This is a genomic window from Amycolatopsis sp. cmx-11-32 (genome assembly GCF_047608695.1).
Taxonomy (GTDB): Bacteria; Actinomycetota; Actinomycetes; order Mycobacteriales; family Pseudonocardiaceae; genus Amycolatopsis.
In genome coordinates this window covers 277800-331470 of record NZ_JADNQN010000002.1, presented here as the reverse complement: position 1 = coordinate 331470, position 53671 = coordinate 277800, and the positions used below count along the sequence as shown (strand labels likewise).

At 68.7% G+C, this 53671-nt stretch carries 58 protein-coding genes, 2 tRNA genes, 1 other RNA gene and 1 pseudogene (2 of these 62 only partly in view); 33 read left to right on the top strand and 29 right to left on the bottom strand.

Annotated elements, in window-relative coordinates; genetic code table 11:
• The 4 genes and pseudogenes from ACM6LR_RS06290 to ACM6LR_RS06275 all read right to left on the bottom strand — a co-directional run.
• On the bottom strand, positions 1–753 hold the 5' portion of the coding sequence (locus tag ACM6LR_RS06290) for a fatty acid desaturase family protein (protein ID WP_414943374.1). 276 nt of this gene lie to the left of the window's left edge; only the first 753 of its 1029 coding nucleotides appear in the window; it begins with the start codon at positions 751–753; its stop codon lies off the left edge, out of view.
• 463 nt (positions 754–1216) lie between these two features.
• A pseudogene (locus tag ACM6LR_RS06285) lies at positions 1217–1959 on the bottom strand (dihydrodipicolinate synthase family protein); the annotation flags it as partial.
• A gap of 292 nt (positions 1960–2251) precedes the next feature.
• Positions 2252–2722, bottom strand: coding sequence for a heme-degrading domain-containing protein (locus ACM6LR_RS06280; protein WP_414936899.1), 471 nt, complete (start codon positions 2720–2722; stop codon positions 2252–2254).
• A 33-nt stretch (positions 2723–2755) separates the two neighbouring features.
• Complete coding sequence (locus ACM6LR_RS06275) at positions 2756–3985, bottom strand: M20 metallopeptidase family protein (RefSeq protein ID WP_414943373.1); 1230 nt, start codon at positions 3983–3985, stop codon at positions 2756–2758.
• Between the two features lie 76 nt (positions 3986–4061).
• Between ACM6LR_RS06275 and ACM6LR_RS06270 the strand changes: the two genes are divergently transcribed.
• The 3 genes from ACM6LR_RS06270 to ACM6LR_RS06260 all read left to right on the top strand — a co-directional run bounded on the left by ACM6LR_RS06270 (position 4062) and on the right by ACM6LR_RS06260 (position 5312).
• On the top strand, positions 4062–4544 hold the full coding sequence (locus ACM6LR_RS06270) for a tRNA adenosine deaminase-associated protein (RefSeq protein WP_414936901.1): 483 nt from the start codon (positions 4062–4064) through the stop codon (positions 4542–4544).
• A gap of 35 nt (positions 4545–4579) precedes the next feature.
• The gene (locus ACM6LR_RS06265; RefSeq protein WP_414937126.1) at positions 4580–5020 is read left to right on the top strand and encodes a nucleoside deaminase; all 441 of its coding nucleotides are present in this window, start codon (positions 4580–4582) and stop codon (positions 5018–5020) included.
• A gap of 85 nt (positions 5021–5105) precedes the next feature.
• Positions 5106–5312, top strand: a complete 207-nt coding sequence (locus tag ACM6LR_RS06260) for a CsbD family protein (RefSeq protein WP_414936902.1) — start codon at positions 5106–5108, stop codon at positions 5310–5312.
• A 324-nt stretch (positions 5313–5636) separates the two neighbouring features.
• Here ACM6LR_RS06260 and ACM6LR_RS06255 read toward each other — a convergent pair whose 3' ends face one another.
• Both ACM6LR_RS06255 and ACM6LR_RS06250 read right to left on the bottom strand, forming a co-directional pair.
• Positions 5637–6119, bottom strand: a complete 483-nt coding sequence (locus tag ACM6LR_RS06255) for an NUDIX domain-containing protein (protein ID WP_414943372.1) — start codon at positions 6117–6119, stop codon at positions 5637–5639.
• 5 nt (positions 6120–6124) lie between these two features.
• Positions 6125–7345: a helix-turn-helix domain-containing protein gene (locus ACM6LR_RS06250; protein WP_414943371.1), complete on the bottom strand. Its 1221-nt coding sequence runs from the start codon at positions 7343–7345 to the stop codon at positions 6125–6127.
• Positions 7346–7529: 184 nt separating this feature from the next.
• Here ACM6LR_RS06250 and ACM6LR_RS06245 point away from each other — a divergent pair, with 184 nt between their 5' ends.
• The gene (locus tag ACM6LR_RS06245; RefSeq protein ID WP_414943370.1) at positions 7530–7730 is read left to right on the top strand and encodes a hypothetical protein; all 201 of its coding nucleotides are present in this window, start codon (positions 7530–7532) and stop codon (positions 7728–7730) included.
• Here the strand turns inward: ACM6LR_RS06245 and ACM6LR_RS06240 are convergent.
• Positions 7727–8086 (bottom strand): GntR family transcriptional regulator, encoded by a 360-nt coding sequence (locus ACM6LR_RS06240; protein WP_414943369.1) that lies wholly within the window; start codon positions 8084–8086, stop codon positions 7727–7729. The genes ACM6LR_RS06245 and ACM6LR_RS06240 overlap by 4 nt on opposite strands.
• Positions 8087–8267: 181 nt before the next feature.
• On the opposite strand from ACM6LR_RS06240, the gene ACM6LR_RS06235 reads away from it, so the two are divergent.
• From ACM6LR_RS06235 to ACM6LR_RS06205, 7 genes are all read left to right on the top strand, one after another.
• Positions 8268–8537 (top strand): helix-turn-helix domain-containing protein, encoded by a 270-nt coding sequence (locus ACM6LR_RS06235; RefSeq protein WP_414943368.1) that lies wholly within the window; start codon positions 8268–8270, stop codon positions 8535–8537.
• Position 8538: 1 nt separating this feature from the next.
• Positions 8539–8961 carry a hypothetical protein gene (locus ACM6LR_RS06230; protein WP_414943367.1) on the top strand — a complete coding sequence of 141 codons (423 nt, stop codon included), beginning with the start codon at positions 8539–8541 and terminating at the stop codon, positions 8959–8961.
• Entirely contained in the window at positions 8958–9329 is a 372-nt protein-coding gene (locus ACM6LR_RS06225; protein WP_414943366.1) for a hypothetical protein, read from the top strand. The genes ACM6LR_RS06230 and ACM6LR_RS06225 overlap by 4 nt, the downstream gene beginning before the upstream one ends.
• A gap of 220 nt (positions 9330–9549) precedes the next feature.
• The gene (locus ACM6LR_RS06220) at positions 9550–10797 is read left to right on the top strand and encodes an AAA family ATPase (RefSeq protein WP_414943365.1); all 1248 of its coding nucleotides are present in this window, start codon (positions 9550–9552) and stop codon (positions 10795–10797) included.
• Positions 10798–10936: 139 nt separating this feature from the next.
• A complete protein-coding gene (locus ACM6LR_RS06215) occupies positions 10937–11146 on the top strand; it encodes a hypothetical protein (protein WP_414943364.1) in 210 nt (69 codons plus the stop codon).
• Positions 11147–12137: 991 nt separating this feature from the next.
• The gene (locus ACM6LR_RS06210; RefSeq protein WP_414943363.1) at positions 12138–12356 is read left to right on the top strand and encodes a helix-turn-helix domain-containing protein; all 219 of its coding nucleotides are present in this window, start codon (positions 12138–12140) and stop codon (positions 12354–12356) included.
• An 18-nt stretch (positions 12357–12374) separates the two neighbouring features.
• Positions 12375–13742, top strand: coding sequence for a tyrosine-type recombinase/integrase (locus ACM6LR_RS06205; protein WP_414943362.1), 1368 nt, complete (start codon positions 12375–12377; stop codon positions 13740–13742).
• An 89-nt stretch (positions 13743–13831) separates the two neighbouring features.
• Here the strand turns inward: ACM6LR_RS06205 and ACM6LR_RS06200 are convergent.
• Positions 13832–13919 (bottom strand) — tRNA-Ser (locus ACM6LR_RS06200).
• Positions 13920–13961: 42 nt separating this feature from the next.
• Positions 13962–14516: a DUF305 domain-containing protein gene (locus tag ACM6LR_RS06195; RefSeq protein ID WP_414936903.1), complete on the bottom strand. Its 555-nt coding sequence runs from the start codon at positions 14514–14516 to the stop codon at positions 13962–13964.
• A 93-nt stretch (positions 14517–14609) separates the two neighbouring features.
• Here ACM6LR_RS06195 and ACM6LR_RS06190 point away from each other — a divergent pair, with 93 nt between their 5' ends.
• Positions 14610–15056 carry a limonene-1,2-epoxide hydrolase family protein gene (locus tag ACM6LR_RS06190; protein ID WP_414936904.1) on the top strand — a complete coding sequence of 149 codons (447 nt, stop codon included), beginning with the start codon at positions 14610–14612 and terminating at the stop codon, positions 15054–15056.
• Between the two features lie 274 nt (positions 15057–15330).
• Here the strand turns inward: ACM6LR_RS06190 and ACM6LR_RS06185 are convergent, their stop codons facing one another.
• The 3 genes from ACM6LR_RS06185 to ACM6LR_RS06175 all read right to left on the bottom strand — a co-directional run bounded on the left by ACM6LR_RS06185 (position 15331) and on the right by ACM6LR_RS06175 (position 16864).
• The gene (locus tag ACM6LR_RS06185; protein ID WP_414936905.1) at positions 15331–15501 is read right to left on the bottom strand and encodes a hypothetical protein; all 171 of its coding nucleotides are present in this window, start codon (positions 15499–15501) and stop codon (positions 15331–15333) included.
• 125 nt (positions 15502–15626) lie between these two features.
• Positions 15627–15776, bottom strand: a complete 150-nt coding sequence (locus tag ACM6LR_RS06180) for a hypothetical protein (protein WP_414943361.1) — start codon at positions 15774–15776, stop codon at positions 15627–15629.
• A complete protein-coding gene (locus ACM6LR_RS06175; protein ID WP_414943360.1) occupies positions 15773–16864 on the bottom strand; it encodes a BNR-4 repeat-containing protein in 1092 nt (363 codons plus the stop codon). The genes ACM6LR_RS06180 and ACM6LR_RS06175 overlap by 4 nt, the downstream gene beginning before the upstream one ends.
• Before the next feature lie 238 nt (positions 16865–17102).
• Between ACM6LR_RS06175 and ACM6LR_RS06170 the strand changes: the two genes are divergently transcribed.
• Complete coding sequence (locus ACM6LR_RS06170) at positions 17103–19544, top strand: endonuclease/exonuclease/phosphatase family protein (protein WP_414943359.1); 2442 nt, start codon at positions 17103–17105, stop codon at positions 19542–19544.
• Positions 19545–19629: 85 nt separating this feature from the next.
• On the opposite strand, the gene ACM6LR_RS06165 is transcribed toward ACM6LR_RS06170, so the two are convergent.
• From ACM6LR_RS06165 to ACM6LR_RS06140, 6 genes are all read right to left on the bottom strand, one after another.
• The gene (locus ACM6LR_RS06165) at positions 19630–20001 is read right to left on the bottom strand and encodes a hypothetical protein (protein WP_414936909.1); all 372 of its coding nucleotides are present in this window, start codon (positions 19999–20001) and stop codon (positions 19630–19632) included.
• Positions 19994–22735, bottom strand: coding sequence for an FtsK/SpoIIIE domain-containing protein (locus ACM6LR_RS06160; protein WP_414943358.1), 2742 nt, complete (start codon positions 22733–22735; stop codon positions 19994–19996). The genes ACM6LR_RS06165 and ACM6LR_RS06160 overlap by 8 nt, the downstream gene beginning before the upstream one ends.
• Before the next feature lie 15 nt (positions 22736–22750).
• Complete coding sequence (locus tag ACM6LR_RS06155; RefSeq protein WP_414936912.1) at positions 22751–22996, bottom strand: hypothetical protein; 246 nt, start codon at positions 22994–22996, stop codon at positions 22751–22753.
• 3 nt (positions 22997–22999) lie between these two features.
• Positions 23000–23260 carry a hypothetical protein gene (locus tag ACM6LR_RS06150; RefSeq protein ID WP_076156138.1) on the bottom strand — a complete coding sequence of 87 codons (261 nt, stop codon included), beginning with the start codon at positions 23258–23260 and terminating at the stop codon, positions 23000–23002.
• 137 nt (positions 23261–23397) lie between these two features.
• A tRNA-Ser gene (locus ACM6LR_RS06145) sits at positions 23398–23485 on the bottom strand.
• A gap of 71 nt (positions 23486–23556) precedes the next feature.
• Complete coding sequence (locus tag ACM6LR_RS06140; RefSeq protein WP_414943357.1) at positions 23557–24303, bottom strand: PP2C family protein-serine/threonine phosphatase; 747 nt, start codon at positions 24301–24303, stop codon at positions 23557–23559.
• A 76-nt stretch (positions 24304–24379) separates the two neighbouring features.
• On the opposite strand from ACM6LR_RS06140, the gene ACM6LR_RS06135 reads away from it, so the two are divergent.
• The 5 genes from ACM6LR_RS06135 to ACM6LR_RS06115 all read left to right on the top strand — a co-directional run bounded on the left by ACM6LR_RS06135 (position 24380) and on the right by ACM6LR_RS06115 (position 31658).
• The gene (locus ACM6LR_RS06135) at positions 24380–26041 is read left to right on the top strand and encodes an N-6 DNA methylase (protein WP_414943356.1); all 1662 of its coding nucleotides are present in this window, start codon (positions 24380–24382) and stop codon (positions 26039–26041) included.
• A complete protein-coding gene (locus tag ACM6LR_RS06130; protein ID WP_414943355.1) occupies positions 26042–26926 on the top strand; it encodes a serine/threonine-protein kinase in 885 nt (294 codons plus the stop codon).
• 118 nt (positions 26927–27044) lie between these two features.
• On the top strand, positions 27045–27701 hold the full coding sequence (locus ACM6LR_RS06125) for a L,D-transpeptidase (protein WP_414943354.1): 657 nt from the start codon (positions 27045–27047) through the stop codon (positions 27699–27701).
• Positions 27702–28328: 627 nt separating this feature from the next.
• On the top strand, positions 28329–28748 hold the full coding sequence (locus ACM6LR_RS06120) for an LGFP repeat-containing protein (RefSeq protein WP_414943525.1): 420 nt from the start codon (positions 28329–28331) through the stop codon (positions 28746–28748).
• An 87-nt stretch (positions 28749–28835) separates the two neighbouring features.
• Complete coding sequence (locus ACM6LR_RS06115) at positions 28836–31658, top strand: PQQ-dependent sugar dehydrogenase (protein WP_414943353.1); 2823 nt, start codon at positions 28836–28838, stop codon at positions 31656–31658.
• Between the two features lie 63 nt (positions 31659–31721).
• Here ACM6LR_RS06115 and ACM6LR_RS06110 read toward each other — a convergent pair whose 3' ends face one another.
• Positions 31722–33245, bottom strand: coding sequence for a 3-hydroxyacyl-CoA dehydrogenase (locus ACM6LR_RS06110; protein WP_414943352.1), 1524 nt, complete (start codon positions 33243–33245; stop codon positions 31722–31724).
• A gap of 169 nt (positions 33246–33414) precedes the next feature.
• On the opposite strand from ACM6LR_RS06110, the gene ACM6LR_RS06105 reads away from it, so the two are divergent.
• Positions 33415–33609, top strand: coding sequence for a hypothetical protein (locus ACM6LR_RS06105; RefSeq protein WP_414936920.1), 195 nt, complete (start codon positions 33415–33417; stop codon positions 33607–33609).
• A 9-nt stretch (positions 33610–33618) separates the two neighbouring features.
• A complete protein-coding gene (locus ACM6LR_RS06100; protein ID WP_414936921.1) occupies positions 33619–34242 on the top strand; it encodes a TetR/AcrR family transcriptional regulator in 624 nt (207 codons plus the stop codon).
• Here ACM6LR_RS06100 and ACM6LR_RS06095 read toward each other — a convergent pair.
• Entirely contained in the window at positions 34226–34915 is a 690-nt protein-coding gene (locus tag ACM6LR_RS06095; protein WP_414936922.1) for a TetR/AcrR family transcriptional regulator, read from the bottom strand. The genes ACM6LR_RS06100 and ACM6LR_RS06095 overlap by 17 nt on opposite strands.
• A 117-nt stretch (positions 34916–35032) precedes the next feature.
• Here ACM6LR_RS06095 and ACM6LR_RS06090 point away from each other — a divergent pair, with 117 nt between their 5' ends.
• Positions 35033–35194 carry a hypothetical protein gene (locus ACM6LR_RS06090; RefSeq protein WP_414936923.1) on the top strand — a complete coding sequence of 54 codons (162 nt, stop codon included), beginning with the start codon at positions 35033–35035 and terminating at the stop codon, positions 35192–35194.
• 46 nt (positions 35195–35240) lie between these two features.
• On the opposite strand, the gene ACM6LR_RS06085 is transcribed toward ACM6LR_RS06090, so the two are convergent.
• From ACM6LR_RS06085 to ACM6LR_RS06070, 4 genes are read right to left on the bottom strand one after another with little or no spacing between them, the layout of a single operon-like run.
• Positions 35241–35447 (bottom strand): hypothetical protein, encoded by a 207-nt coding sequence (locus ACM6LR_RS06085; RefSeq protein WP_414936924.1) that lies wholly within the window; start codon positions 35445–35447, stop codon positions 35241–35243.
• A complete protein-coding gene (locus tag ACM6LR_RS06080; RefSeq protein ID WP_414936925.1) occupies positions 35444–35590 on the bottom strand; it encodes a hypothetical protein in 147 nt (48 codons plus the stop codon). The genes ACM6LR_RS06085 and ACM6LR_RS06080 overlap by 4 nt, the downstream gene beginning before the upstream one ends.
• On the bottom strand, positions 35580–36236 hold the full coding sequence (locus ACM6LR_RS06075) for a response regulator (RefSeq protein WP_414936926.1): 657 nt from the start codon (positions 36234–36236) through the stop codon (positions 35580–35582). The genes ACM6LR_RS06080 and ACM6LR_RS06075 overlap by 11 nt, the downstream gene beginning before the upstream one ends.
• Positions 36233–37399 (bottom strand): sensor histidine kinase, encoded by a 1167-nt coding sequence (locus ACM6LR_RS06070; protein WP_414936927.1) that lies wholly within the window; start codon positions 37397–37399, stop codon positions 36233–36235. Before ACM6LR_RS06070 ends, ACM6LR_RS06075 begins: the two co-directional genes overlap by 4 nt.
• Positions 37400–37540: 141 nt before the next feature.
• Between ACM6LR_RS06070 and ACM6LR_RS06065 the strand changes: the two genes are divergently transcribed.
• Positions 37541–37795: a hypothetical protein gene (locus tag ACM6LR_RS06065; RefSeq protein WP_414943351.1), complete on the top strand. Its 255-nt coding sequence runs from the start codon at positions 37541–37543 to the stop codon at positions 37793–37795.
• Here ACM6LR_RS06065 and ACM6LR_RS06060 read toward each other — a convergent pair.
• Positions 37789–38328 carry a hypothetical protein gene (locus tag ACM6LR_RS06060; protein WP_414943350.1) on the bottom strand — a complete coding sequence of 180 codons (540 nt, stop codon included), beginning with the start codon at positions 38326–38328 and terminating at the stop codon, positions 37789–37791. The two genes, ACM6LR_RS06065 and ACM6LR_RS06060, sit on opposite strands and share 7 nt — an antisense overlap.
• A 433-nt stretch (positions 38329–38761) precedes the next feature.
• On the opposite strand from ACM6LR_RS06060, the gene ACM6LR_RS06055 reads away from it, so the two are divergent.
• Both ACM6LR_RS06055 and ACM6LR_RS06050 read left to right on the top strand, forming a co-directional pair.
• A complete protein-coding gene (locus tag ACM6LR_RS06055) occupies positions 38762–39511 on the top strand; it encodes a response regulator transcription factor (protein WP_414936930.1) in 750 nt (249 codons plus the stop codon).
• Complete coding sequence (locus ACM6LR_RS06050) at positions 39489–40961, top strand: sensor histidine kinase (RefSeq protein WP_414943349.1); 1473 nt, start codon at positions 39489–39491, stop codon at positions 40959–40961. The genes ACM6LR_RS06055 and ACM6LR_RS06050 overlap by 23 nt, the downstream gene beginning before the upstream one ends.
• A 1-nt stretch (position 40962) precedes the next feature.
• Here the strand turns inward: ACM6LR_RS06050 and ACM6LR_RS06045 are convergent, their stop codons facing one another.
• A complete protein-coding gene (locus ACM6LR_RS06045; RefSeq protein ID WP_414936932.1) occupies positions 40963–41853 on the bottom strand; it encodes a serine/threonine dehydratase in 891 nt (296 codons plus the stop codon).
• A gap of 46 nt (positions 41854–41899) precedes the next feature.
• Between ACM6LR_RS06045 and ffs the strand changes: the two genes are divergently transcribed.
• An RNA gene (gene ffs / locus ACM6LR_RS06040) (signal recognition particle sRNA small type) lies at positions 41900–41994 on the top strand.
• Between the two features lie 130 nt (positions 41995–42124).
• Here the strand turns inward: ffs and ACM6LR_RS06035 are convergent.
• The gene (locus ACM6LR_RS06035; RefSeq protein ID WP_414936933.1) at positions 42125–42958 is read right to left on the bottom strand and encodes a spermidine synthase; all 834 of its coding nucleotides are present in this window, start codon (positions 42956–42958) and stop codon (positions 42125–42127) included.
• Between the two features lie 82 nt (positions 42959–43040).
• On the opposite strand from ACM6LR_RS06035, the gene ACM6LR_RS06030 reads away from it, so the two are divergent.
• Complete coding sequence (locus ACM6LR_RS06030) at positions 43041–45122, top strand: DNA polymerase III subunit gamma and tau (protein WP_414943348.1); 2082 nt, start codon at positions 43041–43043, stop codon at positions 45120–45122.
• Positions 45123–45182: 60 nt separating this feature from the next.
• On the opposite strand, the gene ACM6LR_RS06025 is transcribed toward ACM6LR_RS06030, so the two are convergent.
• Positions 45183–46043, bottom strand: coding sequence for an N-acetylmuramoyl-L-alanine amidase (locus ACM6LR_RS06025; RefSeq protein WP_414943347.1), 861 nt, complete (start codon positions 46041–46043; stop codon positions 45183–45185).
• A 68-nt stretch (positions 46044–46111) separates the two neighbouring features.
• Between ACM6LR_RS06025 and ACM6LR_RS06020 the strand changes: the two genes are divergently transcribed.
• Positions 46112–46468 (top strand): YbaB/EbfC family nucleoid-associated protein, encoded by a 357-nt coding sequence (locus tag ACM6LR_RS06020; protein ID WP_414936936.1) that lies wholly within the window; start codon positions 46112–46114, stop codon positions 46466–46468.
• Position 46469: 1 nt separating this feature from the next.
• A complete protein-coding gene (gene recR, locus ACM6LR_RS06015; protein WP_409495296.1) occupies positions 46470–47066 on the top strand; it encodes a recombination mediator RecR in 597 nt (198 codons plus the stop codon).
• A gap of 83 nt (positions 47067–47149) precedes the next feature.
• On the opposite strand, the gene ACM6LR_RS06010 is transcribed toward recR, so the two are convergent.
• Positions 47150–48262 carry a UDP-N-acetylglucosamine 2-epimerase gene (locus ACM6LR_RS06010; protein WP_414936937.1) on the bottom strand — a complete coding sequence of 371 codons (1113 nt, stop codon included), beginning with the start codon at positions 48260–48262 and terminating at the stop codon, positions 47150–47152.
• A gap of 61 nt (positions 48263–48323) precedes the next feature.
• On the opposite strand from ACM6LR_RS06010, the gene ACM6LR_RS06005 reads away from it, so the two are divergent.
• The 5 genes from ACM6LR_RS06005 to ACM6LR_RS05985 all read left to right on the top strand — a co-directional run.
• Positions 48324–49340 carry a glycosyltransferase family 2 protein gene (locus tag ACM6LR_RS06005; protein WP_414936938.1) on the top strand — a complete coding sequence of 339 codons (1017 nt, stop codon included), beginning with the start codon at positions 48324–48326 and terminating at the stop codon, positions 49338–49340.
• Positions 49337–50632, top strand: a complete 1296-nt coding sequence (locus ACM6LR_RS06000) for a hypothetical protein (protein WP_414936939.1) — start codon at positions 49337–49339, stop codon at positions 50630–50632. The genes ACM6LR_RS06005 and ACM6LR_RS06000 overlap by 4 nt, the downstream gene beginning before the upstream one ends.
• Before the next feature lie 72 nt (positions 50633–50704).
• Positions 50705–52678 carry a DUF6541 family protein gene (locus ACM6LR_RS05995; RefSeq protein WP_414943346.1) on the top strand — a complete coding sequence of 658 codons (1974 nt, stop codon included), beginning with the start codon at positions 50705–50707 and terminating at the stop codon, positions 52676–52678.
• A gap of 59 nt (positions 52679–52737) precedes the next feature.
• The gene (locus ACM6LR_RS05990; protein WP_414937127.1) at positions 52738–53439 is read left to right on the top strand and encodes a glycosyltransferase family 2 protein; all 702 of its coding nucleotides are present in this window, start codon (positions 52738–52740) and stop codon (positions 53437–53439) included.
• A gap of 12 nt (positions 53440–53451) precedes the next feature.
• Positions 53452–53671: the 5' portion of a DUF2304 domain-containing protein gene (locus ACM6LR_RS05985; RefSeq protein ID WP_414936941.1), read on the top strand. 218 nt of this gene lie beyond the right edge of the window; 220 of the gene's 438 nt are visible here — the first part of the coding sequence; it begins with the start codon at positions 53452–53454; its stop codon lies beyond the right edge, outside the window.

Here is a 53671-nt window from a genome sequence, read left to right as displayed (position 1 = left end):
GAAGTCGAGCTTGTGCCCGGCCGACAGTGTCGGCATGCCTTTGTGGTTCGGGGCGAACGAGCAGCCCATGTACACGCCCCAAAGGCCTTGGTGCACGGCGATGAAGACGAAGCCGACACCGGGCGAGAGCACCACGAACACCGCGGTCAGGTACGCGGCGATGTGGGCGAGCATCAGCACCGATTCGAGCTTCCGCCGCTTGAAGCCGCGCTGGAAGATCGCGGTCACGCTCGACGCGTGCAGGTTCAGGCCTTCCAGCAACAGCAGCGGGAAGAACAGGAACGCCTGGTACTTCGCCATCCAGCGCAGGAAACCACGCCGTTCGGTGCCCTGCGCCTTGGTGAAGATCAGGGCGGCGAGGTTGACGTCCGGGTCTTCGTCCTCGTGGTTGGGGTTGGCGTGGTGGCGGTTGTGCGTCCCGATCCACCAGCCGTAGCTGAGCCCGGTCAGTCCACCGTGGACGAACCCGGTGACGTCGTTCGCCTTGCGGCCGCGAAAGATCTGCTTGTGCCCGGCGTCATGGCCGATGAAGGAGAGCTGAGTGAACATCATCGCGAAGAAGGCGGCGAGGAACAGCTGCCACCAGGAGTCCCCGAGGTGCGCGAACGCGACCCAGCCACCGGCGAAAGCCAGCAGGTTCAAGGAGATCTTCGCGGCGTAGTACACGCGCCTCCGGTTGAGCAGGCCGGCGCCTTTGACCAATTCGGACAGTTCGGCGAAGTCGCTGCCCTGCCTCGTCTGGGTGGAGGTCATGGGAGATCACACCGTTCTGGTCTAGTGAAAGTGGGCAATCCAGCAACGGGTTCAGAACACCGAAGGGTCTGGTTCGGCCGAGAAAGGCACTGGTACCACAACACGCCACGGGCGCTCCGTGGTCTTCTTCCAGGGTCCCACGTGAGCGGGGCGGAAGCAATTCACCGAACCAGCACGATCTGGCGTACAGTCAAGGACATCGAGGGAAACTTCCCCCGTTTCCGTCCGGTCGCGAGGTTCGACCGGGGACAGGAGCACCGGCCAAGACATCGTTTCCTTCGCGTTCATGGTCCCGCCGGCTTTGACCGGTGAGCAGCCGCCCGCCGCGCCTCACGGCGCGCCCCGAGGCGCCCATAAGGGCCAAGCCGCGATCGTCGATGGCCACGACCTCTGACCTGTCACCGTGTGCACGCCCACCCTTGGCGGGCGTGCACACGGTCAGAAATTCTTGTGGCACCGCCCCATTTTCGAGCGTCCCGGTGACTTTTCCGCGTGCCTCGCCGGTCAGCGGGCGACTCGGCGGCCGGACATCCGGCGACACAAACCCAGCTTTGCCAACGCTTCTTTCACCACACTCACGTTGTTGGCGTTCCCGTCGGCGGCCCGTGACTCTTCGAAGGGGCGGACGCGTCCCCAGATCGCCATCGCGTCGCGGAAGTTCCCGTCCCGCAACGAGCATCTTCAGCGAGATCGACGGGTCGACGTTCACCAGTCCCGACGTGAACCCGGTCGCGCCGACGGCGAAGTGGCCCGGCGATCCACCTGAACCCAGCGTCCCGCGCCACCGAGGCGAACCGCACCGGATCCGGCACCGCGTACTTCACGCCGACGACGTTCGGGGCGGCGTCGGCGAGCCGGGCCAGCCGCCCGCCTTCGATCAGCGGGTCGCGCACGTACAGCACGACACCCAGCTCCGAGACCGCGGCCACGATGGCGCGGTGGTACTCGACCCAGCCCGCCGCCGAGACGTACGGGTGCACCGGCTGGTGGATCATGATCAGGTCCGCGCCCGTCTCCCGCGCGTGCCGCGCCGCGCGGATCGCCGTGGCGACGTCGTGCCCACGCTCGCCGCCTGGCCGCGGTCTCGACCGTCAGTTCACCGGCGCGGACGGCCTCGTCCAGCGCGTAGAACTCGCCGGTGTTCCCGTCCGATGTCACGACGTCGATGCCGCCGGCGAGCAACCGGTCCGGGATGGCGGCGAGTGTTCCGAGTCCGTGAAGGACTCCTTAAGGGACTCTGGGTCCCTCAAGGAGTCCTTCACGGACCGCGGTGTAGGCGCTGAGCGTCCTCGATGCCACATTGGGGGCATCGGCTCGCGGGTCTCGTGTCCCGCGGGCTGCCGCGCCTTCACGTCACCACTGGCCCTGACCACGTTCGCCATGCCTTCGATAGTCCGACTCGCCACTGACGACTACGCCCAACCGCCGGTCGTCCAACGACGCCTTTCCTGCGCCTCAGTCGAAGCGCGACGCGAGGATCACTCCGTGGAAAGTCCATTCAGGACAGTGTGGCGAGGAACGCTTCCAGTTGCTCGACGACGAACGCGTGGTCGTCGGCCTGGGGTAGTCCCGAGACGCCCACCGTGCCCACCGGGCCCACGCCGTCGACGATCACGGGGAACACGCCGCCGTGCGCGGCGTAGAGATCCGGATCGAGGCGAGAGCCGGCCTCGAACGTCGTGCCCTTGGCGCGGAATCGCTCACCGACGAGGAACGAGCTGTGCCCGTAGCGGTCGACTACGCGGCTCTTGCGGTCGATCCACGCGTCGTTGTCGGCCGAGGTGCCCGGCAACGCCGCGTGGAACAGCCGCTGTCCGCCGCGGCGCACGGAGACCGTCACCGGAAGGGCGCGGTCCCGTGCCGCCGCGAGCAGGTGGGCGCCCAGCTCCAGCGCGGTCTCGTTGTCGAACCGGCGGAAGACCAGGCGCTCCTCCTGTGCGGTCAGGACGGCCAGGGTGTCATCGCTCATGACACCCATTAAATCAACACTGTTGTGCAATGGCTACCGCAGTGCGTCCAGTGCGAACGCGGCGTACATCGCGACGCCGCTGGCCATCGCGTCCTCGTCGAAGATCACCCGGTTCGAGTGGTTCGCCTCCACCGTGGCCAGGTCGGCGTCGGGCGGGCAGGCGCCGAGGAACGCGAAAGCGCCCGGAACGCGTTGCAGGACATAGGAGAAGTCCTCCGCGCCCATCACCGGGTTCTCCATGGGCTCGGCGTTGCGGGCACCGAGGACCTCGGCGGCCAGCTCGAGCACCCGGGCCGCGATCCGCGGGTCGTTGACCGTGACCGGGTAGCCGGAGACGACTTCGGCGCTCACCCGGACGCCGTGCGCGGCGCCGACCGCTTCGCACACCTTCGGCAGCTCCTCGCGCACGAACGCCAGTGTCCGCTCGGACAGCGTGCGGATCGTGCCCTCCAGGAACGCCGTCTCCGGGATGATGTTCGTCGTCGTCCCGGCCTCGATGTGGGTGACCGAGACCACCGCGGGCTCGAACACGCTCACCTTGCGGGTCACCATCGTCTGCAGCGCGCCGACCATCGCCGCCGCCGCGGGCACCGGGTCGATGGCCTGGTGCGGCGCCGAACCGTGGCCGCCCCGGCCGGTGACCTTCACGTGGAAGCTGTTCGCCGAAGCCATGATCGGCCCCGGCCGCGTCTGCACGACGCCGGAGTTGACCTGGGTGAAGATGTGCAGGCCGAACGCCTTTTCGACGCGTTCGCCCGCCGCGTCGAGCACACCCTCGTGGATCATGTGGCGCGCGCCGTGCTCGCCTTCTTCGCCGGGCTGGAACATGAACACGATCGACCCGGCCAGCTCGTCGACGTGCTCGCTGAGCAGCCGCGCGGCCGACGCCAGCATCGCGACGTGGGTGTCGTGCCCGCAGGCGTGCATCGCGCCGTCGTCCTCGGAGGAGAAGTCGAGGCCGGTGTCCTCATGCAACGGCAGCGCGTCCATGTCGCCGCGGAGCAGGATCGCCGGGCCCGGCTTCCCGCCCCTGAGGACGGCGGTCAGCGACGTGGTCGTTTTGCCCTCGGTGATCTCGAGTGGGAGGCCTTCGAGGGCCGCTTTGATCGAGGACTGGGTTTTCGGCAGGTGGAGGCCGATCTCCGGATTCCGGTGGATCTCCCGGCGGAGTTCTACGGTTTTCGTTTGGAGCGCGCGGGCTTCGGCCAGCAAACCGGCGAAGCGCGCATCGGGGAGCGTGGGCAGGTCGGTGGGTCCGGTCATGTCTCGATAGTGGCGCATGCGGCGCTTCAGGCGCACCGTGCGTGCGTTCCGAATGCGGGCGGAATACGGTGTGCGCATGGCGGTGCAAGAGCCGATCACGGGGTTCGCGGTGGCCGTGGTGCGGGAGGACGGTCGATGGCGGTGCAGCTCTCTTGATCCAGGGGCACTCGCCGAACTCGACGCTGCGATCACCGAGCTCGGCAAACTGCGTTCGACGGGTGCCTCCTTCGGGCTGCTGGCGATCGACGACGAGTTCTTCGTGATCGTCCGGCCGAGTCCCAGAGGTCCCTCGCTGCTGTTGTCCGACGCCGCCGCGGCGCTCGACTACGACATCGCCGCGGACGTCCTCGACGTGCTGAGAGTCGACCCGCCGGACGAGGACGACGACGCCGTCTGGCCGGAAGGCGATCTGGGGATCCTGTCCGATCTCGGACTGCCAGGGGCGGAACTCGAAGTGATCGTCGGCGAGGTCGACCTCTACCCGGACGAGCAACTCCAGATGGTCGCGCAGCGGTGCGGATTCGCCGCCGAGTTCACCAAGATCCTGGACGAGATCTGAGCCCCTCCGCCTCCGCCGCCGACATCGCCGCCGTCCTGGCGGCGATCGAAGCGGCGCGGGGCGCGGGCGACGACGTGCCGATCGGCGCCGTCGTCCTGGCACCGGACGGGACCCCGCTCGCCTCCGCGCGCAACGCCCGCGAAGAACTGGGGGACCCGACGGCGCACGCGGAGATTCTCGCGCTGCGTGCCGCGTCCGAGATCTACGGCGACGGCTGGCGGCTCGAAGGCTGCACGCTCGCGGTGACGCTGGAGCCGTGCACGATGTGCGCCGGTGCGTTGGTGATGGCGCGGGTCGCGAAGCTCGTCTTCGGTGCCTGGGAGCCCAAGACCGGAGCCGTGGGGTCGCTGTGGGACGTCGTCCGCGATCGGCGGCTCAGTCATCGCGCGGAAGTCGTCGGCGGCGTGCTGGAGACCGAGTGCGCGGCCCTGCTCGAAGACTTCTTCCACGGGCAACGAGGTAACCGCACCGGGTGACAAATGTGTCACGCCGTGTTCTCCGGGTACTCCCCACACAGGCGGCCGCAGACGGTGGTCGCCAGTCTAAGGAGGAACGTCCGCCATGAGCGTTTTCGACAAGGCGAAGGACAAGGCCGAGCAGGCCATCGGCGCCGCCAAGGAGAAGCTCGGCGAGAAGACCGACAACCAGGACCTCGCGAACTCCGGCCGGGCCGACCAGACCGAGGGCGAGGTCAAGGAGACTGGCCACGACATGCGCGACCGCGCCGAAGGGGCCGTGCAGGGCCTCAAGGACAAGTTCAACAAGTAGGTCTCGACGCAGAAGAGCCGGTCTCCGTGGAGACCGGCTCTTCGCTGCGGTGGCGGTGGGATTTGAACCCACGGACGGTTATTAGCCGTCACACGATTTCGAGTTCCGATTCCACCCGTCCGAAGTGGTCCGAACGGGTACGTTTCCCCTGGTCAGTGCCATCCGTGCGACAGCACAGAACAGGTCGAACGCGCTCGAACTGAGACCCGAACTGAGACCCAGTCAGAGCGGCTGGAACAGCGGGGGGCGGGGGCACGCCGCGTGCGGCCACACACAGCCGAGGGGACGTGACAAACCGCAGGTCAGGACGCCCCCCCGACTGTTTCAGCCTCGCTTGCCGTCCCGTTCAAGGCTGAGCTCGCCGTGCTCCAGGTAGAGCGTCACGTCGCCGACGTACGCCTGATACGCGCGCGACAGGCGTCGGGCAAGCCGCGGGATGACGTACTCCCCGAGCTTCTCGACCGACACCCACTCCCAGTGATCCAGCTCCTCGCCATCGAGCCGGATTGCTGTCTCGTCGGCGCCCAGATCGCCGCACGCGAAGACGTAGAGGATCTTGTCACCCTCCGGATCGCTGGGCGCCCAGTCATGCACCAGGAGCCGTCGCGCAGTCCGCGTGATCCCGAGCTCTTCCCGGAGCTCGCGCGCGCACGCAGCGGCTGGGGACTCACCGCGGTCAACGTAGCCGCCCGGGATGTCCCACCGATTGCCGTACGTCTTCCGCACGAGTAGGACGCGGTCACCGTCTACGAACAACGCCCCGGCGGCAATCCGGGGCGTTGCGAACTTCTCAGTCGGATCGGTCACGCTGTCTACCCTACGACGCGCATCCGTCGCGCAAGCTGGTCCAGCTCGAAACCAGGCTTGCCGTGCGTGCTGCGGACCCACGTGAGTACCAATTGCCTGCTGAGGTAGTGGTGCCGCACCTGATCGGGCGCCATTCGTTCCGCGTTTAGTACCGTCGCTACAGCCGCGTCGCGACGACCGGCGACGTTGTACGCGCGTGCAACGTCCAGCATGTGCCGCACCCGGCGCTCTGTCGGAAGCGCGCTCGTATCCAGTTCCGGCCCGATGTCGAGCGCGACCTGAACGTCTCCCAATTCCATCGCGGTGTTGACGCGGTGGATAGCGACGTTTGTCGGCCCGAATGCCGTCCATAGGTGGTTTCCGTCCACGCCAAGCCGACGCGACGCGTCCTCAGCTTCGGCGAGATATCCCCGTGTTGCACTTCGGTCCTCGGAGCGCGCCGCAGCCATCGAACCGGCCAGAAACAGCGTTCCATACGTCGACAGAAGATCTCCATCGCCGTCGCTCAAATGAGGCTGCAAATATGCCGCCCCTGACTCGATCAGCTGCATTGCCGGTTCATGTCGGCCTGTCGATAAAAGCGCGAATGCGACCGAGCGAAATAGGGACGCGGTGATCGCGTAGTTGTCGGCCTGCTGCGCGGATGCCAGTCCGCGCTCTGCTGCCATCCACGCAAGCTCGGACTCGCCGATCTTCGTTAGCACAGACGCGGCAGCCTGGTAGCTCAGCGCCAAGAGCTCGTGAGCCCGTCGCCGGTCATCACCCTCGTACTGACGGGTTGCAAGCAACGCGTCGGCGAGCAGAAGCGGCGCCCGTCCGGCAGCGTAGGCGAAGCGCGATCCCTGGTAGGCATCGAAAACCGAGCGCAGTTCCCGGGAGAGCTCGTCCAGTGCGGGCGGCGCCGCGTCTGTGGCAGGCGCACTCAAAATCGGGGTCAACTGCCTGTAGTCCATGAGTGCCGCGCGGAGCGCGGGAACGGTCGACGTGCCGCTGTCCGGCGTCCAGTCCAGGAACGTCGGCTCGCCGATCAGGTCGCCCAAGGCGACGTCGAGCGCGTCGGCGAGGCTACGGATCACAGACAGGCGATCCAGCTCGATCCGGTTGTTCTCTGCCTTGCCGAGCCAATCGGCCGTCCGGCCGACCAGTCCGGCAAGTGCCTCTTGCGACATGCCGCGCCGACGCCGGTACCACGCGACGCGTTCTCCGATGGTCAGGTGCTCCGTCATTCCTCGCATGTCTCCACCCTCCCCTGCTGTGGCTCGGACGACCCGGAAAGTTTTTCCGGGTTCCTCCCGGAAGGAATTTCCGGGTCCCTCTCCCCTTCCGGCTCGAAGCTAGTTGCCATGAGAAGCGAGCGACACCGGCACACCGGCGCACCGCACGCAGTCGTAGCGATCGAGGGAGGCACCAATGGCCAAGAACTCAAGCCCAGTCCTGAAGACCGGCGGCGGCGCGCTGTGGAAGGTCGTCGGCCTGGCCGTGGTCGTCGCCCTGCTGGCGCTCGTGGTGAAGCACCCGGCGGAGAGCGCGGACTGGGCGAAGACGCTCGGAGCGCACGCTGGCGACGCGATCGACGGCCTGTCGACGTTCATCGAAAGCCTGGGCCGCTAGCCGTGCAGCCCTACATGCTGTTCGAGCTTGTCGAGCCTCTCCCGGACGTCCGCGAGCTGTGCCACCAGGTCCGCGTTGGCCGGTCGGCCACCAAGCCCGGTCGAGCCGGGTACGGCGTCCCCGGATGCCCGGACAAAGGTGCCCTGGCCTTGCCGCGTCACGATCAACGACTCGTCTTGCAGAAGCGAGTACGCCCGCTTGACCGTCCCCACGGACACGCCGAACTGCTCCGCGATCGCCTGGTGTGGCGGCAGTTTGTCGCCGACGCCGTAGGTCTCCGCTCGCAACTGGTCGCGAATCCGGTCGGCGACCTGGAGGTACGGCGCCCGCGAGTCGCCTGGGTCGAGTTTGTCCATGTCAGACAGGGTACGCGACTTAGTCAACTACTCCATCTAGGTGATAACAGACGAGATCTCTTGGCTACGTTGCCTATGTTGTCTAACGTTCCTGGTGTCGCAGTAAGCGCACACAGCGCAGGCGGCCCCGGCGGTGCAGCCACACCGGCCGGGGCCTACATCGAAACCTTTGGGAGTCACGATGCAGTTCGATCGTAATCGGGTGTACCGGGTCAAGCAGCTCGCAGAGGCCCTGGACGTGCACCGGTCGACCATCTACCGGGCGATCGAGTCCGGCGCGCTGGACGCGCTGAAGATCGGCACCGGCAAGGGCGCCCTCCGCATCCCCGGATCCTCGGTCAACATCTGGCTGAGCGACTGCGCGGACGCGGCCTACCACCTGGTCGAGGACGGCGCGTCCGTCGAAGCCCTGGACGACCCGGAGACCGACGACGCGGCGGAGGTGGCCTGACATGTTCACCCTGGACACGACCATGACGCCGGGCACCATCGGCGGGCACACCACCGAGTTCATCCCGGTGCACCGCCAGGCCAACGGCACCCCGGCCACCATCACCGCGACCCTGACCGTCCCTCTGTCCCTTGAGGACATCACCGCCACCATTTGGTTCCTGTTCAACGACTCCCCGCTTGAGGAGCTGCGCAACGTGCTCGCGGACGCGGGTTACGTGCACCGGATCGTGCTGGAAACCATGCTCGGCGCCGGGGTGTCCACTGTGGAGAGCGAACGTCTCGGCCTGGTCGAGATCACCCCGGGTACGGACGGGTTCGAGCACCTGAGCTTCATCCGCGAACGCGTCGCGCAGCTCTACGGCGCCCCGGCGCCGCGTCGGTCCTGCCGGGCGCCCCGCCGGGACCTGGTGGCCGCGCGATGACTGCGATGGTGACGCGCAGCGGCGTTCGGCTCGCCCCGGCCCACGCCGGGGCGGGGCCGGACGGCCCGGTCCGCCGGATTGGGATCTGGCCGGCGGATGCCCCGGCGCCGATCGTGCTCTCGGAAGACGAGCTTGCGCTTGCCCTCGCGCACGGCGACGACTACGTGAGCCGGTTCGGGACCCTGCCCGACGACGCGGCGCGCCGTGTCCTGCGCGGCGTGCACGCTCTCGGACGCGGTCAGCTGTGCCGCATGGTCGAGCGCTGGCACGTCGGCAACGAGACCGACGTGTTCCCGCCCGGGTTCCAGTCCCGCTGCACTCGCGACGCGGCGGAGCTGTGCCGCAAGGTCCACCTCGAACCGCGCTGATCGACCCCGCGCACGGGTCGACCCACGAACATCCCCGGGCCGGTGTGCTCGAACCGCCAGCCACACCGTGGCCATGAACGCCGCACCGGTCCGGGGACCCCAACCACTCGACCCGATCGACCCCGTTCACGAACAGCCGTACCCGGGTCCACGACACCTGCCACCTGCACGAATCGACCCCGATCGACCCGAGCCATGAACGACGCAAGGGAGTTCACCAGTGACCCACCCCGACGCCAACGGGCGCCACCTGTGGCCCGTGAACGGACCCGACCCGGGGGTTCACGAACTGGACCCCGAACCGTTCCCGGACCCCGTTCACGACCCCTACGAGTCGACCCCGCCGACGACCACGCGCCGGGTCCGACTGACCCCGGCCGCCGGTATCCGGCTACGCCCGACGTTCTGGCTGTGGGACGGCCGGATGCCACACGGCGCCATCACGATCGGCCCCGGCCGCGAGGGCATCGGCAAGTCGCTGTTCTGCGCGTGGCTCGCCGCCCGCGTCACGCTCGGCGAGCTGCCCGGCGAGCACTACGGGCAGCCCAAGAGCGTCATCTACGCCGCCACCGAGGACAGCTGGGAACGCACCCTGGCCGGACGGCTGGTCGTCGCCGGGGCCGACATGAACCGCGTGTTCCGGGTCGAGGTCGAGCACATCGGCGGCATGACCCTGCCGCTGTCGCTGCCCAAAGACTGCGACGCGATGGCCTCGGAGATCACCGCGCATGATGTGGCGCTGCTCATCGTGGACCCGCTCATCTCCGTGCTGGACGAGAAGATCAACCCGCACGCGGACCGGGACCTACGGACCGGGCTCGAACCGCTGGCCAAGCTCGCCGACCAGACCGGATGCACCATCTTCGGCCTGGCCCACTTCAACAAGGCCAGCGGCACCGACGTCCTGTCACGGATCATGGGCGGCCGGGCGTTCTCCGCCGTCGCCCGCGCCGTGATCGCGTTCGCGCGCAACACCCGCGACGGGGACGGCTCGTGCGTGATCTCCCAGGTCAAGAACAACCTGGGCAAGCTCGACGTCCCGTCGCTGCGCTACGTCGTCGAGTCCGTCGAACTCGACACCGCCGAAGGCCCCGCCCAGTGGGGCCAGATGGTCATCACCGGCGAGACCAACGTCCACGTCAACGACCTGCTCGACGACGCACCACCCAGCCGCGAGGAAACCGACCGACGCAAGGAACGCGAGCTGGCACGAGCGTGGTTGCTGGAGTTCCTGGCCGGACGCGACGAGCCGACCTGGGCAAACGACCTCTACGCCGCCGGTGCCGAAGTCGGGAACTGGAGCGAAGACCAGCTCAAGAACGCCAAGAAGAACACGCCCATCACCGTGAAGAAGGTCGGCAAGCGCTGGTACTGGCAGCTGCCCGCCGACGACGACGCGGCCGACAGCGAGGAAGAAGGCAAGAGCGCAAGGGCGCAAGAGCGCACGGAGGCAGACCCGCCCTCCTAGCTGCGCCCTTCCCGCCCCGCCGGGCAAGAGCGCACGGCAAGAGCGCACGGCAAGAGCGCACGTTCCTGCCTCGTACGCCCCTTGCGCTCTTGCGCCCTTGCTCCCTTGACCGCTTACCCCACGATCCGAGAGGAACCCGATGACCCGCCCCGACTCCCACGACCAGCACGGCGACGCGCAGCCCCCGGCCGACCGGGTGCACATCCTGACCGATGGGGACGGCCGCTACTTCGTGCCCGTGTTCAGCGTCGCCCCGAACGGCGAGGCCATCTACGTCGGCACCGTCGTCTACCGCGAGGTCACCGACGTGTCCCCGCTCGGTGTCCCGCTGCCCCGGCAGAGCGCCTGACCGAACAAGACCAGGAAGGAGGCTTCGCCCATGCCCAACGCGTCGGCGGCCGTCCGCATCACCCACGCCAGCGCCGCGCAGCTGCGCGAGGTGGTCGCCGACGCGGCGCCGCTAGACCGCACCGGGTCTAGGTCTAGACCCCGCCCCTAGACCCCTCCGTACCCGCTGACCAGCCACCTAGGCACCTAGACCCCCGAACGGGAGGCACCCCCATGCGCAGCTCACGCGCCACCTCGACCACCCCGCCGGGGCCTAGGTCTAGCCGCGCGACGGCAGGGAGGCAGCAAGGGAGGCAACCGGACCGCAGGGAGTTCTCCCTGACCGCCTCCCCAGTCACCCTCCCCCGCCCGACCAGCCCGAACCCATCCGAGGGAGGCAGGGAGGCACCGCCGACGACGACGCGGGAACGCCCGGGGAGGCCGGTTCCCGGTCCCCTCGCGCGCCTCCCTCCCTGGCCGTCCGGCGGGTTAGGCCGCCGGTATCCGGGTTAGATCCCTAACCCGGCGGGTTAGGTCCCGGAAACCCTTGCTGGCCAGCGGGAAGTTAGGCGGGTTAGCAAGTTAGCTCCACTCTCGCGCGGGTGGAAACCGCCCGGAAACGCCACGTCGCGGCGACGGCCGCGACCTAACCCGGCGCTAGCGCCCGGCACCGAGCTAGCGTCCGCCGACGCTAGATCTAGCGTCCCTGCTAGCACCCGAAACCGCCGACGACCAGGCACCTAGCGTCTAGCGTCCACTCGGGACACACCCACGAAACCGGCCCGTAGCCAGGGTTCCGGACACCTCCGCCCCAGCAACGCTAGGCGGATACGAGGGGGACACGACACCCCCGTGACAGCAGTGACACCCCTGCCCGGAACGCGGTGTCACACCTGTCACCCACCCCGCGCGCTGCGCGCAGCTGCGCGAGCCACCCCGGCCCGCGCCAACCCAAGGAGAACGACCGTGACACCTACGCGACCCCGCCCGCTCGAACCACGGAGCCGCATCCCATGCACACGCCCCACATCACCGACGCGGCCGACGCGCCGCGCACCCTCCTGACCGTCGAAGCCGCCGCCAAGCGGCTCTCCATCGGCCGGACCACCATGTACGCCCTGATCAAGGCCGGACACATCGCGACCGTCCGCATAGGACACCTGCGCCGCGTCCCCTCCGCCGCCATCGCGGCATACATCGAACAGCTATCCGTTGCCGCACAAGCGGCCTGATCAGGAGGGGGACACGACATGCCACGCAAGAAACGACCCGAGGGAACACGCCGACCGAACGGCGCAAGCTCCATTTACTTCGGCGAGGACGGGAAATGGCACGGCCGCGTCACCGTGGGGATCCGCGACGACGGGAAGCCCGACAGGCGACACGTCAAGCGGAAGACCGAAGGTGAGGTTATCGACGCCGTACGCGAACTGGAAAAGCAGCGTGATTCCGGCGAGGTAAGGAAACCGGGCCGTAGCCAGACGGTCGAGCAGTGGCTTACCCACTGGGTCGAGAACATCGCGGCGCCTACCGTGCGACTCACGACGATGGTGGGCTATCGCGCCTCGGTATACAAGCACCTTATTCCGAGCGTTGGCGCGCACCGCTTGGACAAATTGCAGCCGGAACACCTCGAAGCCGCCTACGTGAAGATAATGAGGGAAAAAGGGCTCAAACCGGCCACCGTGCACCTCGCGCACCGAACGGTTCGAGCTGCCTTGAACGAAGCCGTTCGACGCCGTCACCTCACCAGAAACCCGGCGCAAATCGCTAAGCCGCCCCGTGTTCCGGACGAGGAGATCGTGCCGTTCTCGCGCGAGGAAGCGCGGAAGCTCATCACGGCCGCTGGTGAATTGCGGAATGGCGCACGGTTCATCGTGGCACTGTCACTCGGCCTGCGGCGCGGCGAGGCGCTTGGGCTGAAATGGTCCGATGTCACGATCACCTGGAAACACGGGTGCGAGCGAGGTGCCCCGTGCCGACGGAAACTCCGCGCGGAGGAATGCCCGACTCGGCGCGGCGTCGGCACGATGGCGATTCGCCGTTCGATCCAACAGCTGAACTGGCAGCACGGTTGTTCACCCGATGACCACTGTGGACACGAGCACGGGGCCTACTGCCCGAAGCGCTACGGCGGCGGCCTGGTTGTCGGCGAGGTGAAGTCGAGCGCAGGCCGTCGCGTCATCGGCATCCCTCAGCCCGTCATCGAGGCGTTGGAGGCGCACCGGACACAGCAGGAGGAGGAGCGCCACGCAGCAGCCGACATGTGGGAGGAAGGCGGCTGGGCGTTCGCGACGCCCATCGGCAGGCCGACCCACCCGACACCGGACAACCGGGCGTGGAAAGCCTTGCTGCGCCTGGCCGACGTCCGGAACGCGCGGCTACACGACGCGCGGCACACGGCAGCCACGGTGTTGCTGGAGCTGAAAGTCCCGCTGCCCGCCGTGATGGAGCTGATGGGCTGGTCCAACGCGGCCGTCGCCAAGCGGTACATGCACGTCAACACAGAGCTTGCCACGGCCGTGGCTGACCAGGTGGGCGCCCACATGTGGGCCGTTCCGGACGACGACGGAGAGGAGGACGACGACGGCCCGGCGGGCGCCCTCGTGCCTGCCTGACAGGGGTCAACTGAGACCCGAACTGAGACCCCAACGGCAAAACGCCCGGCGACCCTCTGTGGGTCGCCGGGCGTTTTGCCTGTTGAGAGCGGTGGCGGTGGGATTTGAACCCACGGACGGTTATTAGCCGTCACACGATTTCGAGTCGTGCTCCTTCGGCCGCTCGGACACGCCACCGCCGAGAACAATACCGGAGGGCGTAGGAGGGTCTTCAGGGGGTCAAGAAATCTGCGCGGTGATCTCGTCGATCGCCGCCGTCTGGTTCTCGACGATCTCCTGCGCCAGCGCTTTCGTCTCGGCGTGCTCGCCCGACGACAGCACGGTCTTGGCCATCGCGACGCCGTTGCGCAGGTGCTCGGCCATCAGCGGGAGCCACGTCTTGTCGAACTCGGCGCCGGTCAGGTTCTGCAGCGAGGCGACCTGCCCCGAGGTGATCATCCCTGGCATCGAGTGCCCGGCGTGGCCCGCCGCGGGGAGCACGGCCGCGTTCCACGACCGCAGCCAGCCGGTCATCGTCTGGACCTCGGCCGACTCGGCCTTGATGATCTTGGCCGCGGTGGCCTTCACGAACTCGGACGCCGACCGCTCCGAGGCCAGGTTCGCGACCTGGATCGACTGCTGGTGATGCGGGACCATCTGCTGGGAGAACGTGATGTCGGCCTGGCTGGCGCCTGGGGCGCCCTGAGCCGCCGGCGCGGCGCTCGTGGCCGTCGAGCAGCCCGCGAGCACCCAGGCGAGCAGCCCCAGCAAAACCATCGGCGGTCGCCGTCGCATCGATACCTCCGTAGTCACGGGAAACCGGCCCCTTCGTCTTGTGATACGGCTGTGACCTTCCGCCGGTTCAAAAACCGATTAGCCTCGGTGGGCATGACGGATCCGAAGACCGTGGTGACCGGTTTCCTTCAGGCCCTCGAAGAGCTCGACATCGACCGCGCGCTGAGCTTCGTGGCGATCGACATCGTCTACCAGAACGTCCCGCTTCCCCCGGCTCGCGGCCTCTCGGCGGTGGAGAAGCAGTTGCGCGCCTTGGCTCGCTACGGCAGCGGGTTCGAGGCGCGCACCCACCACATCGCCGCCGACGGGCCGATCGTGCTCACCGAGCGCACCGACGTGCTGCGGCGCGGTTCGTGGGAGGCGGAGTTCTGGGTGTGCGGCACGTTCGAAGTACGCGACGGCCGGATCGTGCTGTGGCGCGACTACTTCGACTGGACGACGTTCCTGGCCGCGAGCGCGAAGGGCGCGGGCAAGGCCGCCGTCGCCGGGGCGAAGTCGCTCATCGGCAAGTACCGGGCGCGGCAGGAACTGGAGCGCTGACCGCACGGGAGCGGTACTTACCGCGACTGCCCAGTGGCCGTGTCACGAAAGCCACTTTCGGGACATCAGACGTCGCGAAAGTGGCTTTCGGGACACCCGGGATGGCGGCCGAAGCGGTACTGACGCGAGCCCTGCCTGCCGCAAGTAGAGGACTACTTGCGGCACGGACCAGGACATGACACACCGCCGGCGTACGGGCTCCGTCCTCCCCCGACGGGTCCCGTGCACCGGCGGTGCGCCCCCAGTTCCCCCCGCTCACCCTCCCCGGTGAGCGTCAGAAGGTCAGGTGCCGATCGCCGAGGTCGGCCTCCCGCAGCACGGTGTCGAGCCGTGCTCCGCTGAAGTGGGCCATCGGACGGCCGCCCCGTTTCCGGTCGCGCAGATCGACGGCCAGTGCGATCCCCAGCAGCAGGATCAGTGCGGTACCTGCGATGAGCCAGCCCATCGGACACCTCCTCCGGCGACGTGAGGGAGGATTTGTGTCCTCGCTCACGTCGCCAAAGGTAACTCCGGAAATGCCGGGTCGTACCCGGACTTGAGGTTTATTTAAGGCAGGGAAACTCGAATGGACTATTTGCGCGGCGTTCCCGCGACACAAATGTCACCGTCGGCCACGGAGACGTCACGCGCACTGGACGCGCCGGTCACCAGAATGCGGGCGGGGCCCCGGAAACCGGCGATCACTTCGACGCGCTGGACCGGTTTCGGTGTGGTGATCAAGGTTTCCGGTCTCCGATGACGCCCGTTCTCGAGCAAGAACGTTTCGATGTGCGGTTGTCCGTCCCGGGTTCCGTAAACGCGCCAAGTGCCGCCATTGAGCGGTTCGATCTCACGCAATCGGAGTCCATTCGCGACTTCGCGCACTTCCCAGTTCCGGCCGTTCCACGCACCCGCGAAATCACGTGGCGAGCCCGCGGCGTCGAACTGGAACGAGGTGACGAACGGCTTGCCGTCGCGTTGCGTGCCGACCTGCAGGACGTCGTCCGGCGACTTGAGGCCGCCGCGGAGAAGAAGCGCAAGGTGCGGACGTCGAAGGAGAGGTAGTAGACGTTCCGGTGGTAGACGTCGTGTTTGTGCTGCGACGGCCCGCCGCCCGCGAGCGTGTAGACGAACTGGATCCGCCCGGACGACGGCAGGTACCGCAGCTGGCCGACGTAGATCTCGTCCATGTGGTCGGCCCGGCCCAGCGAGCCGAACGCCCACTGCTTCCCGGTCAATTGTACGGAGTTCTTCCAGGTCTTCCCGTTGTCGCGGGACGCGATGTACTTCATCGGGCGGAAGTCAGGGTTGGCGTTCGGATCGAGTTCGTTGGTCGTCTCGCGGTAGAACACGAACAACGTGCCGTCGGCGGTTTTGACCGGCATCGGGTAGCTCGCCGAGGCACCCGCGGGAACCTCCGTGCCGGTCCAGGTGCCGTCCAGCGAATGAGCGAGCGGCGCGCGGCTGATCACGGTGCGCGTGTTGTGCATGCCAAGGAAGATCAGCAGGTGGCCGTCGCCGGCGAGCAGCATCGTCGGGTAGTTGTGCGGATCGGACTCGCCGTCGGCGATCTTCTTCGGCGCGGTCCAGACGCCGGTCCGGTGGTCGTAGGCCTGGACGTGGGTGTCCGCGGCCTTGCCGGACCATGAGATGAAGGTCTTGCGTGCGACGGGGTCGTAGGTGCCACCCGCGTTCGGCCGCCGGTCGGTGCGGGACGCGACCGTGCTCGCCGGGGTCATCACCTCGAACTCGGCCTCCGCCGCCTCGGAAACCGGGGTCACGAGACCGGCCGCGAGAAGAGGGATGAGCGCGCAAAGAAGTCTGCGCATGAAGACGCCTCCTGGGTACGTGGCAGGCGGCGGATCTTGAACCTCTCATCGGAGAACGAGGCAAAACCAGCCCTGAGAACGACGAAAGTGTGACTCCGAAGGGCCCAGCTGTCACGAATCGTTGTCTCGTCGTCTTCCTCATTTCACTTGTCCGGGGGAGTATTCCTCGACCGATCTTGCGAAGAGGGGACTCAGCGTGACCACATCCCGCCGTGCTGCCAGGAGACGGGCCCTGAGCGTGACCGTCGCCTCCGGCCTGGTCTTGAGCGGTGCTGCCATCACAGCCGCTCCGGCCGCGCTCGCCGCGCCCAGCGCCGACGCCGTGATCGCCGAGGTCTACGGCGGTGGCGGCAATTCGGGCGCCACGCTGACCAACGACTTCGTCGAACTCGCCAACCGCGGCGCGGCGGCCGTGAGCCTCGACGGTTTCAGCGTCCAGTACGCGCCCGCGTCGGGGAACAGCTGGCAGGTCACACCGCTGACCGGCGGTGTCGCGCCGGGCGCGCGGTACCTCGTCGCGCAGGCGAAGGGCGCGGGCGGCACCGTCGCCCTGCCGACGCCGGACGCCACGGGCGCGATCCCGCTGTCCGCCACCGCCGGCACCATCGCGCTCGTCCAGGGCACCTCGGCGCTGACCTGCAAGACCGCCGCCGACTGCGCGGCAGACCCGCGGATCAAAGACCTGGTCGGCTTCGGTGGTGCCACCATCCGCGAGGGTGCCGCGGCCGCCGCGCCGTCCAACACCGCTTCCGTCGCCAGGGCGACGACGCTGGCGGACACCGACGACAACGCCGCCGACTTCACCTCCGGCGCGCCCACCCCGACCAACGGCAAGGGCGAGACGCCGGGTGAGACCGGCCCGCCGCCGGTGAACGCGAAGATCCACGACATCCAGGGCAGCACCCGAATCTCGCCGTTCAAGGACCAGAAGGTCGCCGGGGTCACCGGTGTCGTGACCGCGATCCGGAGCTTCGGTTCGGCGCGCGGGTTCTGGATCACCGACACCGCTCCCGACGCCGACCCGCGTACGAGCGAGGGCCTGTTCGTCTTCACCGGCTCGACCACGCCCGCCGTGGCCGTCGGTGACGCGGTGACCGCCTCCGGCACCGTCCGCGAGTTCTACCCGGACGCGCCCGCCACATCGCCGTACCAGTCGCTCACCGAGCTGACGAGCGCGCGGTGGACGGTCGATTCGAGCGGAAACGCGCTGCCCGCGGCGACCGTCGTCACGCCGGAGTCGGTCCCGGACACCGTCGCCCCCGCCCCGGGTGGCAGCATCGAACCGCTGCCGTTGGAGCCCGCGAAGTACTCGCTGGACTTCTGGGAGACGCACGAAAGCGAGATCGTCAGCGTCTCCGACGCTCGCGTCGTCGGCCCGACGTCGTCGTTCAACGAGCTTTACGTGACTACCAAGCCGAAGCAGAACCCGAGTGTGCGTGGCGGCGCCGTGTACCTGGGCTACGACCGGCTCAACACCGGCGTGCTCAAGGTCGCGTCGCTGATCCCGTTCGCCGAGGTGCCGTTCCCGAAGGTCAACACCGGCGACGTGCTCACCGGCGAGACCTCCGGCCCGGTCGAGTACAGCAACTTCGGCGGCTACACACTGTTCGCGACGAAGCTGGGCGCGACCAAGGACAACGGGCTGAAGCGCGAGAGCACCCGTGCCCAGCGCGGTGGTGAGCTTTCGGTGGCGACCTACAACGTCGAGAATCTGTCCGCTTTGGACGGTGCGGAGAAGTTCGGCGAGCTGGCCAAGGCCGTCGCCACCAACCTGGCGAAGCCGGACATCCTGAACCTGGAAGAGATTCAGGACAACAACGGCCCGACGAACGACGGCACCGTCGCCGCGGAGCAGACGCTGCGGAAGTTCGTCGACGCCATCGCCGCCGCCGGTGGCCCGCGCTACGAGTGGCGTCAGATCGACCCGGAGAACGGCAAGGACGGCGGCCAGCCGGGTGGCAACATCCGCGTGGGCTTCCTGTTCAACCCGGCTCGTGTGTCCTTTGTGGATCGACCGGGCGGCACCTCGACCACTCCCGTCGGCGTGGTCAAGGAACGCGGCAAGACCCACCTGACCGTTTCCCCCGGCCGGGTCGACCCGGCGAACGAGGCGTGGGAGGCCAGCCGCAAACCGCTGGTCGGCGAGTTCGTCTTCCAGGGGCGCACCGTGTTCGTCATCGCGAACCACTTCAACTCCAAGGGCGGCGACCAGCCGACCCACGGCCGCAACCAGCCGCCGGTCCGGAGTTCCGAGGTGCAGCGGGCGAAGCAGGCGACGGTGCTTCGCGGTTTCGTCGACGAGTTGCTCGCGTCGGACAAGAACGCGAACATCGTCGTCGCCGGTGACCTGAACGACTACCCGTTCTCGCCCGCGGTGAAGACCCTGACCGCCGGAGGCGCGCTGAAGGACTTCATCGCGTCGCTGCCGGAAAACGAGCGGTACAGCTACGTTTTCGAGGGCCAGTCGCAGGTGCTGGACCACATCCTGGCGTCGAAGGCGCCGCGCGGGACCGACTACGACGTCGTGCACCTGAACGCCGAGTTCGCGCAGCAGGCGAGCGACCACGACCCGCAGGTGCTGCGGTTCCGGCCGAGCGCGGGCAACCCGGTCCAGGACGCGTTCTACGACCTGGCGGACTACCTGGAGAAGATCCTCGGCCCGTACCTCCCGAAGCCGTAACCCGCCGCAAGTAGTCCTCTAGTTGCGGTAGTTGCACGCGCAAGGACCGCAACTAGAGGACGAAACGCGGGCGAGGGGGGCGCGTCTAGGAGCGTTTCGCGCGCCATCCCAGGGAGAGGACGGCCTGCACGAGTTCCTGGTAGCTCGGCTTGACCTCTTCCAGGTACCGCTCCAGGTACCCGGCCCGCGCGGTCGGGACCGGTTGCGGGTCTTCGTCGTCCGGCAGCCAGTTGAGACCTGCGACGTTGTGCTGAGCCATCTTCCACCAGCGGGAGGCCCGGTCGACCGCCCGCTGCTCGCGTTCGGCGGCGTCCGCGACGGCCTGGTACGCCTCGGCGAGCCGGGCCTCCAGTTCGTCCGCGTGGCCGATCTCCCAGTTGCGGAGGTTCTCCGCCGAAGCGCGCGCGAGGGCGACGATCTCCTTGTACCGCATGGCCGCGGTCATGCCGTCATCCATCGAGAAGCCCTTCCGGACGCTGGAACGGGATGATCACCTCGGGGGCGCCGTGGGTGGTGCGGTCGAAGAACAGCGCGCGACCCGGCCGCGGTGACCAGTGCACGACCTGCCCGGCGGCGAACGGCGACAGTTCGTTGCCCTGGACGTCCAGTGCCGCCCAGGTACCGATGTCGTCGGTGCCCGCGAAACCGAGCGTGTCCTTCAAGCGTGCGATGCTGCGCCACCAGCCGATGGTGTGGACGCCGTGCGACGGACCCTGTTTCAGCAGCACCCTCAGCTGGTCCAAGCCGCTCTTCAGCTGCCCGGGCGCCTTGGCCTCCAGTGCGGGAATCGAAGCGTCGACGCCATACAACAGCAACACTTTCGGAGTGTCCAAAGAGGACAAGTTCGCCGCGATATCGATTACCCGGGCGGGCAAATCGTCCTCCAGCGAGACACGGTGTCCCTCCGCTTCCAATCGTTCGGCCAACTCGGACACCGCCTGGAAGGACGCTTCGATGGGACACGAAAGGACGAACTCCACCGAATCGTCGTGATGCTGGCGAGCCAAGGATCGCGCGGCGGAGTCCATGATGGACAGTGCCTCCGCCGTGGCGGCACCCAAGACCGCGATATTCCGTCCCGGCGCCTTCGGCAGGTCGACCCCGCAGGCCGCCTCGTCGACGTCGATCGACTGACCCAGCAGCGCCCGCGGTTTCTTCGTCGGCTTCAGCTCGTTGAACGCCGGGAACTGTTCGAGCACCGGGGAATGCGCCCCATCGAACAGCCGGGGCCGCTTGAACGACTCCGAATACCGCTCCCACAGCCGGTGCTGCAGCTTGACGAACACGTCCTTGCTGCTCGCGTCCGGGACGTGGGCGAGCTGGTTCCCGTGCGCGACACCGGAATCGTGGTTGATCACCGCGTGCCACTTCGGCGCGGACACCGCCGCGTTGTTGGTCTCGGACAGCACACGCCGCGCCTTCGGCATCGCGATCCGCAGTGTGCACTGCTCGAACACCGCCGGTTTGCCCCAGAAGGCCTCGATCCCGGCGACGTCCTGGCTCGCCAGCACCAGGTGGATGCCCTGCGACCGGCCTCGCCGCGCGATGTCCTCCAGCAGCTGGGTCGCGGTCGCGGTCACGCCGTCGCGGCCGGCGAACAGGTACTGGAACTCGTCGATCACCGCGACGATCCGCGGCCAGTGCCCGCCGGGGTCCTGCTCGCGCAGATCCGCGAGGTTGATGACCTCGTGCTGTTTCGCCGCGGCGGACCGGCGGCGCAGCTCGTCGGCGAGGTACCGCAGCAGCGCCAGGCCGAACTCGCGGTCGGTGTTGACGTTGACCCCGATGAGCTTGGCGTGCGGCAGCCAGCTGGCGTCCCGCCGCCCCGGCGCGAGCCCGGCGAACGAAACGCCTTCCTTGAAGTCCAGCAGGTACAGCGCGAGTTCGTCCGGCGAGTACCGGGCCGCGAGGCTGCCGAGCAGCGAGTACAGGAAGTTCGTCTTCCCCGAACCGCTCGGCCCGCCGATGAGCACGTGCGGGCTGGCGTCGCCGATGACGACCTCCACCGCTTCGCCCTCGAAGAAGCCGACCGGCGCCCGCAGTTCCCGCGCCGAACTCTCCTTGCCCAGCTCGGTCGGCAGGAGGTCGGCGAACGAGCGGGGCCCGCCCTGTCTGGCGATCAGCGCCTCGGCGATCCGCCCGGCGGCCCGGATGACCTGTCCGGACGGCATCGGCGGATCGAGGTCGACGACCAGGTCCGTACCGGTCATGCTGCTGATCGCGCGGCGGTCGTCGAGCAGGCTCAAGGTTTCGACCGACGTCGACAGCGCGGTCGGCACGTCGATCATGATCAGGCAGATCCCGGCGGCCAGGGCCCCGGTGGCGACGCGTTTCAGTTCGCGGGCGCGTTCCGGTTCGAGGGTTTCCCCGTTGCCGTAGAGCACCGCGACGCGGAACGGTTCGACGCGCTGGCCGCTCGCCTGCCGGATCTCCCGCAGCGACGTATGTCCCGCCTGCATCCCGGTCGCGTGGATGCGGCGGATGTGCCCGGCCAGCTCGTCGAGGAGGTCCTCAAGCCGCCCTGGGTCGTACAGCGTGAGCGCGCTGGTGCGGCTCAGCGGGTACAGGTCGGGCAGGATCGCGGTCAGCTGCCCGACGTCCCACAGGTGGACGCGCACCGCGCCGGGTTCGAACGTGCTCAGCACCCGCATCAGCAGGTTCTGCACGATGCCGTCCACCGCGGGCCGGGTCTTCGGCGCCGAGGTGATGGACAGATGCGACTCGTCGAGCAGGGGCATCGCGACGTCGAAGGTGCGCGGAACGTCCTTGCCCGGCACGGTCGCCGAGCCGACGCGCCACAGCCCCGGTGCGGTGATGCCGGGATTCCCGCCGACGCGGCCGAGCCAGTTGCCCGGCTGCTGACCCGCCGGTCCCGGCGCGTTGCCGGTGACCAGATCGCGCAGCGCGTTCGGCCCGGCTTCCCAGTCGGCGTAGAACTGGCCTCGCACGTTGCCGAGCAGGTTGAACACCTCGGCGGCGGCCGGATGCCGCGACCATTCGGCGTGCTGCTCCGAGGTGGAGTTGTTCATCCCCACCCGGACGATGTGCTGTTCCAGTTCCAGCTTGGCCAGTTCCGCCTCGGCGGCTTGGCGGGCACCGGCGGCGGATCCGAGGACGAGCCCGATCTGATGCCGGACCCGTTCCAGCGCCGTGATGACGCGATTGCGCTGTTCACTCGCTTTGCTGCCCATGCCGGCTCGCCGATCTCATAGGCGGGATTGGTAACCGCTGACCAGGTCGTCAGCGGCGGAAAGGCGCGTCAGGAGGTTCTCGATTCCCTCGTCGGCCTGCGCCAGCTGCGACGGCACCCATGGCACGGCCTGGGCCTGTGGTTCCACAAGGGCACGCCTGGACTCCTCGAGCAGGCTTCTCGCCCGCTCGGCATGAGCACGTCCGTCGGCGAGGCCGGTTTGGACGACCGTCAGCAGCTGGTGCAGTTCTTCGAGGTACATGCTCTAGAGGCGGGTCGAGTACGACTCGGCCGACGAAATGCCCGCCTGGATGGTGCTCACCAAACCGTTGATGCCCTGCAGTGCCTCGGCGAGAAGCCCGTGTGCCTGGCTCACCTCGTGCTGGCTGCTGCCCTGGGTGGCCTGCGAAAGGGAAAGCTGGGCTTCTTCGAGAGACTGCGCTGCCTGCTGAAGTGCGGCGATGCTCGCGGACGACTTCTCGTTCGCGAGCGCGATACCAGCGCGGATCTCTTCGACTCCGGCCATTTTGGCGGACTCCTTGGGACGTCGGGGGCTGGAACGACCACTGTTAAACTTAGCGTGATCAACTGACTCTGTTAAGTGAAGGTCCTGCTAACTAATCAACAAGGCCCCGGACGTCGGAACGTCCGGGGCCTTGCCGATGGCGGAGGATACAGGATTCGAACCTGCGAGGGCGTGAACCCAACACGCTTTCCAAGCGTGCGCCTTAGGCCGCTCGGCCAATCCTCCGTGGAGAACTTTACCGGATGCCCATTCGGTCCTTGGAAGGCGGGTCTGACCTGCGTTCGCGGCTTCGGGACTCAGGCGGCCGCGGGTGCCAGGACGTCGGCGACGACGCAGGTGATGTTGTCCGGTCCGCCGCCTTCGTTGGCCAGGTCGATCAGCCTCGGGACGGTCTCGGCGGGGTCTTGGAAGGCGCCGAGGACATCCTTGATAACGGTTTCGACAACCGTTGCCGTCAATCCATCTGAGCACAGGAGGAGACGGTCTCCGGGAGCCGCGTCGAAGGCCCAGATGTCCGCTTCGCCGCTGCCAGAGCTCAGAAGTGCCTTCATGAGCAGTGAGCCGCGAGGGTGCCCTTCGACCTCTGACGGGTCGATGCGCCCGTCGTCCGCGAGCGCCTGCGCGAGGGTGTGGTCGCGTGTGAAGCGCCGAAGCGTGCCGTCGCGGAGGAGGTACCCCTTTGAGTCGCCGATGTGGGCGGCCGTGAAGTGCGCGCCGTCGAACAGGAGGGCGGTCAGGGTGGTGCCCATGCCGCGCGTCTCCGGTTCGCGCTCGGCGGTCGCGGCCAGCCGGTCGGCGATGGTGCGAAGGCCTCCGGTGAGCACCTCGACCAGGTCGACCTCCCCGAGGTCGAAGTCGCGAAGATCCGTGTCGAGCCTGGAGAGGACGCCGACCGCTTCGGCGCTCGCCACCTCGCCGTGTGGCTGGCCGCCGATGCCGTCGGCGACCGCGAGCAGCCTGGCGCTGGTGTAGACCGAGTCCTGGTTGACCTGACGGCGCCGACCGACGTCCGAGCCGGCCGCGTACCGAAGGGTGTACGTCATAGACCTAGTAAAGCAGTTGTGTACTGAGTTCACAAATAAAGACCTGGAATGGTCAGCTGTCGGTTACGATGCGCCGATGGAGGAGCAAGCCACCGTCAGCGCGGCGGACATCGCGCACATCGCCGGCGTCGGCCGCGCCGCGGTGAGCAACTGGCGTCGACGTTACGGAGATTTTCCGCCGCCTGTCGGCGGGACGGCGTCCAGCCCCCTCTTTTCGCTGCTCGACGTCGAAAACTGGCTGCGTAAGCGTGGGAAGCCGTTCGAGGTGTCGCTCGGGGATCGGATCTGGCAACGGCTGCGGAACCTCGGCGACGACCTGTGGCTGAGCTCGCGGGTCGGCAGGGTGGGCACGTTCCTGTCGCGCCGGGGCTCCGGGGAGGAGTGGGATTTTTCGCCCCGCTACGACGATCCCGAGCTACTCGAACTCCTGGACCGCTTCGCCGACGAAGTGGGTGCGCGCGAGGCCTTCGAGTTCCTGTGCGAACGCTACGTCGAGGCGCACTCCCGTCAGTTGTCCGTCACGGCGGAACCGGTGGCCGCGTTGATGTCCCGGCTCATCGGTCCCGAACCCGGCGTCGTGCTCGATCCCGCGTGCGGGCTCGGGACGCTGTTGCTCGCCTCCGGCGGCTCCCGGCTGCTCGGTCAGACCGACGACCCGGCGATCTCGTGCATCGCGGCGCACCGGCTGCTGCTCGCAGGTGCGGACATGGAGATGTACGGCTCGGACGCCCTGCCGATGGACTCCTACGAAGGACTTCTCGCGGACGCCGTCGTCTGCGATCCGCCGTTCAACGATCGGGAATGGGGTTACGACGAACTCGTCGGCGACCCGCGCTGGGAGTACGGCCAGCCGCCGCGCGGCGAACCGGAACTGGCGTGGGTGCAGCACTGTCTCGCGCATGTGAAGCCCGGCGGGCTGGTCGCGATCCGCATGCCGCCCGCCGCCGCCGCGCGCCGCACCGGGCGCCGGATCCGCGGGAACCTGTTGCGGGCCGGGGCCTTGCGCGCGATCGTGACGGTCGGCGGCGCGGATCTCTGGCTGCTGCGCCGCCCGGAATCCGGCGAGCGGCCGCCGTCCCGGTTGCTCCTGCTGGCCGATCCGTCCACTGTGGAGGAACAGTGGCGGGAGCATCTGCGTGGCGCCGAGGTGCCGGGCGCGGTCCGGATCATCGAGCTGCTCGACGAGGAGATCGACCTTTCCCCTGCCCGGCATCAGGCGCGGGACGAACACGCGGGAGAGGCCTTCCTTGAAGTCCGGCGGCATTTCGAGGGGATCCGGCCGGAGCCGCCGTCGCTGGCGGTGTCCGACGAGAAGCCCGTTTTCACCACGATCGGCGAGTTGCTGAAATCCGGGGTGCTCACGGTGCCGGAATCGGTGGAAGAGGGCGACGTCGTCGCGTCGCCCGCCGTGCCCGCGTATGTCCACAGTGGAGACTCGATCGTGGTGGAGCCGTCGATGTCGAAGTACCGCACCGATCCCGATCGGCTGGACGCCGCGTTCCTCGCCGGCTGCCTGCGCGCGGCCGGGCAGATCGCGCCGACCTCGTCGACCAGGATCGACCTCAAACGCACCCGGATCCCGCGCCTTCCGATCGAGGCACAGCGGGCCTGCGGGGAAGCGTTCACCCGGCTCGCCGCCTTCGAGGACGCCCTGCGTGAGGCGGCGGAATCGGGCCTGGAGCTGGTGCGACTAGGCTTGGCCGGGCTCACTGAAGGACAGCTCAAGCCGGAGAATTAGGTGCTGATCGCCGATCGCTACGAACTCGACGAGCTGCCGCTCGGCCGGGGTGGGATGGGCGCGGTCTACGCGGGCCACGACCGGCATCTCGGCCGCCGGGTGGCGGTGAAGTTCCTCGGGCTCCCCGGCGGTCCGGACGCCGAACTCGAACAGCGCTTCATCCGCGAGGCGCGGATCCTCGCCACGCTGGAACACGCGGGCGTGCCGACGTTGTACGACTTCGGGACCTATGACGAGCGGTTGTTCCAGGTCATGCAGTTCATCGAGGGCGTGACCGTCGCCGATCTCGCCGCCGAGCACGGGCCACTGCCGGTGCCGTGGGCGGCCGCGATCGCGGCGCAGGCCAGCGCCGTGCTGTCCGCCGCGCACGCACTGTCCATCTGCCACCGCGATCTCAAGCCCACCAACCTGATGCTGTGTCCCGACGCCCACGTGAAGGTGCTCGACTTCGGGCTCGCGATGCTGCGTGAGACCGACGTCGCCCAGTTCACCCGCGCCGGGCAGATCCTGGGCACGCCCGCGTACATGGCGCCCGAGCAGATCCAGCGCGGGATCGCCGGGCCCCGCAGTGATCTGTACGCGCTGGGTTGTGTCCTGCACGAAATGCTGACCGGTAAACAGTTGTTCACCGGTCCGACGGCGTACGCGGTGTTCGAGAAGCAGGTCAAGGAGAGTCCGGCCGAAGTGGACGGTGTCCCGGATGGACTGAACGCCCTGCTCGCGGAGCTGCTGGAGAAGGATCCGGAGCGGCGTCCGTCCGATGCGAACGAACTGTTCGGACGGCTGGCCGTGTTCGCGCGGGACCTGCCGCCGCTGCCCGGCTATCTGGACGAAGGCGCCAATCCGGGCAGGATGTACGCGCGGGTCGTCGGCCGCGTGCCGTGAATTCCCGCAGGTCGACGGCTCCGAGATGGGATCGTGACCTTGTGGCCCACAACCCCTGACGGGTGAGCTCCGTCTATACCCATGGCAGCCGCACTACGGACAATGGGGGGTAAGGGTCGTGAAGAAGTTCCTGGTGGGGGTGACCGCACTGGCCACGGCACTGGTGCTGACCGCGTGCTCCGGCGACGCCGGCGGCGGCACGCCCGGTGGCGGCGCCGTCGCGCAAGGCGATTCGGCGGGCGGGACCACGACCACGTCGGTGCCGTCTTCCACGTCCGCCGCGCCGGCCACGTCGTCCCAGACACCGAGCAGCAGCAGCAGTTCCAAGCCGAAACCGTCGTCGTCTTCGAAGCCCAAGCCGACGCCGAAGCCCACGCCGAAACCGGCGGCCAAGCCCGCCGCGAACGCCGCCGACGTTCCGTGCAAGGCCGCGCTGGCCTCGCCGGGCGTGAGCGCCTGCGTGGATCTCTCCGCGCTGAAGACGTGGCTGCTGCAGGACGGCAAGGTCATCTACGGCCCGGTCAAGCAACTGCCCGGCAAGAAGGGCCACGCGACGCCGACCGGTGTCTTCCACGTTTCGGCCAAGGTCAAGAACTACCACTCGAAGCAGTTCGACGCGCCGATGCCGAACTCGGTGTTCTTCCTGCCGGGTATCGCGTTCCACACCGGCAGTCTCTCGGTGTACTCGCACGGCTGCCTCCACCTGTCCGCGGCGGCCTCGCAGAAGTACTTCACGACTCTGCAGAGCGGTGACGTGGTGCAGGTCGTGGCCTGAAGAATGACCGTCCCTTACTGTGCGAAGGACGCCATCCCCGCATGCCATGCGACGAAAGCTTCCTTCACCGCAGCCATGAGTAGGCGCGTTGCGCTCGCTCGAAGGTTTCTTTAGTGATTACCGAAGCCCGTTCCGGTTCTGCTTCGATCCACGCCTCGGCCCGCCGGCCGTCGGCTGGAACACCTGGCCCTGCTGGGAAGGAAACTCGCCCACGGTTCCGGGGTGGACGAGGGCAACAGCGTAACCGCCGGAATCATCTACAATGGACTATCCTATCCGGATGAAAACCAGGGCGCGTTCTTCTTCGGCGACTACGTCACGCAGAAGATCTGGACGATGACCTACGACGGCCAGGGCAGGCTCGCCCAGGCGCCGGAGTTCATCGGTATCGGCGGTCCGGTCGAGTTCGCGGCGAACGGCGACCTCGTGCACGCCGACATCCACGCCTACGCCTCCGAGGTCGTAGGGGCGACCGCGCGCCTCACCGTGCGCGGGCGGCAGGCTCTGTTGGAGCGCCGAGACCGGCGTGAAGCAGATCGAGGGCCGGATCCTGGCGAAGTACCTCGCGCGGGGCGGGCACCGGACGTTCGATCCGCCCGCGACCGACGAGACCTCCACTCCGGCGGCATCGGCCGCTACAACCACTTCCCGAACCGGCCCGGCACACTGCGGTCTTCGATCTACCGGACACCGCCGACCGGCGCGCGTCCGGTGGACGGGCGGAGCCGGGTCAAGTGGGCGGCACTGGGCTGGGAGACGGGCCCGCTCGGCTACCGCACGACGGACGAGTCGGCTACGCCGGACGGCATTGGCCGCTACATCCACTCGACCAAGGCGGACGCGATCTACCGGACGATGCCGACCGACTCGCACGCGATCTACGAGGCGATCCGGCAGCGCTGGGCCGCGCCCGGCTGGGAGCGGCCGCACCCGCGCTACCCGGCGACGGACGGGTTCACCATCCCCATCGGACGTCGGAGCAGCTTTCAGGCCGGCCAGATCACCTGGAACCGGAGCGCAGGGCAGGTGATCGACCGACGCTGGTGATCACAGTTCGATAAAGGCACCCGAAAGTGTGAAATGTCCACCTCGACCCCGTCGATGAGACGTTCGACTGGGGAAAGGGGCTTCTGCATGCCTTCGAGATTCCGTGCGCTCTGTCACGCCCTCGTGACACTGCTGATAGTGACCTTGCTGGTGCCGTTGACGTCGACAGTGGCGTCCGCGGCGCCCACGCTGCCACCCGGCTTCGTCCTTCGTGACCAGCCGAGCGGGCAGGCCGCATACGACCTGACCGACTTCGCCTACCTGCCTGACGGGTCGATCCTGAGCACCGGAAAGGGCGGCAACGTCGCCTGGGTGTCGACCACCGGACAGGTCCAGAACATCGCCAACCTGCCCGTCCACAACACCGGGGACCTCGGGCTGGTCGGGATCGCGATCGCGCCCGACTACGCCACCTCCCGCACGGTCTACACCGCCCGCGCGGTCGACGTCGCCGGCGGCGGTATCGCCCTGCGCGCGTCGCGCTGGAAGGTGTCCGGCAACGCCGAGCCGACCGGGCTGACCGCGGAGAAGGTGCTCATCGAGGGCGCCGCCAACACCGACATCCACGGCATCACCGGTGTCGTGGCCGCCCCCGACGGCACGGTGTGGGTCTCGACCGGCGACAGCTCCCGGTTCCAGGGACAGGCCGACCCGTTCGCGCTGAACGTGCGCGACCTCGACAAGATCTTCGGCAAGATCTTCCATATCACTTCCGACGGGGCCGGCGTGCCGGACAACCCGTACTACACCGCCGCGACCCCGAACTCGCTGCGCTCCAAGGTCTTTGCGAGCGGCTTCCGCAGCCCGTTCCGGTTCAGCCTCGACGCCAGCACCGGTCTCCCGGTGGTCGGCGACGTCGGCTGGGGAACCTGGGAAGAGGTCAACTTCGTCCAGAAGGGCGCGAACCACGGCTGGCCGTGCTTCGAAGGCAACCAGCCCGCTGACGGTTTCTCCGCGATGCCGCAGTGTGCTTCGGCCGTGAACACGCCGCCGATGCTGGCGATCCGCCACGGTCAGGGCATCGACAACGGCAACAGCGTCACCGGCGGCATTGTCTACAGTGGAGAGTCGTACCCGGAGGAATACCGGGGCGCGTACTTCTTTGGCGACTACGCCACGGAGAAGCTGTGGACGGCCAAGTACGACACGCAGGGCCGGGTCGTCCGGCAGCAGGAGACGCCGCCGAAGTTCACCGGCATCGGCGGTCCGGTCAAGTTCCTGGCCGCGGCCAACGGTGACGTCGTCTACGCCGACATCTACAGCGGCAAGCTGCGACGGCTGAGCTACACCACCGGGAACAAGGCGCCGGTCGCGGTGGCCACTTCCGAGACGAACCCCGAAACCCGCACGGTTTCGTTCGACGGCAGTGGTTCCTACGACTTCGACAACGAACCGCTGACCTACGAGTGGAACTTCGGCGACGGCACCACCGGCACCGGGGCGAAGGTGAGCCACACCTACGCGGCGGGCACCGAGAAGTTCACCGCCAAGCTGACGGTGAAGGACGGCCTGCAGGCGTCCGGCAGCACGGATATCGCCGTGGCGCCCGGAAACCACTCGCCGAAGCTCACCATGACTGACCCCGGTGACCGCCTGTTCGCGGTCGGCGAGGAGGTCAAGGTCGGCGCGACCATCACCGACACCGAGGACGGTGCCCTCCCGGTCACGTGGACCACACTGGTCCGGCACTGCCCGGAGAACGCGGTCTGCCACGCGCATCCGGACCAGGGCGGCACCGGTCCCGAGTTCACCATGCCGTTCACCGACCACACGGACTCCAACCTGGAGTTCACCGCGTCGGCGACCGACAGCGCCGGTGTCAAGGTTTCGAAGACCTACGCCGCGAAGCCGAAGGAACACCGGCTCACCCTGACCAGCAACGTCGCCGCCGCGCTCGGCATCACGCCGGAAGGCGGGGCGGCTTCGGCGATGGTGGTCGAAGGCGCGACCGTGGAGATCCAGGCGGCCGAGGTCGCTTCGGACGGTTCGTCGACCTTCACCGGCTGGTCCAACGGGGCCACCGGGCGGCTGGACAACATCACCATGGGCACCACCGACCTGACGATCACGGCGAACTACATCACGCCGATCGACAAGCGCTACCGCGACGAACCCGCGCTGGCGCAACGACTCGGTGCGCCGACGGCACCCGAGGCCGTCGACGGCACGGTCCGCTTCCGCACCTACGAGCGCGGACGGCTCTACTGGTCGAAGGACACCGGAGTCAAGCGGATCGAGGGCGAGATCCTCAAGAAGTACCTCGCCATGGGCGGTCACGCGGAGTTCGGCCCGCCCGCGACCGACGAGATGACCACGCCGGACACCATCGGGCGTTACAACGACTTCCCGGTGTGGCCCGGCAAGATGCAGTCGTCGATCTACTACACGGTGAACACGGGCGCGCATCCGGTGTTCGGCCGGATCCGGGCGAAGTGGAAGGCACTGGGCGCGGAGGCCGGTGAACTCGGCTACCCGACCACGGACGAGAACGTCACGCCCGACCGGATCGGCCGCTACAACCACTTCAGCAAGAACGCCTCGATCTACTACACGGTGCAGACCGACGCCAGGGCGATCTGGGGCCGGATCCGCGCGAAGTGGGCGGAGCTCGGCTGGGAAGCGGGTCCCCTCGGGTACCCGTCGACCGACGAGTCGATGACGCCGGATCGGGTCGGCCGGTACAACCACTTCACCAAGGCCGGGTCGGTCTACTGGACGATGCAGACCGACGCGCACGCGATCTACGGCGCCATCCGGCAGCGGTGGGAGGCGCTCGGCTGGGAGGCCTCGTACCTGAGGTACCCGACGACCGACGAGATCGCCGTCTCCGGTGGGCGGCAGAACAACTTCCAGGGTGGATACGTGTTCTGGAACGCCTCCAACGGCGCGGTGACCGACCGTCGCTGGTAACCACTGAAGTGCAGGAAGGCCCCCATCCTTGCGCCTGGCGCAAGGATGGGGGCCTTCCTGCACTCACGGGAGCAGGTCCGCCGGTGAGGTGCCCGCCGAGGTGAGCGGCAGGCCGAGCGCGACCCGTTCGGTGAGCCAGCCGCTCGGCCGGTAGCGCTGGTCGCCGGTGCTCGCGACGAGTCCGCGCAGGACCCGCAGCACGAGCTCCGGGCCGGCCTCCTGGCCCCAGGTCAGTGGTCCCCTCGGGTAGCCGAGGCCGAGCCGGACGGCGGTGTCGATGTCCTCCGGCGTCGCGAGCCGCTGCCCGGCGAGGAAACAGGCCGTGTTGACGATCGAGGCCAGCAGCCGCTGCGCGATCGGGGCTGGACCGTCGCGGACCACGGTGACCGGCAGCCCGGTCGCGGCGAGCGCGCCCCATGCGGTGCGGCCGGCGGCCGGGTCGAGCGCGGGGTGGATCGAAAGTGTCAGGCGTTTCCCGTAGCCGCCGAGGGAATCGACCCCGACGACCCGGTCCGCCGGGAGACCGGCGGCCAGCGCGGCGTCCACGGTGGACGAACCGGCCGGGCTGACGATCAGGACCGCGTCCGGATAGGCCGTGTGCACGACCTGGATCCCCGCCGACGACAGCAGCGTGCCGAGACGTTCGTCTTCGACCCACACCGGCGTCGTCGGCGCTTCCGGGGCGAACGGTTCCTGGTCGGCCTGCTGGACGCCGTCGACGTAACGATAGAAGCCCTCGCCGTTCTTGCGCCCGAACAGCCCGGCGGCGACGCGCGGGCGAGTCAGCCAAGACGGCCGCAGCCGCGGTTCACCGTGGAAGCCGCTCCAAATGCTTTCGAGCACGGCGTGCGAGACGTCGAGACCGGTGAGGTCCAGCAGTTCGAACGGGCCGAGTTTCAACCCCAGCACGTCACGTGCGACGCGGTCCACCTCGGCCGGTGTCGCGATCCCTTCGGCGAGGATCTGCAGTGCCTCGGTGCCCAGCCCTCGGCCGGCGTGGTTGACCAGGAAGCCCGGTGCGTCGCGCGCGAGCACCGGTTCGTGTCCCCAGCCGCGGACGAGTTCGATCATCGCGGGTGGCAGCCAGCCCGCGGTCCGCGCACCGGGCACGATCTCGACCAGCCGCATCAGCGGGACCGGGTTGAAGAAGTGGAGGCCGAGCAACCTGCCGGGATCGGCGAGCGCGGCGGCGATCTCGGTGACCGAAAGCGAACTGGTGTTGGTGGCGAAGACGGTGTCCGGGCCGCAGACGCGTTCCAGTTCGGTGAACAGCGCGCGTTTGATCTCCAGGTCCTCACGTACCGCTTCGACGACGAGGTCGACGCCGTGGGCGGGGGCCAGCGGACCGTCGACCGCGATCAGCCGTTCTTTAGCGGAGGCGGCGGCGTCCTCGGTGATCTTGCCCTTCGAGGCGAGCTTGTCGAGCATCGCGCCGACGTGGTCGATGGCCTCTCCGACGGCGTCGGGCCGGGCGTCGGCGAGCTCGACTTCGAGCCCCGCCGTCACGGCGAGCTGGACGATGCCCCGGCCCATCACCCCGGTTCCGATGACCCGGATCCTGCCGACCTGCTCCGCCCACTTCTCCACCGCGAGCCGCCTTTCCCTCGATGTCGTCCCTGGCGTGACGTTAGCCGCCACGTGGGTTTCTCGCCCGGAAGGGTGATCCGTGCCCTAACCGGCGTAAGGCCACCGCGCCGGCGAGGTCTCCTCCGTGAATACCGAGTGTTCCGCGTACCACCCCGAAGGGAAACCTCCCATGGCCACCGTCCCCGCCGCCGCAGCCGTCCGGACCACGCCGTTGCTCCTCGTCGCCGTCTTCTTCGGCGCGGTTTCCGCCTTCTTCGCGAGCCAGGCGCTGTGGCCGCTCACCGCGCTGGCCGTCCTGGTCGCCGTCGCCGTCTTAGCCGGTGGGGTGTGGCTGGCCGGTCGTAAGGACAGTCGCGAACTCTAGGATCGTCGTGTGACGGCGAAACGCTTGACGCGGGAGGAAAGCCGCGAGCGGACCAGACAGCGTCTGCTCACGGCGGCCGCCGAGCTGTTCGCCGAACGCGGGGTCAATGGCACCTCTGTCGAGCAGATCGCCGAACGGGCCGGGTTCACGCGCGGCGCCTTCTACGGCAACTTCGACGGCAAGCACGAGCTGGTCGTCGAACTGCTGCGCCGCCGGACCCAGCGCGAGGCCGAGGAAGTCATCGCGTTGCGCGACGGTGTCGGCTCCTTCGCCGAGATGATGGACCGGCTGCGCGCGTGGAACGTCGAGCGTGCCGAACACCTGGACGGCTGGCTGACCCTGCGCACCGAGCTGGCCCTTTACGCGCTGCGGAATCCCGAGGCGCGTCCGCTCATCGGCGAAGGAGAGAAGTCGACAAGGGCGCTGCTGGAGACCTCGGTCAAGACCGAACTCGCCGTACGGGGCGTGGAACCGCCCGCTGACCCGGCCTTCCTCGCACTGATCCTGCACGCGCTCGAGGACGGGCTCCTGCTGCAGCGCTTCCTCAGTCCCGAGGGGACCGGCGACGAGGACGTGGTGGACGCCGTCCAGCTGCTGATGCGGTCGTGGACCGCGCTCAGCCGGTCATCCTGATCCCGGTGAACTCGGCCATCTGACGGATCCCGTGCGCGAAGAAGGCGTCCGGCGGGTCGACGGTGCCGGCGTACTGGCCGAACAGCTCGAAGTTGATCATCCCGAACAGCTGGGTCCAGGCCATGATCAGCCGGGAAGCGGTCTCGGGGGCCAGGTTGATCTTGAGGGTCTCGGTGACGGTGTCGAGCTGATGCAGCAGTTCGACGGGCATCTCGCCGGCTTCGGTTTCGACATGCAGATTCGCGTCGCGCAGGACCGCGACCAGTGTGAACGCCACCCGGCCCGCGGGAGTGACGGTGTCCTGCGGGGCCTGGTAGCCGGGGATCGGCGAGCCGTAGATCAGCGCGTATTCGTGCGGGTGCGTCTTCGCCCAGGCACGGACCGCGTGCCAGATCGACTCCCACCGTGCCAAGGGGGTCTTCCCGGTGTCGTCGGCGTCTTCCGCGGCCTCGCCGACGGCGTTGTAGGCGTCGACGATCAGGGCGGTCAGCAGCTCTTCGCGGCTGGAGAAGTACCGATAGAGCGCCGACGAGACCATGCCCAGCTCCCGTGCGACGGCACGGAGCGAAAGGCCGAGCGCGCCGACTTCGGCGAGCTGGCGGCGGGCTTCGTCCTTGATCTCGCGGGTGAGTTCGGCGCGGGCGCGTTCGCGCGCGGTCTGGGTGGCGGCCATGCTCTCACTGTAGAGCATCGCACCTGAAAAAGAGCAGTGCTCTCGACGCGATGCACTGTTCTGGTGTTCACGGCTCTCAATAGAGAGCATCGCTCTCGAAGAGCTCGGGGAGACGGGATGACCACCACCCGCTACCTCAAACCGGCCAAGGCGACCAACACGTTCAACGAGGGCGTGCTGCCGCTGAAACTGCGTGGTGTGAAGGGGACTTTCCCCGCATGGCATGCGGCGAAAGTCCCCTTCACACCACGGAAGTCAGTAACACCTGGCGTCGTTTGACCCTGTCGGCCGGCGTTTCGCTGTCCGCCTCGGCACACGGATGGTCCTAGTCGTCAGTGGGTGCCCGCTTCGACCGGCGGGCGGTGACCGCCACCAGCACCACCCCGATCAGGAACGCGACGAGCCCGATCAGGAACCACAGTTTCTGCCCGGTCATGAAACTGCCGGTCAGCATCCCGGCGCCCTGGAGCACCCAGACGCCGCCCACCAGCAGGAAGACCAGCCCGATCGTGAGCGTGACCCAGCGCTTCATCCGCAGCTCCCTGCCTCGACGTGCTCTCCTGGGATCCTGGCACCGGCGGGCCCGCCGGGCGAGCTGATCCAGCCAAGGAACCACGGTCCGCCCTCCGTCCCGAAGACGGCTTCGGTCTTGTCCGGCGTTTCCTCACCGGTCACCCACCAATCCGTTCCGGTAGGCGTAGACGACGGCGTGAACCCGGTCCCGCAGCCCCAACTTGGCGAGAATACGGGAAACGTGGGTCTTCACCGTTTCCTCGCCCACGTGCAGATGCGCGGCGATCTCCGCGTTGCTGGAGGCGTCGGCGACCAGCAGGAGGACTTCGCGTTCGCGTGAGGTGAGCCGTTCCAGCTCCGCCGGTTCGGCGGCCACGGGTTCGATGCTGGTGGCGAAGGTCGACACCAGCCGCCGGGTCACCGTCGGGTCGATCAGCGCGTCGCCGCGCGCGGCCACGCGCATCGCCGAGACGAGTTCTTCGGGCGTGAGGCTCTTCAACAGGAATCCGCTCGCACCGGCCCGCAGCGCGCGGTAGACGTACTCGTCGGAGTCGTAGGTCGTCAGCACCAGGACCCGGGTGTCGTTACCGGGTGCGGACATGATGGCCTCGGTCGCGGCGAGACCGTCCAGTCTGGGCATCCGGACGTCGAGCACCGCGACGTCCGGGCGCAGTGCGGCCGCCTGCGCGACGGCCTCGCGTCCGTCCGCCGCCTCGCCGACGCATTCGAAGTCCGCCTGGGTGTCCAGCACCGCGCGCATCCCGGACCGGAACATCGCGTGGTCGTCCGCCAGCAGAACCCGGATCACTCCGCCTCCAAAGGAAAACCGACTCGAACCCGCCAATGCCGCCCGTCGTCGAGCGGCCCGCATTCCGCCTGCCCGCCGAACAGGGCGACCCGTTGCCTGATCCCGGCGAGACCGCGTTTCGTCGACTCGGCCGACGTGCTCGGGCCGATTTCGTTCGTGATCGTGAGGACGACTTCGGTCCGCCGGTAGGCGAGGTCGATCTCCACGGTGCTTTCGGAACCGTGCCGGAGCGCGTTCGTCAGCGCCTCCTGTGCGATGCGGTACAGCGCGACGTCCACCGAGCCCGGCAGTTCCAGCGGCCCGCCGTGACTGGTCATCCGCGCGGGCAGCCCGGCGGCGCGGAGGTTGTCGAGCAGCTCGTCGAGATTGTCCAGCCCCGGCTGCCGCTGCGCGTCCCCGTTCTCCTTGCCGTGCAAAAGATCCAGCAGGCGCCGGAGGTCGGCCATCGCGGCCCGGCTCGACGATTCGACGGCGGAGAGCGAACGCCGGACCGCGGGTTCGCCCGACGGCAGCCCGAGCCGCGCGGCGCCGGCGTGCACACCGATCGCGCTGACGTGATGGGAGATCACGTCGTGCAGGTCACGAGCGATCGTCGTGCGCTCCTCGGTGACGGCACGGCGCACCGCCTCGGCTTCGTGCTGTCGCCGTTGTTCCTCCGCACGCTGGAGATCGGCGATGTACGCGCGCCGCGCGGTCGTGTAGCGGCCGACCAGCCACGGCAGCAGCCCGCTCACCCCGACGTCGATGAGCAGCAGCCGCCAGTCCCGGTCGCCGCGGTCGACCGGGATGACGTTGCAGGCGAGGAGGCCGGCGAGCATCGCGCCCAGCGCGGCCAGCGCGGGTTTGGCCGACAGCCAGGCCCCCGCGCGGTATCCCGCGATCAGCACTCCCGCGTTGGTGGCCTGCAGATAGTGGTCGTACGGGAACAGCAGGAGCGGCGCGGCGACGAGCAGTGCGCCGTGCGTGGCCGAAACCCAGCCGGAATACCGTGAAGGCCCGGCCAGCGCGCTGTTCGCGAGGATTCCGCCGAGCAGCACCACCCACGCCTGCCAGCCGAACGACAGCGGCGGTCCGGTGATGAGGAACAGTCCGGCGTCGGAGACCAGGCAGACGGCCGCGACCGCGCAGGCCTGTCTCGCCAGCGAACCACTGATGTCCCGCACGCGCCCAACTCTGCCCTATTTCGGTGGACTGGGGTTCTTAAGATCGGGCAGCCGAGACTCCCGTGCTCTGGGCGACCGGGGCGCCGGGATCGGGGAAATTCACCACCGCCTGGGGTTTGTACACCCGCGTCCGGGAGTCGGGTGGCAGCGTCGCGTACGTCGACATCGATCAGCTCGGGCTCATCGGCCCTCCGCCGGGCCGAAGGCGAATCCGCGCTGCTGGCGGGTGACGAGTTACGCGGCGCGCCACCCGGTGTGCGGGACCGGGTGGCCGCCCGCGCGGTCGCGGAGGCGGCCCGGATACGGCGATCCCGCGACGACCGCGTCGTCCTCGACACCTCCGGTCAGGAACCCGCCGAGACCGTCGCCGCGCTGCTCGCCGCCATGGGTCAGTAGCCGGGACGAGGTCCGCCGTTCTGGCCACGCTGGTTCTGCCCGGCCTGCCCGATGGTCGTCGCCGTCGCGGTGTTCCCGGCGACCTTGGCGGTCACCGTCACCTTCTCCCCGGTTTTGGGATCGCCGGTCTTCCGTGTCGACGAATCGATCGTGTAGACCTGCTGGTAGCCGTCCTTGCTGGTCAGGCTGATCGACGTCGCGCTGATCTCGGTGATCTCCCCGGTCTGCAGCCGCTCGGTGCGGTAGCCGCCCTTGCCGTCGGAGACGACGAAGTCGCCGTGCAGCGCGTCGCGCGGCATACCCCCGTCGGGGCCGAAGATCATCCGGCCACCGCCGGGGCCGCCCATCATCCCGCCCTGGCCCTGTTCGGCCCCGTTCGCGGCGGTCCCGGCCCAGATCGCGGCTCCGCCACCGGCGGCGATCAGCACCGCCACCATGGCCGCGATCGCGGTCTTGCGGCCCGACCAGGCCTTCTTCGGTTCGCCTGCCGGAACGGGCGCGCCCCAGGCAGCGGGTTTGGTCGGTTCGGTCATCAGGTCGCCTCCGTGTACTCGGTTGCGGCCATGCTCGCCGCCGTCGCTGTGCGGAAGCTGTGCCGCCGGTGGGCACGCGCTGTGTTTCCGAGACCTCTCCCCGTCCGGTTCCGGCAGACTGTCCGCGGTGGGTCCGCGAGTCGGTGCCGTGGCGGTCGTGCTCGTGCCGTTGTGCCTGAGCGGGGTCGCGATCGCCTGGCGGCAGAGGCGACGGTCTCCGGCGGGACGGCGACATGGCGGACGTGACCGGCGAGGGTGACGAGATCGGCAGATGCCGCAACGCCCCCTCATCACCGCGCCGGTGCTCGCCGTGACCGGATCCGGCGCTTCTCGTCGAACGACTTCGTCCGTTCGCCACGGCCGGGTGATCGTGCACAGGAAACGCACAGCCGGGACACAGGGAAGCCTCAACGGCACCGCCAAGGATGGCACCATGACCAGTGTGAACGTCCCTTCGTCCGATTCCGCGAAGGCCGGCCTGCGCCGGGCCGACGGCAGCCCCGTGCGGGTGCTGGTCGTCGACGACGAGGCGACTTTGTCCGAACTCGTGTCGATGGCCCTGCGCATGGAGGGCTGGGATATCCGCACCGCCGCCGACGGCACCGAAGCGGTCCGCGTCGCCAGGGAATTCCGGCCGGACGCGGTGGTACTGGACGTCATGCTGCCGGATATGAGCGGCCTGGAAGTGCTGCGCCGCCTGCGCTCCGAGTCGCCGAACCTGCCGGTGCTGTTCCTGACCGCGAAGGACGCCGTGGAGGACCGGATCGCCGGGCTCACCGCGGGCGGCGACGACTACGTCACCAAACCGTTCAGCCTGGAGGAGGTCGCGCTGCGCCTGCGCGCGCTGCTTCGGCGCGCCGGCGGGGTCGCCGGGCCGAGCGGGTCGACGCTGGTCGTCGGCGACCTGACCCTGGACGAGGACAGTCGCGAGGTGCGGCGCGGCGGTGATCCGGTGCCGCTGACCGCGACCGAGTTCGAACTGCTGCGCTACCTCATGCGCAACCCGAAGCGCGTGCTTTCGAAGGCGCAGATCCTGGACCGGGTGTGGAGCTACGACTTCGGCGGCCAGGCCAACATCGTCGAGCTGTACATCTCCTACCTTCGCAAGAAGATCGACGCCGACCGGGAACCGATGATCCACACGATGCGCGGCGCCGGGTATGTCCTCAAGCCCGCGGGGTAGGCGGCCTTGGTCCCTGCGGCGGCGGCTGATCGCGCAGGTCGCGGGGCTGCTCGCGCTCGTCTGCCTGGTGGTGGGCGTGGTGACCGAACTGGCGTTACGGGACTTCCTGATCGACCAGCTCGACGACCGGCTCAACGAGACCAGTCAACGCGCCAGCCGTCCGCCGCCACCGGGTCGTCCCGGCGGGGAACGGGTGCCCGAAGGTTTGCGGGCCTATGGGCAGAGCACCGGTTCGCTGTTCGTGAACGTGTTCCCGGACGGGCGTGTGCTCGCCGCGGTGCTGCGGTCCAGTTACGACGCGAAAGTCACCGACCCGTTCCCGCACGACGAGATCACCCGGGCCCAGGTCGACACGCTGGTGCGGTCAGGGCTGGGAAACGAGCCCAGCGACGTGGACCTCGGGTCGCTCGGGGAGTACCGCGTGGTGGCGAAGCCGACGGCCGGCGGCGGCATCGCGATCACCGGCCTGCCCACCAAGGACGTCACGGACACCTTGTGGAACCTGGGTTTCATCTTCGGCGGGGTCGCCATCGGCGGCATCCTGCTGGCGGGCGCGCTCGGCGCGGTGACCGTGCGGCGCACCATGAAACCACTCGACCGGCTGGCCGCCACCGCGTCCAGGGTCGCCGAACTTCCCTTGGACCGTGGCGAAGTAGCGTTGTCCGAACGAGTGTCCGAAGTGGACACCGATCCGCGGACCGAGGTCGGCAAGGTCGGTTTCGCGCTCAACCGCATGCTCGGCCACATCTCCCACGCGCTGTCCGCCCGCCAGGCCAGTGAGAGCAGGGTGCGCCAGTTCGTCGCCGACGCCAGCCACGAACTGCGAACCCCGCTCGCGGCCATCCGAGGCTACGCGGAACTCACCCGGCGCTCCGGCTCCGAAGTGCCGCCGGACATCGCGTTCGCGATGGGCCGGGTGGAGTCGGAATCGACCAGGATGACCGGCCTTGTCGAGGATCTCCTGCTGCTCGCGCGGCTGGACTCCGGCCGCCCGGTGGTGTGCGAGCCGGTCGATCTCTCGCGGCTGGTCGCGGACGCGGTCGCCGACGCGCACGTCGCCGGACCGGAGCACAAGTGGCTGCTGGAGGTTCCGCCGGAACCGATCACCGTCCTCGGCGACGCGGATCAGCTGCACCAGGTGGTGATCAACCTGCTGGGCAACGCCCGTACGCACACCCCGGCCGGTACCGAGGTCACCACGTCTCTGTCCATTGTGGATTCAGTGGTGACGTTGTCCATTGTCGACGGTGGGCCGGGCATCCCGCCGCCGATCCTCCCGGACGTCTTCGAACGGTTCGCCCGCGGCGACGATTCGCGGTCGCGGGCGGCGGGCAGTACCGGACTCGGGCTGGCCATCGTCGCGGCCGTGGTCGCCGCGCACGGCGGTCAGGTCGGGGTCACCAGCCGTCCGGGGCGGACGGAGTTCCAGGTCCGGTTCCTGGCCGCCTGACTCACGGCGTCCACTCGCTGTTCGCGCCGCACAGGATGACGCAGGGCAGTTCGCCGTCGGTTCGCCCGGCCAGCCAGGCGGCGAACGGGACCGCGGCGGCCGGTTCGACGGCGAGCCGGAACTCCTCCCAGAGCCGGTCCCGCGCGGCGAGCAGTTCCGCGTCGCTGACCAGCACGGACGTCACCCGGTTCTGGAGCACCCCGAACGGGACGCCGCCGATCCTGGTCGCGCCCAGCGCGGACGACGCCACCGAGTCGATCTCCACGTCCACCGGCTCACCCGCCTCCAGCGCCGCGCCGAGCGTGCGGCACCGCTCCGGCTCGACGGCGAACGTCGGCACCCCGGCCAGTGAAGTCCCGGCGACCAGGCCGCCGCCGCCGACCGCGACCAGGAACGCGTCGACGTCCGGAGCGTCCTGGACCACTTCGGCCGCCACGGTGCCCTGACCGGCGACGACGGCGGGGTCGTCGTACGCGTGCAGGTATCGCGTACCCGGTTCGAAAGCGGCTTCGAGCGCCTTCGCGGCCGCCTCGGCGTACGTCGCGCCGTGACGGATGAGCTTCGCGCCCGCGGCCTCGATCCGTACCGTCTTCGCCTTCGGAGCCGACTCCGGCACGTACACCGTCGCGGGCACACCCAGTAGCGAAGCCGCTGTCGCCACGCCCAGCCCGTGATTGCCGCCGGACGCCGTCAGCACCCGCTCCGGCAACGGCCCGCTCACCAGCGCGTTCACCGCGCCCCGCAGTTTGAACGATCCGCTCCGCTGCAGCTGCTCCAGCTTGAGGACCAGCGGCCGCCCGTCGACCTCGGCGCGCAGCATCGGCGTGCGTCGCACGAACGGGTGGACGGCTTCAGCGGCTTTGACGACATGTTCCCAGGTCGGAGTGCTCATACCCCCCACTGTCCTCCATGTCTGGACCGGAGTGACTACACTGGTCCTCGGACCCCGCGCGGCGTCCATCTTGTGAACCTCCCCAGGGCCGGAAGGCAGCAAGGATAAGCAAGCTCTGACGGGTGCGCGGGGTCCCCTTTCGTTTCGGCCCCCACGGTTGGTCGCTTGCGGGTTTGAAGTCCGTGAAGGACTCCTTGAGGGACTCTGGGTCCCTTAAAGTTCCCCTCACACGGCTGGGCCGCCACCTTTGCCCCAGCAGTACCCGCCGCCTTCAGAAGATCCCGAAGACGTCCTTAGGCGGTACCGGTGACGGCAGGGCGTCCGCGTCGGTGATCGGCCGCGCCTTGCCTTGAAGCTCGCGAAGGTCTTCGCCCGCGACGCAGCGGGCCGGGTACGCGGACGACGCTGCCCGGCGGGTCAGGTCCGTGACCGGGAGTTCGACGCGAGACGCGGCGACCACGATGTTGCCGAACCGGCGGCCTCGGAGGACACCTGGTTCCGCGAGCAGGGCGAGGTGCGGGAACGACGTCGCCAGTGTCGCCAGGAATCGGCGGAGGAACGGCAGGTTCGGGCCGTCACTGACGTTGGCGACGTAGGTTCCGGCCGGGCGAAGGACTCGCGCGACCTCGTTCGTGAACTCCACGGTCGCGAGGCCGCCGGCGAACACTCCGCGTTCGAAGGCGTCCACGATGACCAGGTCAGCCGAAGTGTCGTACCTGCCGGAGACGCCTTCGCGGCCGTCGCCCACACGCACTTTCAGTCCCTTCAGACCGAGTTGCTCGCGGATCAGCGCGACGAGTTCGCCGTCGGCGTCGAAGACCAGCTGCCGTGAGCGGGGTCGCGTCGCGGCGACGTAGCGGGGGAGCGTGCAGGCGGCCCCGCCGACGTGCAGCGCGTCGAGCGGGCCTTCGCCGAGGCAGTCGACGACGTCGGCGATCCGGCGGATGTAGTCGAACTCGAGATCCGTGGGGTCGTCGAGGTTGACGTGCGACTGGGCGACGCCGTCGACGGAGATCATCCAGGCGTTGGCGCGGTCGGCGTCGCGGAGCAGTTCGGCGGTGCCGAAGCGGACCGGATAGGTGCCTGGGGTCGGTGCCGGTCTCACCTGTCGGCCCTCCCGGTATCCATCCATGCCCCCGCCGCCGCCCTCGATCGAGACGCTGCGCGCCACTGTTAGATTCAACGCCGTGGCTCTAGCCCTATACCGAAAGTACCGTCCGGCTACCTTCGCCGAGGTCGTCGGGCAGGAGCATGTGACCGATCCGCTGCGCATCGCGCTGGCGGCGGGCCGGATCAACCACGCCTACCTCTTCTCCGGCCCGCGCGGCTGCGGCAAGACGTCGAGCGCACGCATCATGGCGCGTTCGCTGAACTGCGCGAAGGGGCCGACGCCGGATCCGTGCGGCGAGTGCAACTCGTGCCGCAACCTCGCGCCCGAAGGGCCCGGCAGCGTCGATGTCACCGAACTCGACGCCGCCAGCCACGGTGGTGTCGACGACGCCCGTGAGCTGCGGGACAGGGCCTTCTACGCCCCGGCGGACTCGCGCTACCGCGTCTTCATCATCGACGAGGCGCATATGGTCACGACGCAGGGTTTCAACGCCCTGCTGAAGATCGTGGAAGAGCCGCCGGAGCACTTGATCTTCATCTTCGCGACCACCGAACCGGACAAGGTGCTGCCCACCATCCGGTCGCGGACGCACCACTACCCCTTCCGCCTGATCCCGCCCAAGTCGATGCGGGAACTGCTTGAACGCAACGTCGCCGCCGAGGGCGCGCAGGTCGAGCCCGCGGTGTACCCGCTGGTCATCCGCGCGGGCGGCGGTTCGGCGCGGGACACGCAGTCGGTGCTCGACCAGCTGCTGGCCGGCGCCGGGCCGGACGGCGTCGACTATCCGCGGGCGGTGTCCCTGCTGGGTGTCACCGACGTCGCGCTCATCGACGGCATGGTCGACGCGCTGGCCGCCGATGACGCGTCCGCGGTGTTCGGCACCGTCGAGAGCCTCGCCGAGGCCGGGCACGACCCGCGCCGGTTCGCCACCGACCTGCTCGACCGCCTGCGTGACCTGGTGATGCTGCGTTCGGTGCCGGACGCGGGTGAGCGCGGGCTGGTCGCCGCGCCGGACGACGAACTCAAGAAGATGAAGGAGCAGGCGGGCGAACTGGAGCCCGCCACGCTCTCGCGCTACGCCGACATCGTCCACAATGGACTCTTGGAGATGCGGGGCGCGACCTCACCGCGGCTGGTGCTGGAACTGCTGACGGCGCGGATGCTGCTGCCGTCGGTCGCCGAGGGCACCAACGCGCTGCTCGCCCGTCTCGAACGACTTGAGCGCCGCGCCGCTTCGGCGCCTGTCGCCCAAGCCGCGCCTGTCGCTCAGCCCGCACCAGCGGCTCAGACCGCTCCGGCGGGCGCGGCACCGGCTCCCGTCGCCCCCGCCGGTGAGTCCGCGCGCGAGTTCCAGCGGCCGTCGCAACGGTCCGCCGCCCCCGCACAGCAACCCGCATCGGCACCGGCACCGGCACCGGCACCGGCACCGGCACCGGCACCGGCACCGCAGCCTGTCGCGCGGCCCGAGCCGGTCGCCGAACGGCCCGCCGCACCCGCGCCCGCTCCCACCCCCGCTCCGGCCGCACCCGCTCCGGCGGCGGCGTCCTCGGGCGGCGGGACGGACGCGGACGGGATCCGCGGCCGCTGGCCGCACGTGCTGGCCGCGATCCGCAAGGTCCCGGGCGGCCGGAGCACCGAGGCGATGCTCACGCAGGCGAGCGTGGCGAGCGTCGAGGGCACCGCCGTCACGCTCACGCACAACGCGGAACCACTGGCGCGACGCATTTCCGAGCCGCACAACGCGGAGCGTGTCGCGGCCGCGTTCAAGGAGGTCTTCGGCGGCGACTGGCAGGTGCGGTGCGTCCATGGCGCCGCGCAGGCCCGGCAGGCCGCCGCCCCCAAGGGCGCGTCGGCACCGCCCGCGCCCGAGCGGTCCTTCACCCGCCGATCCGCCGAGGCACCCGCCGCCGCTCCCGCCCCGCCGCCTCCGCCTCCGCAGCAGCCGAAGCCGGAACCTCAGCGGCCGAAGGTGGCGACCACCGAGCCGGACATCCCGCTCCCGCCCGAGCCGGTCGAGGAAGACGAGGACCTCTACAACGAGGACGCGAGCCCCGCGCCGCCGCCTCCGCCTCTCCCGCCCGAGAAGGATCCGGACGAGATCGCCCGGAAACTCCTCGCCGACCACCTCAACGCGCGCCCGCTCGACGAACGCACTTAGTCCTCTGGTCGCGGTCCTTGCACGCGCAAGGACCGCAACCAGAGGACTAAGTGCGGGGGTTCAGCCCCCCAGGTAGTCGGCGATGGCCTTCGCGATGACGGCGGCGTACTGCTGACGTCCCTCTTCGCTCGACATCGCCGCGGCTTCGGCGGCGTTGCGCATGTTCCCGCATTCGATGAGCGCGGCCGGCCGGGTCGAGAGGTTGAGACCCCCGAGGTCGGCGCGGGGCGCGAGCCCGTTCGAACCGAGATAGGTCGACGTCGGGAAGCCACCAGCGCGGATGCCGTCCCGTAGCGCCGTCGCGAGTTTCGTCGACGGCTCGCCCTGCTGGGCGTTCAGGGGCGGGGCCGAATAGGCGACGTGAAAGCCGTGCGCGCCCTCGGAATGGGAGCCGTCGGCGTGGATCGACACGACCGCGTCCGCCTGCGCGTCGTTCCCGATCGCGGCGCGTTCGTCGACGCACGGTCCGACACCGGTGTCGTTCCGCCGGGTGAGGACGACCCGGATTCCTTTGGCAGTCAAGGCCTGCGAGATCCGCTGCGAGACGTCCCAGGTGAACGCGTGCTCGGGATAACCGGAATTCGTCGCGGTTCCGGTGGTGTTGCACGGTTTCCTCTTCCCGCGCCCCGCCGGGACCTGTTTGTTGATCTCGCCGGGCTTGCTCGCGTTGCCGCCGTTGTGCCCGGGGTCGAGCACCACGACCTTGCCCGTCTTCGGCTGCGACGTGGGGGGAGGCGGCTGAGGAGCGCTCGAAGGCGGCACGCGCGGCACGCTCGGCTGCGGAAGGGTGGTGAGGACGGTGGCCGTCCCCGGTGGAGCAGGAGTCGACGGCGGCGCGGCGGGGGTTTCCACACCGCACGCCGTGAACAGCGTCAATCCGATCGCCACCACAAGGCTCAGCCGTCGTCGCACGGCGCCCACGGTGCCATACGAGTGACGGCTAGGCTGGTAGGCGGCACAGGATATTCCAGGAGAGGACCGATCGGATCATGGTGCAACCCGGTGGCGGCTTCGACCTGTCGCAGATCATGCAGCAGGCACAGCAGATGCAGCAGAAGCTGGTCGAAGCCCAGGAAGAGCTGGCCAACACGGAGGTGACCGGCACTTCCGGTGGCGGTCTCGTCACCGCGACCGTGTCCGGTGACAGCCAGCTCAAGTCGCTGTCCATCGACCCCAGGGTGGTCGACCCCGACGACGTCGAGACCCTGTCCGACCTGGTCGTCGCGGCCGTGCGGGACGCCTCGGCCAACGCGCAGAAGCTCACCGAACAGAAGCTCGGCCCGCTCGCGGGCGGCCTCGGCGGCGGGATGCCGGACCTCGGCGGCTTCCCCGGGCTCGGCGGCTAGCTTGTACGAGGGTGTCGTCCAGGATCTGATCGACGAGCTCGGGCGGTTGCCCGGCGTCGGTCCCAAGAGCGCGCAGCGGATCGCCTTCCACCTGCTGGCGGCCGATCCCGCGGATATCGCGCGTTTGCAGGAAGTGCTCGGCAAGGTCAAGGAAGGCGTGCAGTTCTGCGAGGTCTGCGGCAACGTCTCGGAGCAGGAGACCTGCCGGATCTGCCGCGACACCCGCCGCGACCTCACGGTCATCTGCGTGGTCGAGGAGCCGAAGGACGTGCTCGCCGTCGAGCGGACGCGTGAGTTCAAGGGCCGCTACCACGTGCTCGGCGGTGCGCTGGACCCGTTGTCCGGCATCGGGCCGGAGCAGCTGCGGATGCGCGAGCTGCTGGCGCGGATCGGCGGCGCGGAGATCAGCGAGATCATCATCGCGACCGACCCGAACACCGAAGGCGAGGCGACCGCGACGTACCTCGTGCGGATGCTTCGCGACTTCCCCGGCCTGTCGGTGACCCGGCTCGCTTCGGGGCTGCCGATGGGCGGGGACCTGGAGTTCGCGGACGAGCTGACGCTGGGCCGGGCGCTCTCGGGACGCCGGGTTCTCTAGCCTCCGGATGCCATGAACGGTCCGTTACTTGCAAAATTTGCAAGTAACGGACCGTTCATGGCACGCGAGAGAGGCGAAGCGCGTCAGCAGTAGCCGAGGCGCGCCAGCGTGTCGACGATGATCTCCGACGGGTGGAACTTCTCGACCCAGGACTCACCGCGGCGGTTCTGGTAGGTGTCGAGGAAGTTCCGCAGCTTGTCCCCGCGCATCTCGGTCAGCACGACGGTCTCGCCGAGGTGCTGCGGCGTCTCGGTGCGCTCGCGGTGCACGGCGCACGGCAGGCCGAGGTAGTAGCACTCGGCCGAAAGGCCGCCGGAGTCGGTGACGACGTACTCGGCGCGCGCGACCAGCGGCAGGAACTTCAGGTACCGCATCTTCGGCTGGATGATGAAGTTCTTCTCGTCGAAGAGGTTCGCCAGGCCCAGCGCGCGGATCTTCTCGCGCTCGGGCGCGCCCGCCATGTAGAGGATCGGCATCTGCTTGCTCTGCTCGCGCAGGATCTCCAGCGCCTCGCGGTACTTGTCCGCGCGCGAGACCAGTTCGAAGCGGTGCAGGGTGGCGAGGCCGAACTTCTCCGGCAGGCCCTCGATGTCGAGCGGCCCGTTGATCGCGAGCCGCATCGCGTCGATCGCGGTGTTGGCCTCGGTGTCGACGACGACGCCGCGGGCGTTACGGAGGTTGTTCACCTCACGCGCGCTCGGCGCGAAGTGCATGTCGACGATCTTCGCGGCGATCTTCCGGTTCAGTTCTTCCGGCAGCGGCGACATGATGCTGCCCGACCGCGCACCCGCCTCGACGTGCCCGACCCGCGACTTCAGGATCCGCTTCCCGATGAGCGAGCCGTACGGCGTGGTGAAGGTGTCCCCGTGCACCAGCACCAGCGGCGGGCGGCCGTCCTCGACCAGCGCGGCCTTCAGCTCGGCGCGGCGGCTCCACGCGGTGCGCAGCACCTGCGCCGCCCAGCCGGGGACCTGCGCGGGCGACTCCAGGTTGTGTGCCTTCTCCTTCGGCACCAGCCAGACGTCGGGCTCCGGGAGGTTCAGGTCGGCGAGAACGTCCGAGACCTCGTCGACGTGCTGGGCGGTGAACCAGATCTTCGGCCGGACCCCGCGTTCGAGGATGCCGTGGTAGACGGGCGCGATTTTGATCAGTTCCGCCGTGGTGCCGAGAATGAAAGAAATCACCGGAAGAGCCATTCTGTCGGAGTCTGCGGTGCCCGAAGGATACTGGTGGGCCGCGCAAGGTAGCCTCGCCGGGGTGAGTGCGAATTCGCTCCTCCCTGCCCTGTCCGTCGTGATCCCGGTCTACAACGAGCAGGACTGGATCGACCGCAGTGTGGGCGCGCTGATCGCGTCGGCACAGGCGGCGAACTGGCCGGTCGAGGTCGTCGTCGTGGACGACGGCAGCACCGACGGCACCCCGGAGAAGCTGGTCAGGCTGCGGGAGCTGTACGGGATCACCGTCCTCTCCCAGCCGAACGGTGGCCGGTTCGAGGCACGCCGGGCGGGGATCGCGAAGGCGTCCGGGACGCAGATCCTGCTGCTCGACAGCCGGGTGATCGTGGACTCCGGCTCGCTCACCTTCCTCCGTGACCAGCTCGTCGACCAGCCCGAGCGCACGGTGTGGAACGGTCACATCAACGTCGCGTCCGAACACAATCCGTACGCGGGATTCATGGCGGGACTGGTCAAGATCCCGTGGCGCCGTTATTGCGCGAACCCGAGGTTGATGTCCTTCGGTATCGAAGAGTTCGATGTCTTCCCGAAAGGAACCGGATTCTTTTCCGCGCCGAGAGACGTTCTCGAGAATTCGTCCAACGCGTTCGAGTCGCTCTTCGAAGACGTCCGTTTCGCCAGTGACGACACCGGTGTGCTGCGCTGGATCGCCGAACGCCACCGCATCTTCCTCGCCCCGGAGTTCTCCGCGACCTACCACGGTCGCGATTCGTTCAAGAAGTTCGTCGGGCAGTCGTATTTCCGCGGCACCACGTTCGTCGATTCGTATCTCGCGTCGCCAGGTCCCGCACGTAACGGCCTGTTCGCCGCGATGGCCGTCGGAGTGCTCGGACTCGGTGTCGCCGCGAAGCGTCCGAAGACCGCCGTCGCGCTGGCCGCCGCGGGTTCGACGGCCGCCGGGTTCGCGGTGACGAAGTTCGGCGCGACCAAGGCCGAGGCCAAGGCGGTCGCCCAGCTCACGCCGGTCTTCGCGGCCGGGTTCGGCGCCGGAGCGCTCCGAGGTCTCTTCCTGGCGCTGCGAGCCCGGCTGCGTCGATGAGTGCTGTGAGCAGCGAGGAACTGGCAAAGGACACCGGGAAATCCGCCGGTCGGATCGGCGTCTGCCTGCTGATCGCGATCGCCCTCGGCTACGCGCTCACCGTCGTCTGGGGCCGGACACTGTCCACAGCGGACAACGCCGTCCTGCTCTCCTTCTGGGGCATGTTGATGGGGCTGGGCGCCGCCCTGTCCCCGCTGGAACAGGAGATCTCGCGCCAGTCCGCGCACGCCGCGCTCGAAGGCCGCAAGGCCGGACGCCCCGCGGTGATCGCCTTCGTCACCAGCCTGGTCGCGGTCGCCGTCGCGGCACTGTTCACGCTCATCCCGGCGGTGACCGACAAGGTCTACGGCGGTCAGTTCGCGCTCGCCGTGATCGTGCTGGCAGGCGGGCTTTCGTTCGCCTTCCAGTTCGCCGCGCGCGGACTGCTCATCGGCCAGGACCACGTCCGGTCCTACTCCTGGCTGATCCTGGTCGAAGCGGCCGTGCGGATCCTCGTGGTCGCCGCGCTGGTGGTCGCCGGGCTCACCCAGCTGTACTGGTTCGCCATCGCCGCCGCGACCGGCTCGTTCGCCTGGCTGCTCTTCGCCCGCGGCGCCGCCCGCCTGGTCGATCCCAAGCTCGACGCCGACGAGCCCGTGAAGCCGGTCGTCACGAACATGCTGATGCTCCTCGCGGGCGCGGGGCTCACCGCGAGTGTCATCACCGGCTACCCGGCGCTGGTCAGCCTGCTCGCGCCAGGCGGCGACAAGGACAAGCTCGGTGTGCTCTTCCTCGCCCTGTTCGTGGCCAGGACGCCGCTGACGCTGATGGCGCCGGTCCAGGCGCTCGCGGTCCCGACCGTGGTGCGCCTGTCCAGCACCGAAGAGGGCAAGCACCGGCTGCGCAGGCTGCTCGCGCTGGGTTCGGCGGGCGCGCTGGCGCTGGCGGCCCTCGGCGCGCTGATCGGCTGGCTGATCGGCCCGTGGGTGGTCCGTCTCGTCTACGGCGCCAAGAACGACCCCGAGGCCTGGTGGATGGCAGGGCTGGTCTGGTCGTCGGTGCTGCTGGCCGCGATGCAGCTCCTCGCCGCCGTCCTTGTCGCGCAGGCCAAGGCCACGAAGGTGCTGATCACCTGGGCCGTCGTCGTCGTCGCGACCGCGCTGGTGCTGCTGTTCTTCCCCGGTGACACCGTCGTGCGCGCCGTCGTCGGCCTCGCCGCCGGCCCGACGGCAGGGCTGCTAATCGTCATGGCGTTCGTGGTGAGAGGCGCTCCCGGGACGGGCAACGCACAGCCGTCCGAAACGTCTCGATAGTGTGGCCGCGCCATCACGGGCCGGAAAGTCCGATGGCGTTTTGACGCCGAATAGGGTTGGACAGCGAATTCGATGAACGTTCTTTTGATAGTGCTGGCGTTCTGGCTGCCGGGGCTCGTCTTCGGTGCCGCGATCAGGCTGCGCGGCTGGACCCTCGCCGCCGCGGCCCCGCTGCTGACCTTCGGCCTCGTCGCCATCGGCATCCCGATCCTCGGCGGTTTCGGCATCCGCTGGACCATGCTGAACGTCAGCCTGTGGGTCCTGCTGCTGTCCGTCGCCGGTTTCGGCCTTTCGTTCCTCGTGCTCCGCTTCACCGCGAAGCGCCACCCCGAGTGGGACGAAGACGGAGAGGACGCGCCGAAGCGCTCCCCGCGTGATCACCTGCTGATCGGCGCCGGTGTCGTGGTCGGCCTCGGCGTCGGCGCGGTGACCTTCCTGCGCGGTTCGCACACCCTGGAGAACGTCCAGCAGGGCTGGGACGCGCCGTTCCACGGCAACCTGGTGCGCTGGATCGCCGAGCACGGCGACGCGCGCGCGTCGACGGTCGGCACCATCGCCAACCTGCCGAACCAGACCGACTACTTCTACCCGGATACCTATCACGCGCTGCTCGCCCTGATCTTCGGCAAGGGCGGCCTGACGATGATGCCGACGCTGAACCTGGCGGCGCTCATGGTCGTGCTGACCATCCCGGTCGGCGTCGCCGCGATGTGCCGCGCCTGGCGGATGCCGGTCCTCGCGACCGCCGCCGCCGCGGCGGTGTCCACCTGGTTCACCGCCTTCCCGTACGACTCGCTGTGGCGCGGCCCGCTGTGGCCGTACGTCGCCGGTGTGGCACTCGTGCCCGCGATGCTCGCGCTGGCCCGCCTGCTGCTCAAGCCGCGCGGTGTCGCCGGACCGGTCGCGATCGGCGTCGGCGTCGCCGGGCTGGCCGGCCTGCACACCAGCCTGATCTTCGTGATCATGGTCTATTTCCTGCTGATCCTGCTCGCGGTCCTGTTCCGCTTCGAGAAGATCAGCTGGCGCCGCAGCGCGGCCTCACTGGTGGCCACGATCGTGCTGGCGGTCGTGCTGGGGCTGCCGACGGTGCTGCCCGCGCTCTACAACGCGGGTGGCGTGACCAGCGCGTTCTGGGCGTCGGAGACCAGCGTGTCCGGCGCGCTCGGGCAGACCATCACGTTCTCGCCGATGGCGTCGTTCCCGCAGTGGTGGATCGGCATCCCGGCGATCATCGGTGTCTTCTTCCTGGTGCGGCACCGGCGGATGCTCTGGATGGTCGGCGCGTACGTCGTGCTCGGTGGCCTGTTCGCCGCGACGATCTCGCTGGAGACCCCGCTCATCCACACCTTGACCGGGGTGTTCTACAACGACCACTGGCGCGTCGGCGCGCTCGTCCCGTTGGCGGGCGCCGTCGCGTTCGGCGAGTTCGTGCACACCGCGTCGGGCAAGTTCGCCGAGAAGCTCGGCGAGCGCAAACCGAACCTGAACCCGTACACCGCGACCATCGCCGGCGCGCTGGTGGTCGGACTGGTGGTCGCGGTGCTGAGCAGGGGTGGCTACATCGGCCGCAACTCCGCGCGGCTGGCGATGAACTACGGCGACGGCCCCTCGGTCAGCAAGGGCGAGGAAGAGGCCTACGCCTGGCTCGGGAAGCACGTCGTACCCGGCGAGCGCGTCATGAACGACCGGGCCGACGGTTCGGTGTGGATGTACGCCCTCGCAGGGGTTCAGCCGGTCGAGTGGACCAACTACGGCGCCGGGTTCACCACCAAACCGGGCTGGCTCAGCGTGTTCCTCAACGACATCAACCGCGAGCCGCGCGTGCGTGCGGCGCTCACCGACCTCAAGGTGCGCTACGTGCTCGTCGGCAAGGGCAAGGTGGCCCCCAACGCGCAGTCCGCGGTGGGCCTCCAGCGCCTCGAAATCACTCCGGGTTTCAAGCGCGTCTTCCACAACCCCGACGCGTCGGTCTACGAAATCGAAGGTCAGCAAGGTGTGGTCGCCGCCGGCGCCACCACCGGGTCCGACACCGCTCACGGCCAGTAAGAAGATAGAGTGATCCAGTGTCCAGTACGTCCGTGACCACCCGTCGCGTACTCATCGTGATGCCTGCCCTGAACGAGCAGGCCACTGTCGGTGCGGTCATTTCCCAGGTCAAGCAGTCCTTGCCGGGTATGGACGTGCTGGTGGTGGACGACGGTTCGTCCGACGACACGTCCAAGCTCGCCCGCGCCGCGGGCGCGCAGGTGGCCCGCCTGTCGGTCAACCTCGGCGTCGGCGGGGCGATGCGCACCGGTTTCCGGTACGCGGCCGCCCGTGGCTACGACGTCGTCGTCCAGGTGGACGCCGACGGCCAGCACGATCCCGACGAGGTCGCCGCCCTGCTCGACGCGCTCGACGAGGCGGATATCGCGATCGGCTCGAGGTTCGCGGGCAAGGGTTCGTACAAGGCGAGTGGCCCGCGGAAATACGCGATGGTCGTCCTCTCGTTTGTTTTCTCCCGGCTCGGGAAGACCAAACTCACCGACGTGACCTCCGGGTTCAAGGCGATGGGCCCGAAAGCGATCAAACTCTTCGCGGGGTACTACCCGGCCGAATACCTCGGCGACACGGTCGAGTCGCTGGTGATGGCGATTCGCGCCGAACTGAAGATCAAGGAAATCCCGGTGATCATGCGGGAACGGATCGGTGGGACACCGAGCCATTCACCGGTGAAATCGGCCGTCTACCTCGGCCGCGCCGGACTCGCCCTGCTGCTGGCGCTGGTGCGCCGCCGCCCCGCCGTCGACTCGTCGGATTCGGCGTAAAAGGAGCTGATCATGGACGGCTGGCGCATTCTCAGCATCGTCGTCGCCTGTCTGGTGCTGTTCGCCGTTCTCGAGATGATGCGACGGCGGAAACTGCGCGAGAAGTACGCGGGTGTTTGGCTCGTCCTCGCTCTCGGCGTCGTGGTGCTCGCACTCGTTCCGCAGGCCGCTGATTTCCTGGCTCGCGTGACCGGCGTCCAAACACCGTCGAACTTCGTATTCCTCTTGGCCG

Excerpts from the sequence above, each read along its gene's own strand:
- ACM6LR_RS06135 (WP_414943356.1), top strand. The coding sequence starts at position 24,380 with ATGGAGGAGCAAGCCACCGTCAGCGCGGCGGACATCGCGCACATCGCC.
- ACM6LR_RS05990 (WP_414937127.1), top strand. The coding sequence starts at position 52,738 with ATGCCTGCCCTGAACGAGCAGGCCACTGTCGGTGCGGTCATTTCCCAG.
- ACM6LR_RS05995 (WP_414943346.1), top strand. The coding sequence starts at position 50,705 with ATGAACGTTCTTTTGATAGTGCTGGCGTTCTGGCTGCCGGGGCTCGTC.
- ACM6LR_RS06150 (WP_076156138.1), bottom strand. The coding sequence starts at position 23,260 with ATGGCCGGAGTCGAAGAGATCCGCGCTGGTATCGCGCTCGCGAACGAG.
- ACM6LR_RS06250 (WP_414943371.1), bottom strand. The coding sequence starts at position 7,345 with ATGACGGAGCACCTGACCATCGGAGAACGCGTCGCGTGGTACCGGCGT.
- ACM6LR_RS06085 (WP_414936924.1), bottom strand. The coding sequence starts at position 35,447 with ATGAAGCGCTGGGTCACGCTCACGATCGGGCTGGTCTTCCTGCTGGTG.
- ACM6LR_RS06095 (WP_414936922.1), bottom strand. The coding sequence starts at position 34,915 with ATGGCCGCCACCCAGACCGCGCGCGAACGCGCCCGCGCCGAACTCACC.
- ACM6LR_RS06060 (WP_414943350.1), bottom strand. The coding sequence starts at position 38,328 with ATGACCGAACCGACCAAACCCGCTGCCTGGGGCGCGCCCGTTCCGGCA.
- ACM6LR_RS06245 (WP_414943370.1), top strand. The coding sequence starts at position 7,530 with ATGGCCAAGAACTCAAGCCCAGTCCTGAAGACCGGCGGCGGCGCGCTG.
- ACM6LR_RS06210 (WP_414943363.1), top strand. The coding sequence starts at position 12,138 with ATGCACACGCCCCACATCACCGACGCGGCCGACGCGCCGCGCACCCTC.
- ACM6LR_RS06195 (WP_414936903.1), bottom strand. The coding sequence starts at position 14,516 with ATGCGACGGCGACCGCCGATGGTTTTGCTGGGGCTGCTCGCCTGGGTG.
- ACM6LR_RS06105 (WP_414936920.1), top strand. The coding sequence starts at position 33,415 with ATGGCCACCGTCCCCGCCGCCGCAGCCGTCCGGACCACGCCGTTGCTC.
- ACM6LR_RS06260 (WP_414936902.1), top strand. The coding sequence starts at position 5,106 with ATGAGCGTTTTCGACAAGGCGAAGGACAAGGCCGAGCAGGCCATCGGC.
- ACM6LR_RS06045 (WP_414936932.1), bottom strand. The coding sequence starts at position 41,853 with ATGAGCACTCCGACCTGGGAACATGTCGTCAAAGCCGCTGAAGCCGTC.
- ACM6LR_RS06235 (WP_414943368.1), top strand. The coding sequence starts at position 8,268 with ATGCAGTTCGATCGTAATCGGGTGTACCGGGTCAAGCAGCTCGCAGAG.
- ACM6LR_RS06000 (WP_414936939.1), top strand. The coding sequence starts at position 49,337 with ATGAGTGCTGTGAGCAGCGAGGAACTGGCAAAGGACACCGGGAAATCC.
- ACM6LR_RS06165 (WP_414936909.1), bottom strand. The coding sequence starts at position 20,001 with ATGGATGACGGCATGACCGCGGCCATGCGGTACAAGGAGATCGTCGCC.
- ACM6LR_RS06240 (WP_414943369.1), bottom strand. The coding sequence starts at position 8,086 with ATGGACAAACTCGACCCAGGCGACTCGCGGGCGCCGTACCTCCAGGTC.
- ACM6LR_RS06160 (WP_414943358.1), bottom strand. The coding sequence starts at position 22,735 with ATGGGCAGCAAAGCGAGTGAACAGCGCAATCGCGTCATCACGGCGCTG.
- ACM6LR_RS06215 (WP_414943364.1), top strand. The coding sequence starts at position 10,937 with ATGACCCGCCCCGACTCCCACGACCAGCACGGCGACGCGCAGCCCCCG.
- ACM6LR_RS06230 (WP_414943367.1), top strand. The coding sequence starts at position 8,539 with ATGTTCACCCTGGACACGACCATGACGCCGGGCACCATCGGCGGGCAC.
- ACM6LR_RS06140 (WP_414943357.1), bottom strand. The coding sequence starts at position 24,303 with ATGACGTACACCCTTCGGTACGCGGCCGGCTCGGACGTCGGTCGGCGC.
- ACM6LR_RS06270 (WP_414936901.1), top strand. The coding sequence starts at position 4,062 with ATGGCGGTGCAAGAGCCGATCACGGGGTTCGCGGTGGCCGTGGTGCGG.
- ACM6LR_RS06090 (WP_414936923.1), top strand. The coding sequence starts at position 35,033 with ATGACCACCACCCGCTACCTCAAACCGGCCAAGGCGACCAACACGTTC.
- ACM6LR_RS06055 (WP_414936930.1), top strand. The coding sequence starts at position 38,762 with ATGACCAGTGTGAACGTCCCTTCGTCCGATTCCGCGAAGGCCGGCCTG.
- ACM6LR_RS06155 (WP_414936912.1), bottom strand. The coding sequence starts at position 22,996 with ATGTACCTCGAAGAACTGCACCAGCTGCTGACGGTCGTCCAAACCGGC.
- ACM6LR_RS06205 (WP_414943362.1), top strand. The coding sequence starts at position 12,375 with ATGCCACGCAAGAAACGACCCGAGGGAACACGCCGACCGAACGGCGCA.
- ACM6LR_RS06175 (WP_414943360.1), bottom strand. The coding sequence starts at position 16,864 with ATGCGCAGACTTCTTTGCGCGCTCATCCCTCTTCTCGCGGCCGGTCTC.
- ACM6LR_RS06115 (WP_414943353.1), top strand. The coding sequence starts at position 28,836 with ATGCCTTCGAGATTCCGTGCGCTCTGTCACGCCCTCGTGACACTGCTG.
- ACM6LR_RS06185 (WP_414936905.1), bottom strand. The coding sequence starts at position 15,501 with ATGGGCTGGCTCATCGCAGGTACCGCACTGATCCTGCTGCTGGGGATC.
- ACM6LR_RS06225 (WP_414943366.1), top strand. The coding sequence starts at position 8,958 with ATGACTGCGATGGTGACGCGCAGCGGCGTTCGGCTCGCCCCGGCCCAC.
- ACM6LR_RS06010 (WP_414936937.1), bottom strand. The coding sequence starts at position 48,262 with ATGGCTCTTCCGGTGATTTCTTTCATTCTCGGCACCACGGCGGAACTG.
- ACM6LR_RS06190 (WP_414936904.1), top strand. The coding sequence starts at position 14,610 with ATGACGGATCCGAAGACCGTGGTGACCGGTTTCCTTCAGGCCCTCGAA.
- ACM6LR_RS06050 (WP_414943349.1), top strand. The coding sequence starts at position 39,489 with ATGTCCTCAAGCCCGCGGGGTAGGCGGCCTTGGTCCCTGCGGCGGCGG.
- ACM6LR_RS06275 (WP_414943373.1), bottom strand. The coding sequence starts at position 3,985 with ATGACCGGACCCACCGACCTGCCCACGCTCCCCGATGCGCGCTTCGCC.
- ACM6LR_RS06020 (WP_414936936.1), top strand. The coding sequence starts at position 46,112 with ATGGTGCAACCCGGTGGCGGCTTCGACCTGTCGCAGATCATGCAGCAG.
- ACM6LR_RS06280 (WP_414936899.1), bottom strand. The coding sequence starts at position 2,722 with ATGAGCGATGACACCCTGGCCGTCCTGACCGCACAGGAGGAGCGCCTG.